The following is a 56500-nucleotide window of genomic DNA, read 5'->3' as shown; positions in this document are numbered from 1 at the left end:
CAGCCCAGCGGCTACGTCAACTTCGGCATGGAGTTCTGCAACAACTTCGAGCAGGAGCGCGTGCGCAGCGAATCCTTCGTCGCCCTGCTGAAGGAACTGGACCTGTTCGAGGTGCGCGAGGCCAACTACACCCCGCGCAACGCCGACGGCACGGCCGGAACGCCGCAGAAGATCGCCGAATATTTCGCCGTCTCGGAAGACAAGCTGAAGGCCCTGCCGGCCGAGAAGCTGGCCGAACTGCGCGACAACGGCGCCCTGGGCCAGATCTACGCCCACCTGGTGTCGCTGCTGGGTTGGGATCGTCTGATCGCCGTGGCCCTGACCCGCGCCGCCAAGCAGCAGCCGGTCGCCGCCAACGCCTGATTTTTTGAGGGCCTAACGCGCGTTCGCGCGGCTTGAGGCCCTTGGAACACCAAACGGCAAACGCCCCGTCAGGAAACTGGCGGGGCGTTTTCTTATCTTTCTCCCCTTGTGGGAGAAGGTGGCCCGCCAGGGCCGGATGAGGGGTCTCTCCGAAGTTTGACGCCGGCTGACGGTCAAGGGCGCGAAACCCCTCATCCGTCCGGCTTCGCCGTCCACCTTCTCCCCCAAGGGGAGAAGGATTCTAGCGGCGCGCGACCAGGGCGCGGGTCAGGCAGGAGAAGACCAGCCGCCCCGCCTCGTCCAGCAAGTCCTGCTGGGCGATGACCACGCCCTTTTCGTCCCCGACCGGATCCTTGCCCATGATGGTCAGACGGCCGCGCAGAAGCTCGCCCGCCGGGGGACTGCGCAGGAAGCGAAGCCCGTCGACCGCCAGGGTCTTGGCCCCCGCCCAACCGCTGGTTCGGTCGGCGGCCAGGCGGCTCCATAAGGCGTAGACCATGGCCTCCGGCGCGCCGTAGGCGACGTCCCAGCCCGGCTGGAACCGCTCGGCGAACAGGTCCAGCGCCGCCGCATCCACGGCGCAGGCGCCCAAAGGGATGACCTGACCGATCTCGAGATCCTCGAAATGGATGTGCAGCGGCTCGGTCATGCGCGGTCTTCCCTCCGTCAGGCGGCCGGTTCTTCCGACACCCTGACCATCAGCTTGCCGTCATGGTCGCCCGTGAACAAGCGGTTCAGCGAACCGACCGCCCCTTCCAACCCGTCGTCGACATGGACCTTCCAGTGGATCTTCCCGTCGGCCAGCCACGGGCCCATCTCGGCGACCATCTCCTTGGCGCGATGAGCGTAGTCGAGGACCAGGAAGCCCTTCACGTCCAGGCGGTGGGTGATGATGCGGGCGAAGTTGGGCGAAGGCGGCATCCGCGTGGCGTTGTAGGCCGAAATCAGGCCGCAGACGGCCATGCGGCCGTGCACCTTCAGCCGGTTCCAGACGGCGATCATGATGTCGCCGCCGACGTTCTCGAAATTGAGGTCGATGCCGTCGGGGGCCAGGCGATCCAGGGCGTCGCCGACGTCCTCGTTCTTATAGTCAACGGCGCCGTCGAAGCCGAGCTCCTCGGTCAGCCAGCGGCACTTCTCGGCGCCGCCGGCGATGCCGATGACGCGGCAGCCGCGCTGCTTGGCCACCTGACCGGCGATGGAGCCCACCGCCCCCGCCGCCGCCGAGATGACCAGGGTCTCGCCGGCCTTCGCCTTCAGCACGTCGGTGACGCCGAAATAGGCGGTCATGCCGGTCATGCCCAGAACGGACAGGTTGGCCGTCAACGGCAGGCCCGGCGCGCGGTGGACCGGTCGCAGCCCCGCCTCGGGCACGACGGCGTAGTCGGCCCAGGCCCCCGACAGGGGCATGACCAGATCGCCTTCCTTGTATCGCTCGCCGCGCGACTGCTCGACCACGCCCAGGGTCAGGCCGCGCATGACGTCGCCCAGGCCGACGGGCGGCAGATAGCCTTCGGAATCATTCATCCAGGTGCGGTTGGTCGGGTCGATCGACAGATAGACGGTGCGAACCAAAACCTCGCCGTCCTTCAGATCGGGCAGGACGCTCTCGACCAACTCCAGATCGCCGTCCTGAATCAGGCCGTGCGGCCGCTGACGCAGGATCCATTGTCTGTTGCGCAGGCTCATCAATCGGTCTCCTAAAGCGTTTTCTTTCAGAACCCATAGTGGCGCCTCGCCGCCAGAGGGCAAGCGCGACGGATCGACCGTTCGCCCCGGCCTGCCGACAAAAAAGAAGGCGGACCCGTTCAGGATCCGCCTAGGAGTCGCATCATCGAGAATGAGGCGAGGGCGAAGACCGGCCGAGCCGGCCCGGGGGAACGACCCTCGACAATCAGATAACGGCGAACGCGAAACTCGGTTCCAAAGGGCGCGGACCGCCCGCCGCTCCTCCCCGTCGGAACGGCGGAGCGGGGGCGGCGTTGGCCCTAGAGGTTTCCAGACCGCGAAAAAGGAGGCGAGCCGATGACCCACCAAGACCCGCATTCCCACTCCGCCGACGCCGTGCACGAGCACCAGGCGGTGGAGGCTCAGTATGTGCGCCAAGGCCGAAGCGGACGCCGCATCCTGGTGCTGCTGATCGTTTCGGCCGGGGCCGCCGCCATCCTGCTGCTGGGGTGGTGGGCGATCAACAACGCGGGGCTCCAACGCACCTCGGAAGCTACCGACACGACGCCCGAACCCTCGCCGGTTGTGCAGACCGACCCTGCGGTCCGCCCCGCGGGGCCGGAAGCCGCGCCGCCGCCTGTCGAACCGCCTCCGGCGCCCTGATGCGGTTCTGAACGAAAAAGGGCTCCGCTGCGGCGGAGCCCTTGATCTTGGCCGAAGAAATTCAGCCCGATCAGGCGGCCTGCTTCTGGCGCGACGGATGGAAGAACAGCGCCTGGCTGATCGCCGCCTTCACCGTCTCCGGCTGGAAGGGCTTGGTGATCAGGAAGGTCGGCTCGGGGCGCTCGCCGGTCAGCAGCCGCTCAGGGAAGGCGGTGATGAAGATGACCGGCACGTCGAACTTCTTGAGAATGTCCTTCACCGCATCGATGCCCGACGAGCCGTCGGCCAGTTGGATGTCGGCCAGCACCAGGCCCGGCGTGTGGCGTGACACGGCGTCCACGGCCTCGTCATGGGTGGTGGCGGTGCCGGTGACGCGATGGCCCAGCTCCTTCACCAGGCTTTCGATGTCGGCCGAGATGATCGCTTCATCTTCAATGATCAGGACGTCGGTAGCCAGCTCGGCGTCGATGTCCGACTGGGCCTCGGCGATCAGGCGTTCGACCGTGCGCGGATCGACGGCCAGGATCTGGGCCGCTTCGGACGGCGTGAATCCTTCCAGCGCGGTCAGCAGGAACGCCTGGCGCGAGCGCGGCGAAATCCGCATCAGGCGATGGGCGGCGTCGTCGCCCTCAGCCGCCGCGCCGTCCTCGAGCTGGGCGCCCGTGGCCGCCCAGATGGTGTGGAAAACATGATATAAAGCCACGCGCGGCGTCATGTCCGTCGGCAGCTGGCGCTCGCCCGCCGCGAGGGCTTCAAGGGCCACGCGGACGTAGTTGTCGCCCGTCGCCTGGTCGCCGGTCAGCGCCCGGGCGTAACGACGAACGTAGGGCAGATGAGGCGCTAGTCTGGCCAGAAGGCTCATATTGGTTCGTTCCCCGACAATCTTCGCGCCGCATGTCTAATGGCGCACCAGCGGATTGAACGTGCCAAATGGGCCGCGGTTCCCGCACCGTCCGCCAGCTTGAGCATAAAAACGTCCGGCGTTAGGAACTCTATGCGAGAGGCGGCGTTTTCCGTTTCTACAGGCGTTTCAACTGGCTTGGGCGGCAGCCGTAAACTCGATGATCAACACCAAGGACACCCCCGTTCACCCCGACGGGACACCGTCGAATGAGCGAGGGCTTGAAGAGGTTCGCCTGCGTCAGCAGGCGATCGGCGTGAAGCTGCGCCACATGTTCGACGAGGTCGTGAACGAACCCGTTCCCGACGAGTTCCTCGAGATTCTCAGACGCGCCGACCAAGCGTCGTCCACCAAGGAGGGACAGTGACCAGCACCCCATCCCGGCCCCCGTCGGCCGATGACGGCGCCTTCAAGGCCGAACTGGTCACCCTGATCCCCCACCTGCGCGCCTTCGCCCGCACCCTGACCGGCGACCCCACCGCCGCCGACGACCTGGCGCAGGAAGCCATGATGAAGGCCTGGGACGCCCGCGCCAGCTATCAGATGGGCACGAACATGAAGGCCTGGACCTTCATGATCCTGCGCAACCAGTTCTACTCCGAGAAGCGCCGCTCCTGGCGTCAGACCCAGCTTGACCAGGAAGCCGCCGAACGCACCCTGATCGCCGTCGACGATCCCGAGGCGCCCGTCGCCCTGGACGAACTGCGTCAGGCCTTGCAGACCCTGCCCGAAGAGCAGAGGGAAGCCCTGATCCTGGTCGGGGCCGGAGGGTTCGCCTATGAGGAGGCGGCTGAGATCTGCCAGTGCGCCGTGGGCACGGTGAAGAGCCGCGTGTCGCGCGCCCGCAAGGCGTTGCAGGCCACCTTGGAGCGCGGCGGCTACGCCCGCGACGGAAAGTCCGCCGGGGATGCGATGCGATCCATCCTGGCCGACGCCGACAGGCTGAGCGGCTCCGGGCGGAGATAGTCGTGCGGCGGATCGGCCGGGTTCTGGGGCGAAAGCTCGGATGGCCCAGCGTGCAGGGAATCCGCTTTCGCCTGGGCGTGGCCATGGCCATCGCCCTGCTGCCGATCCTGCTGCTGGCCATGATCCAGACCGAGGCGGGCTTCCGCCGCCAGGCCGCCGAACAGCGCATCGATCTGCAACTGGCCGCCGACCGCAGCGCCGCCCACGCCAAGAACAACATCGACAGCGCCGTGGTGCTGTTGCAGGCCCTGGCCCCCGAAGGCGTCGGCTTCTATTGCGAACCGCGGCTGACGACCCTGGTCGAACGGATGGACAGCATCGCCGCCCTGGCCCGTTTCAGCGCCACGGGCGAGCCGGTCTGCGCCTCCCGCTCCAATCCGCCGCCCTCCGGCGCCGAGGTGCGCGAGCGGTCCTGGTATCAGCGGCTGAGGCGCGGCGAGAACGTCGTCATGGAGTGGACCGCCGGGAAGCCGAACGCCCTGTTGGTCGCGGTCCGCTCCGAACGGCCCATGGGCGCCTTCCAAGGCGCCATGACCGCCATTCTGCCGCTGGCTGCGCTGCAGCCGGACATTCGCGATCCCGCCCTGCCCCTGGGGGCCCAGGCGGCGGTGATCGACGCGTCCGGACGAGTGCTGACCACGACCGACGCCGAATCCTTCCAGCTCAACGATCCCCAGGCCATCGTCGCCTGGGCCGCTGAGGCCCAACGCGGCGACACCACCCTGTTCGAGGCGAAGGACGCGCGCGGCCGCCGCCACGTCTATGCGGGGGCGCCGCTGTCGGGGCGCGACGTCTTCGTCCTGCTGTCGGCGCCCGCGCCGGGCCTGCTGTCCTGGGCGCGATTGAACCCCTTCGGCACCCTGCTGCTGCCGCTGGCGGCCTGGCTGGCGACCTTCGCCGCCGTCATGCTGTTGTCGGAACGGATCGTCGTGCGCTGGCTGATCTATCTGGAGCGGGTGGCCGCCATCTATGCGCGCGGCCGCTTTTCGGTCCGCCCCGTCCAGGCCGAGCACGCCCCGGCCGAAATCCGCGTCCTGGCCCGCACCCTCGGCGCCCTGGGCGACAACATCACCCGACGCGACAAGGCCCTGCTGGAGGCCCTGGACGAGAAGGACGCGCTGATGCGCGAAATCCATCACCGGGTGAAGAACAACCTGCAGATCATCTCGTCCCTGCTGTCGATGCAGCAGCGGGCGGTGACAGACCCCAGCGCCCGCGCGGCCCTGGGCGACACCCGCCAGAGGATCGCCGCCCTGGCCCTGATCTACCGCATTCTCTACCAGAGCGAGCACGTCCGCGAGGCCGACTCCGAGACCTTCCTGCGCGAACTGGTCGGCCAGCTGATCGCCGGAGAAGCGATGCGCGGCCCTCTGGTGACCACGACGATCCAAGCCGATCCCCTGGTCATCGACCCCGACAAGCTGGCGCCCCTGGCCCTGTGGGTGGTGGAGGCCGTCTCCAACGCCCAGAAGCACGCCTTCGCCGAGCGCGGCGGCGACCTTCAGGTCCGCTTCCGGGTCCAGGGCGACACCAGCGTGCTGGAGGTGCAGGACGACGGCCCCGGCGTCGCCGACGCCGCCGGGGCGGGGGTGGGCCGCACCCTGATGATCGCCTTCGCCAAACAGCTGCGCGGCGAGGCTGAGATCGTCCCGGCGCCCGACGGGGGCTCGATCGCCCGCCTGACTTTCGTCACGCCCGAAGCCCACGGATCGGCCCATGTGCGCGAGGTCGCCGCCTTCCGGGTCAGTGGAACCCGACCTTGAGCGTGGCGTTCAGAAAACCTGAGGGCTTCCGTCCCGACCGTCCCATGTCTCAGGAGCATTCCATGCGCAAAATCATCATCCTGGCCGTCGCCGCCGCGGCCCTGACCACCGCCGCCTGCAACACCATCCAAGGCGTCGGCAAGGACACCCAGGCCGCCGGCCAGGCCGTCGAAGGCGCCGCCCGCGACGCCAAGAACTGATCCCCTTCCGATCAGGAGGCTGCGCCTGGACCCCGCCGAGAGCATCGCTCGGCGGGGTTTTATTTTTCACTGGCGCGACCTTGGCGGCTCATTTAGCGTCGCCGCGCCCCATGAAGGGGCCAGGACTTTGAAAAGAAGATGCGCGTCGGCTGCCCCCGAGAAATCAAGACCAACGAACATCGCGTCGGCCTGACGCCCGCCGCCGTACGCGAATACGTCGCCCACGGCCACGCCGTCGTCATGGAGACGAGCGCAGGTCTCGGCGCGGGCTTCTCCGACGCCGACTACGTCAAGGCGGGCGCCCGCATCGCGCCGGACGCCCGCACCGTCTTCGCCGGCAGCGACATGATCGTGAAGGTCAAGGAGCTGCAGCCGACCGAGTTCTCCCTGCTGAACGACGGCCACATCCTCTTCACCTATCTGCATCTGGCGCCCGATCCCGAACAGACCAAGGCCCTGCTGGCCTCCGGCTGCGCGGCCGTGGCCTATGAGACGGTGACCGACAAGAACGGCGGCCTGCCGCTACTGGCGCCCATGTCCGAGGTGGCGGGGCGCATCGCCGTCTTCTCGGCGGCCGAGACCCTGCTCAAGCACAAGGGCGGCATGGGACTGCTGTTCTGCGGCGTGCCGGGCGTCGCGCCGGCGCGCGTGCTGGTGCTGGGCGGCGGGGTCGTGGGACTGAACGCCGCGCGCATGGCCATGGGTCTGGGCGCCGAGGTGGTGGTGCTGGAACGCTCCATTCCCCGGATGCGCCAGATCGACGAAGTGACCGGCGGCCGGGTCATCACCCGCTATTCCTCTCTGCACGCCATCGAAGATGAACTGCCCAAGGCCGATGTGGTGATCGGCGCCGTCCTGACGCCGGGGGCGGAGGCGCCGACCCTGGTGCGGCGCGACCAGCTGGCGTCGATGAAGAAGGGCAGCGTCCTGATCGACGTCGCCATCGACCAGGGCGGCTGTTTCGAGACCTCGCGCCCGACCACCCACGACCAGCCGACCTATGTGGTCGACGACGTGATCCACTACTGCGTCGGCAACATGCCCGGCGCCGTGCCCCGCACCAGTTCGGAAGCCCTGAACAACGCCACCCTGCCCTTCGGCCTGGCCCTGGCCGACCGGGGGCTGGAGGCCCTGCGCGCCGACCCGCACCTGGCCAAGGGGCTGAACGTGCTGAAGGGCGAGATCACCCATCCGGCCGTGGCCCAGGCGCTGGGCATGGACTGGCGCGACCCCTTCGGCGTCTGGGCGCACGGATGAAGATAGGCCAACGGGCTTGCCGTCGTTCAGACGGCGCCCCAGGAATGCGATTCTAACTGTTCAGGAGCTTAGCCATGCTGCTTCTTGTCATGATGTCCATCGTCGCATTCCAAGAGACACCGCCCCCGGCCGGGGCGCCCGCGACGGCGTCCGTGCGCTGGTCGGCGCCGCCGCGCGCCGAAACTCCGCCCAAGGCTCTGCAGGACAAGGTCAGCGGCGCCGCCACCTTGCGCTGCGACTTCACGAGCGGCTCGCCGACCGCCTGCCGCATCATCGCCGAGAACCCGGTCGGTTACGGCTTCGGCATGGCGGCGCTGCGCGCAACGCGATCCGCGCGGGCTGCAAACGGCCTCGACGGACTTCACGAATTCTCGGTCGCCTTCGAAGTTCGCTGACGTCGAACGGGTCTGGCCTGTAATTCGCCGCTCTCTTCGGCCATAAGGCGCCCATGAAGTTCCTCGATCAGGCCAAGATCTATATTCGCTCCGGCAACGGCGGCGCGGGCTCTGTCTCGTTCCGTCGCGAAAAATTCATTCCCAACGGCGGTCCCGACGGCGGCGACGGCGGCAAGGGCGGCGACGTCTGGGTCGAGTCTGCCGACGGGCTGAACACCCTGATCGACTTCCGCTATCAGCAGCATTTCAAGGCCGCGACCGGCAACCACGGCCAGGGCCGCCAGATGCACGGAGCCAAGGGCGAGGACGTGGTCCTGCGCGTGCCCGTCGGCACCCAGGTGCTGGACGAGGACAAGGAGACGGTGCTCGTCGATCTGGACGAGCCGGGCATGAAGGTGAAGCTGCTGTCCGGCGGCAACGGCGGCTGGGGCAACACCCGCTTCAAGGGGCCGGTCAACCAGGCGCCGCGCCACGCCAACCCCGGCCAGGAAGGCCAGGAGCGCTGGATCTGGCTGCGGCTGAAGCTGATCGCCGACATCGGCCTGGCGGGCCTGCCCAATGCGGGCAAGTCGACCTTCCTGTCCGCCGTCTCGGCGGCGCGGCCCAAGGTGGCGGACTATCCCTTCACCACCCTGACGCCGAACCTGGGCATGGTGGACCTGAGCCCGTCGGAACGCTTCGTCATCGCCGACATCCCCGGCCTGATCGAAGGCGCCAGCGAGGGCGCAGGGCTGGGCACCCGCTTCCTGGGCCACGTCGAGCGATCGGCCAGCCTGATCCACCTGATCGACGGCACGCAGGACGACGTGGTCGAGGCCTATCGCATCATCCGCGGCGAGCTGGAGGCCTATGGCGAGGGCCTGGCCGACAAGGTCGAGATTCTGGCGCTGAACAAGATCGACGCCCTGACGCCCGAGGCCCGCGAGGAGAAGGCGGCGGAGCTGGAGGCGGTCGCCGGTCGTCGGCCCTATCTGGTGTCCGGCGTCTCGGGCGAGGGCGTGACCGAGCTGCTGCGCGCCGCCTGGGCCGAGGTGAAGAAGACTCGCGGCGAGGTCTCGGACGAGGGCGAACACGTCATCCCCGAAACGCCGGGCGGCTGGCAGCCCTAATCCGTCACATGGCCGGATGACGGGGGCGTCGCCGCCCCCTATGTTCGCGCCATGACCGACGCGCCCGCCGAAATCCCCGCCCGCCCCCTCACGCAAGACGGGCCGCCTCTGCGGCTGTGGATGATCGACGCCTCGGCCTACATCTTCCGCGCCTATCACGCCCTGCCGCCGCTGACCCGCAAGTCGGACGGCCTGCCTGTAGGGGCCGTGCAGGGCTACTGCAACATGCTGTGGAAGCTACTGAAGGACATGAAGGGCGAGGACGGGCCGACGCACCTGGTCGCCGTCTTCGACCATTCGGAGAAGACCTTCCGCAACGATCTCTATGACCAGTACAAGGCCCACCGCCCTCCCGCGCCCGAAGACCTCGTGCCGCAGTTTCCCCTGGTGCGCGAGGCGACCAAGGCCTTCGGCGTCCACTGCGTCGAGATGGCGGGCTATGAGGCCGACGACCTGATCGCCACCTATGCCTGTCAGGCGCGCGACGCGGGCGGCGAGGCGGTGATCGTCAGCTCCGACAAGGATCTGATGCAGCTGATCGGCGACGGCGTGGTCATGTACGACCCGATGAAGGACCGTCGCCTGGAAGAAGAGGCCGTGTTCGAGAAGTTCGGCGTCACGCCGGACAAGGTGGTCGAGGTTCAGGCCCTGATCGGCGACAGCGTCGACAACGTCCCCGGCGCCCCCGGCATCGGCCCCAAGACGGCGGCCCAGCTGATCCACGAATACGGCGACCTCGACACGCTTCTGGCGCGCGCCAGCGAGATCAAACAGCCCAAACGCCGCGAGACCCTGATCAACTTCGCCGACCAGATCCGCCTGTCGCGCGAACTGGTGAAGCTGACCTGCGACGCGCCGATCCCTGAACCGATCGACGACTTCCTGATCCGCGATCCGGACCCTGAAACCCTGTCGGCCTTCCTGGAGACGATGGAGTTCAAATCGCTGGCCCGCCGCGTCGGCGACGGCAAGGCGCCGCAGAAGGAAGGCTCGGCCTTCACCCGCCAGCCGAGCGCGCCCGTCGCCACCCCGCGCTACGGCCAGACCGAGGTCGCCGCGCCGACAGAGACCCATGCGATCGATCGGGATCGCTATGAATGCGTGCAGACGCTGGAAGACCTCGACCGCTGGATCGCGCGGGCCAGGGCGGCAGGCGTGGTCGGCTTCGACACCGAGACCGACGCCCTGTCCTCGACCCACGCCGGGCTGTGCGGCGTGTCGCTGGCGGTCGGGCCGAACGAGGCCTGCTACATCCCCCTGACGCATGAGCATGAGCCGACCGGCGACGGCGGGCTTGACTTCGGCGACGGCGGCGACGCGCGCCCGCCCCTGCAACAGATCGACAAGCCGACGGCCCTGGCTCGACTGAAAGACCTGCTGGAAGACCCGTCGGTGCTGAAGGTCGGCCAGAACATCAAATACGACCTCGCCGTCATGGCCCGACGCGACATCCGCGTCGCCCCGATCGACGATGTGATGCTGATCTCCTACGTCCTCGAAGGCGGTCTGCACGGCCACGGCATGGACGAGCTGGCGCGGCTGCACCTCGGCCACGAGCCGATCCCGTTCAAGAGCGTGGCCGGGACCGGCAAGAGCCAGAAGAGCTTCAAACACGTCGAGCTGAAATCGGCCGTCTGCTACGCCGCCGAGGACGCGGACGTGACCCTGCGCCTGCATCGCCTGCTGAAGCCGCGCCTGGCGGCCGAGGGCCTGTCGAATGTCTATGAGACGCTGGAGCGCGGCATGCCCGCCGTCCTGGCCGACATGGAGCGGGCCGGGGTGCGGGTCGACCCGGACCGGCTGCGCTCGCTGTCCTCGACCTTCGGCCAGCGCATGGCCGAGCTGGAGGAAGAGGCGCACAAGCTGGCCGGCCGCCCGTTCAACGTCGGCAGCCCCCGCCAGATCGGCGAGATCCTGTTCGGCGAAATGAACCTGCCCGGCGGCAAGAAGACCGCCAGCGGCCAATGGGGCACCGACGCCAGCGTGCTGGAGGATCTGGCCCAGAGCCATCCCCTGCCCCGCACCATTCTGGACTGGCGCCAGCTGTCCAAGCTGAAGGGCACCTATACCGACGCCCTGGTGGCGGCGATGGACCCGCAGACGAACCGGGTCCACACCTCCTATCAACTGGCGGCGGCGACCACCGGCCGCCTGGCCTCGTCCGACCCCAACCTGCAGAACATCCCGATCCGCACCGAGACTGGCCGCCAGATCCGCCAGGCCTTCATCGCCTCGCCGGGCCATGTGCTGATCAGCGCAGACTACAGCCAGATCGAGCTGCGCCTGCTGGCCCACATCGGCGACATTCCCGAGCTGAAGCGCGCCTTCAAGAGCGGCCTCGACATTCACGCGGCGACCGCATCCGAGATGTTCGGCGTCCCGGTCGAAGGCATGCCCAGCGAGACGCGCCGCCGGGCCAAGGCCATCAACTTCGGCATCATCTACGGCATCAGCGCCTTCGGCCTGGCCGCCCAGCTGGGCATCGATCAGGGCGAGGCCGGGGCCTACATCAAGACCTATTTCGAGCGCTTCCCCGGCATCCGCGACTACATGGACAGGACCAAGGCGCTGGTGAAGGAGCAAGGCTTCGTCACCACCGTCTTCGGGCGGCGCATCCACATCCCGGCCATCCACTCCAAGTCCGGCGCCGAGCGCCAGTTCGGCGAGCGCGCGGCCATCAACGCCCCGATCCAGGGCGCCGCCGCCGACATCATCCGCCGCGCCATGATCCGCATGCCGGGCGCCCTGGCCGAGGCCGGGCTTCAGACCCGCATGCTGCTGCAGGTCCACGACGAACTGGTGTTCGAGGCCCCCGAAGCCGAGGCCGAGCGCGCCGTCGCCGTCATCCGCCGCATCATGGAAGGCGCCGCCCTGCCCGCTGTGGCCCTGAGCGTGCCGCTGGACGTCGAAGCCAAGGCCGCCGGCAACTGGGACGACGCGCACTAAATCCGCTTATCTTTGAATAGGGACGAGACATGAGCCTGGACCCCGAAATCCGCGACAATGAAGAGGCCAAGCGTTACGAGCTGGAGGTCGACGGCGAGACCGCCGTGGTCATTTACAACCCCGTCGCGGGCGGGCGGCTGATCACCGAGACCATCGTGCCTGTCCCGCTGGAAGGACGCGGCATAGCCAGCCGCATGGCCAAGCACGTTCTGGCCGATCTGAAGGCGAAAGAGCTGCTGATCCTGCCGACCTGCCCCTTCTTCTCCGGCTATCTGAAGAAGCACCCGGAATACGCCGATCAGGTGCATCCGACCTATCGGGCCATGCTGGGCCTGTAGGCCATCGCTTCAAGCCCCGCCGCCTGCTAGGGCGGGGCGATGAAGTCTTCAGACATCGACGTCCTGATCGTCGGCGCCGGCGCGGCCGGCATGATGTGCGCCATCGAGGCGGGCAAGCGCGGCCGCCGCGTGCGCGTGATCGACCACGCCCGCGCCCCCGGCGAAAAGATCCGCATCTCGGGCGGCGGGCGTTGCAACTTCACCAATCTGGGGACCGGCGGCGCCAATTTCCTGGGAGAGAATCCGCGCTTCGCCCTGTCGGCCCTGCGCCGCTTCACCCAGCACGACTTCATCAAGATGGTGGATCGCCATGGCGTCGCCTGGCACGAGAAAACGCTCGGCCAGCTGTTCTGCGACGACAGCGCCAAGCAGATCATCCGCATGCTGACCGACGAGATGAAGGCGGCGGGCGTCAGCCTGTCGCTGGGCGTCGGCGTCAAGGCGGTGGTGCGCGCGGGCGAGCGGTTTCAGGTCGATCTGGACGACGGATCGCGCGTGACGGCCGCCTCTCTGGTCGTCGCGACCGGCGGCAAGTCCATTCCCAAGATGGGGGCCACCGGCTGGGGCTATGAGGTCGCGCGGCGCTTCGGCCTGCGCGTCACCGACACCCGGCCCGCGCTCGTTCCTCTGACCTTCGAGCCGGGATTGCTGGAACAGTTGAAGCCTCTGGCGGGCGTGTCGGTCGACGCCGTGGTGCGGCACAAGGCGCCCAAGGATGCAGGCGCGGGCCGTCCGGCCAAGGAAACCGTCTTCCGCGAAGGCCTGCTGTTCACCCATCGCGGCCTGTCGGGGCCCTCGATCCTGCAGATCAGCTCCTACTGGCGCGAGAGCGAGGCGATTACCGTCGATCTGGCCCCCGATCGCGACGCGGCCGCTGAAATTCTGGCCGCCAAGACCGAGAACGGCAAGCAAGCGGTCCACACGGCCGTCGGCCACGTCGTGCCGCGCCGTCTGGCCGAGGCCCTGTGCGCGCGCGAAAACCTGTCGGGCAAGCTGGCCGAGGTTGGCGACAAGAAGCTGCGCGCCCTGGCCGAAAGGATCAACGCCTGGACGGTCAAGCCCGTCGGATCCGAAGGCTATCGCACCGCCGAGGTCACCCTGGGCGGGGTCGACACCGCCGCCCTAGACCAGCAGACGATGGAGGCCAAGGCTGTGCCCGGCTTGTTCTTCATCGGCGAGGTCGCGGACGTCACCGGCTGGCTGGGCGGCTACAACTTCCAGTGGGCCTGGTCGTCGGGCTGGGCGGCGGGCCAGCACTGCTGACGGCGTGAAAACAGAACCTGCGGCGACGCGGCGCGTTGTCGCGCAGGCGGGCGATCCCTACCTCTTCTGCTCTAGCGGGACGGGCCCCTCTGGCGGCGCTTCGGCGGCGTGATGTCGGACCGCATTCAACGACGAAAGAGGATGTCATGCCCCTGCTGATGTGCCCGAACGACAATGCGCCCATGCAGACGCTGGACCGCCACGGCGTCCAGTTCGACATGTGCCCGACCTGCCGCGGCGTCTGGCTGGATCGCGGCGAGCTGGAGAAGCTGATGGCCGCCGCCGGCGATGAAGGGCGCGCCGCCGCCCCTGCCTACGCCCCGCCGCCGCAACCGGCCCAGCCGCAGCCTCAGCAACCCTGGGGAAGCCAGCCGACCTATCGCGAGCCGCCGCGTCCTCGCGACGACCGCTATGAGCACGATCGTCGCCGCGACGACGACTACCACTACCGCAAAAAGAAGAAGCGGCTGGACATCTTCGACATCTTCGACTGACGCCGAAGAGCGGTCAGGCCGCCAGGCCGACCGCCTGCATCAAGGGCCGCAGGGTCAGCACCGCCTGCGGCTCCGCCCCCAGGGCGGCGCGGGTGTCCGGCGCGCGCAGCAGACGCAAGGCCTCGGCCCGCGCGCGCTCCGCGACCGGGCCGGTCGGGCCGGTCTCCGCCGCCGCCAGCCGCAGCAGGGCCGCCAGCTTCTGAGGGATCGGCGCCGGCGCGCGGGCGATCTGCGTCGTCAGCCGCGCATCGGCCTCGACCGCGCCGCCGACCAGGCCCAGAGCGTCGACGACAGCCTGGGTCTCGCGCTCGGGCAGACCCGAGTTGCGCACCGACCGCTGCAGCGCGACCAGCGACAGCAGACGCTGCCCCGGCGGCGCGGCTTCGGTCGTCAGGCGGCCGCGCAACTCGGTCTCGAAGCGCAGGGAGGCGACGCAGGCGTCCAGCCAGCGCGCCGCCGCCCGCTTGTTGGCGCCGCCGGTGACATTCTCGCACAGGCGGGTCAGGCGCTCGGCCTCGGCCAGAACGGACGTGCAGTCGGCGACATAGGCGGCGACGAAGTCGGCGGCGACCAGGCTGCGCGAGCGCTCGATGAAGGCGGTCTGCACCTCCTCCAGCGTCAGCAGCCGTCCCGCCGTGGCCGTCAGGGCGGTGGCCAGGGCGCGCAGAATGTCGATCTCGCCTACGGCGTCGCCGGGCCGCAGGCGGCGCTGGCTCATCAGTTCGCGCAGCACCATCCGCGCCAGGGCCGCCGCCAGCAGGGGGAACTCGCCGGCCGCCAACCGCTCGCCCAGACGTGCGGGCGGGCCTTCCACCGGCGGCACCAGCAGGGTCAGGCGTGGATCATGGGCGAGGATGGCGCCCACCTCGCGCGGGGCGACCATGCGCACGGCCGCCGCCAGGCTGGAGCCCTGATCCAGACCGGGGCCGAGAATCTGCGCCAGGCCCGCGCGCGATCCCAGAAGCTCGCACAGGATCTGCTCGACCGCGACGAACACCAGGGCGCGCGGCGGCCCCTCGATCGGCGCCCGATCGCAGATGTCCATCAGCCGCTCCAGCCGCGCCCGCGCTCCCGTCAGGCCGCGCAGCGATCCGGCCACCGCCCCGCCCATGAGAAAGGCCCGGTCCGCGGCGCCGGTCAGGCTGCGCGCCAGATCAGCGACGGATCGCGTCTCCAGATCGACGAACGTCCGGCTGCGGCCCGCCTTCAACAGCCGCTCGATCGCCTGTTCGGCCAGGCGCTGATAGTGGCGCATCAGTTCGTGCACCGATTGGCCGGGAACGGCCTGGGCCTCAGGCACGGCGACCTTCTGGATGGCGTGCTGCAGCTCCACGCCCGACGCTTCCAGCCGTTCGGCCAGATCCGGCCGGTGCAGCAGCTCGAAGGCCGTCGCGCCCTGGCGACCCAGCCAGTCTTCCAGGATGCGGCCGATGGTCTCGCGCGCATGGGGGGCGTAGAGATCCTGCACGCCGCGACAGGCGGGGCCGCGCGGTTCGACCGGCGCCGGGCGCTTGCGCTTCAGTTCCGGCGCCCCTCGCGTCAGGACGACGACGCTGGCGAACTCCATGGTCTCGGGGTCCATCGTCTCCTTGGTGACGCGCACGGCCACGGCCTGACGGTCGCGCATCAGATCCTCGGCCGTCTCCATGGCGCGGCGGCGGTCCTCCATCGCCTGCGACAGCGACCAGTCGTCCGGCGGCGTGCGGCGGATGTAGATTTCGTAGTGAACGGGACCAGCCATGGCGCCTTCGTGGACAGCGAGACGGCCATTCTGACTTTCCAGGCTTTAAGGCGAGGTTTCGTCTTTTCCTCACACGGGTTGAAAGGCAGAGTCGCGCAAACCATTTTGCGGTGGCCGTAAAGTCACCGCGAATGCATAGAACGGTTACGCTTGCCGTGCGTTACCGGATACGGCGGCCGATCACGCGATCGCCCCGCCCGCACTAAGGAGAAGCCCTTGGCTAACATCACCCTGGTCGACGACGACGAGAACATCGTGGCCTCCGTCTCACTGGCGCTGGAAAGCCACGGCCATACGGTGACCGCCTATCACGACGGCGCCTTGGGCCTGGAAGCGCTGGAGACCACCCCGCCGGACCTGGCCATCCTGGACGTCAAGATGCCCCGCATGGACGGCATGGAAGTGCTGCGCCGTCTGCGCCAGACCTCCAGCATTCCGGTCATCATGCTGACGTCCAAGGACGAGGAGATCGACGAGATCCTCGGCTTCAACCTCGGCGCCGACGACTATATCCACAAACCCTTCAGCCAGCGCCTGCTGATCGAGCGGGTGAAGGCCCTGCTGCGCCGCGCAGGCGTGGAAGGTCTGGACCCCGTCGATCCCGCCGCCGTCGAAGCCGGCAAGGCGATCAAGCGCGGCAAGCTGTCGATGGACCCGGCGCGCCACGAATCGACCTGGGACGGCAAGCCGGTGAAGCTGACCGTCACCGAGTTCCTGCTGCTGCAGGCCCTGGCCCAGCGCCCCGGCTTCGTGAAGAGCCGCGACAATCTGATGGACGCCGCCTATGACGATCAGGTCTATGTCGACGACCGCACCATCGACAGCCATGTGAAACGGATGCGAAAGAAGTTCCGCATGGTCGACCCTGAGTTCGACGCTATCGAGACCCTGTATGGCGTCGGATACCGCTACCGCGAGAGCTGAACCTGAAGACGCCCCGGCGCGGCGCCGATTCCGCTTCGGCGGCTCGCGCCTGGGCGGCTTCATTCTGGCCCTCAATCTTCTCAGCCTGCTGATTCTGTTCGGCGGCGCCCTGCTGCTCAACGAGTGGCGGCGCGGTCTGATCGAGGCGCGCCAAGAATCGCTCGGCGTCCAGGCCGAACTGCTCGCCAACGTCCTGGGCGAACTGGGCATCACCCAGGGCGACCCCTATCCCATGCTGGACGATCGCGCGGCCGCCTTGTGGCTGCGCGACAACTTCATCCCGGCGGGCCAGCGCGCCCGACTGTTCGACATGGACGGCATCGAAGTGTCGGACTCCTTCCGGGTCAGCGACACCATTCCCGGCGCCCCTCTACCCCCGGCCAACCCGGCAGGCACGGCCCTGGCGCCGTCCGAGCCGTCGCCGCGCGAGACCGCGCGCCTGGCCCGCGCCGATGCGGAACTGTCGGCCGAGGTCGAGCGCGCCCTGCAGGGCACGCCTCAGGCCGCCATCCGCCGAAACGAAGAGGGCGAGCGCGTCGTCTCCGTCTCCCTGCCCGTGCGCCATGTGCAGCAAGTGCTGGGCGTGCTGACCCTGGAAGCCGGCGACGTCAACGCCACCCTGGACGCGCAACGCCGCGCCCTGATGCCCTTCGCCCTGGTGGCGTTGGCGGTGAACCTGCTGGCGTCGCTGGTGCTGCACCTGTTCGTGGCGCGGCCGGTGATGCGGCTGTCGGCGGCGGCGGATCAGGTGCGCCTGCAGCGCGCCCGCGCCATCTCCCTGCCCGACCTCGAGGATCGTCGCGACGAGATCGGCGACCTGGCCCGCGCGCTTGAATCCATGACCGACACCCTGTCGACGCGCATGGACGCCATCGAGCGGTTCGCCGCCGACGTCAGCCACGAGATCAAGAACCCCCTGACCTCGATCCGTTCAGCGCTGGAGACCCTGCCCCTGGTCAAGACCGATGAGCAGCGGGCCCGCCTGACCAATCTGCTGCAGCAGGACGTGCGGCGGCTGGATCGCCTGATCACCGACATCTCCAACGCCTCGCGCCTGGACGCCGAACTGTCGCGCGACCGCCCGCGCGCCATCGATCTGAAGGAGCTGCTGGGCGACATCATCGGCGTCTATGAGGCCGGACAGAAGCCGGGCGAGCCCCCGGTGCGCTTCGTCTCGACCGCCGACAGCGCCCGCGTCATCGGCCGCGACATTCCTCTGGGGCAGGTGTTCCGCAACCTGATCGACAACGCCCGCTCCTTCAGCCCGCCCGACGGCGAAGTGCGGGTGAGCCTGGAACGCGACGACAGCCAGCCCGACCTGCCCCTGCGCGTCCGCGTCGAGGACGACGGCCCCGGCATCCCGGCCGACAACCTGGAGACGGTGTTCGAGCGCTTCTACACCTCGCGGCCCAAGGGCACGGCCTTCGGCGCCAACTCGGGCCTGGGCCTGGCCATCGTGCGCCAAATCATCGACGCCCACGGCGGGCATGTCCACGCCGAGAACCGCACCGGTCCCGACGGCGCCGTGGTCGGCGCCCGCTTCGAGGTGCGGTTGCCGGCGACGGGCAAGCGCCCGTGATCCGACGCTCATGACCCCGTCGCGCCAGCCCCTGCACGCCACCGTCGTCGCCACCCGCCTCAAAGGCGCCTGGCGCGGCGTGCTGATTCAGGGACGATCCGGCGCGGGCAAGAGCGACCTGGCCCTGCGGCTGATGCAGAACGGCTGGCGGCTGGTCGGCGATGACTGGGTCGAGGTTTTCGCCTGCAAGGGCGCCCTCTACGCCGCCGCGCCCGCGACCATCGCCGGACGGATGGAGGTGCGCGGCCTGGGCGTCGTCAGCCGGCCTTTCCTGCCCCTGACGCGGATCGCTCTGTCGCTGCATCTAACCCATGAACCGGTCGAGCGGATGCCCGAAGCGGGCCAGGACGTGATCGACGGAATCGCGATTCCGCGCCTGGTTCTGGACCCTCGCCCCGCCTCGGCGCCCCTGGTCGTCGTGGCGGCGGCGGAGCTCGTCGCAAAGCGTCAGTTAGGGCGCGACGACGGCGCCCTTTGATCCGCGCCGCGATTGCCCTATGAAACGAGGCTTGTCGCTCGTCGAGGCGAGCAGGGGATGTCTTTGGTGAAGCCTATATGATCGGGCTGGTGATCGTCACCCACGGGGGCCTGGCCTCCGAATTCCTGTCGGCGATGGAGCACGTGGTGGGGCCGCAGCGCGGCGTCGCCGCCATCTGCATCGGCCCTGAAGACGACATGGAGCGGCGCCGCCGCGACATCGTCGACGCCGCCGCCGCCGTCGATGAAGGCGAGGGCGTCATCCTGCTGACCGACATGTTCGGCGGCACGCCGTCCAACCTGGCCATCTCGGTGATGGAGCAGACCGGCGCCGAGGTCATCGCCGGGCTGAATCTGCCCATGCTGATCAAGCTGGCCAGCGTGCGCGGCCGCGAGACGCTGGAGGCCTGCGTGGCCCACGCTCAGGATGCGGGCCGCAAATACATCTCGGTGGCGTCGTGGGTGCTGGCGGGCGAGAAATGAGCGACATCGCCCCTTCCGCCCAGGCGGTGCTGAACATCTGCAACCAGCGCGGCCTGCACGCCCGCGCCTCGGCCAAGTTCGTCAAACTGGCCTCCGAGTTCGAATCCGAGATCCAGGTGACGCGCGACGGCGTGACCGTGGACGCCCGCTCGATCATGGGTCTGCTGATGCTGGGCGCCGGGATCGGCTGCGGCGTCGAGGTCAAGGCCGAGGGGCCGGACGCCGCCGAGGCCGTCGCCGCCCTTACCGACCTTGTGGCGCGTCGCTTCGACGAGGATCAATAGCCGTCAGGTCCGGCGGCGTGCGGACCACGCCGGCGCATTCGCCCTCCAGCGGCACCCGCACCCCTTCGCCGGAACGATCGGTCCGGTCGCGGAACAGGGCCGCGCGCGCCAGGATGATCAGCGTCACCGGCGTCGTCACCGTGAAGAAGACCGCCACCAGCAGCTCGACCGGCATGAACCGCCCCTCGGCCGCGGTGAAATAGACCACCGATCCGCCCAGGATCAGGAACATGCCCAGCGTCGCCCCCAGCGTCGGGGCGTGAACCCGCTCGTAGAAGGTCTTGAGCCGCACCAGGCCTAATGCGCCGATGAAGGTCAGGCCGGAACCGGCCAGCACCAGCCCCGCCGCCAGCAGCGCCGCCCAGGCCGGGACGTTTGCGGGAAAGCCGCTCATTCGATCACCTCGCCGCGCATCAGGAATTTGGCCAGGGCGACCGAAGAGGTGAAGCCCAGCATGCCGATGATCACCGCCGCATAGAAATACAGATGGCTGCCCGTCCGCACCCCGAAGGCGACGATCAGCAGCATCCCCGCTTGATAAAGGGTGTCCAAGCCCAGGATGCGGTCCTGGGCGCGCGGCCCCTTGGCGATGCGCCAGACGCCGATCAGGGCCGCCCCGGCCAGGAACAGCTGCGCCAGAACCAGCGCCCAGTAGAAGACGGCGCCGCTCATTCGAAGATCTCCATCAGGCGGCGCTCATAACGGTTCTTGATGCGGTCCTCCCAGTCGTCGCCCTCCCGCAGGTCGAGGATGTGCAGCAGGAGCACGCCCGTCGCGTCCTCATACTCGACCCAGATGGTGCCCGGCGTGCTGGTGATGATCACCGCCAGCACCGCCAGGCCGTAGCGGTCGCGCATCTCCAGCGGAATATGGACAAAGCCCGAGACGCGGCGGTCGCGCGAGGCGTTCAGCCCCAGCACGACCAGGGCGACCTCCCAGTTCGACCGGATGATGTCGCGCATCACCACCACGGCGAAGCTCAGCAGGGTCAGCGGCTTTCTGACGCGAACCGGTTCGACTTCCAGAGCGCGCATGATGTGGGGCGCGGCCAGGGCCATCAGCAGGGCCAGCGCCAGGGACGGCGGCGCGGTCGACCCGCTGAGCAACAGCGAGGCCCCGAACAGGGCCAGCGACAGGATGGGGTGCGGCAGGACCGCCCGGATCATGAGCCGCCTCCCAGCACTGCGCGGACATAGGCGTCGGGCCGCACCAGCCAGTCGGCCGTGTGGTCGGCGTAGGCGAAGCCCGCCTCGCCGAAGATCGCCAGAAAGATGCAGGCCGCCAGCAGGCCCGCGATGGCCACGCCCTCTGCGGCGCCGACCACGACCGCCGGCTCGGCGTCGTCGTCCCGCGCCCACAGGGCCGCCATGCCCAGGCGCGTCAGCCCGATCAGGGCGCTCAGCGACGCCAGGGACAGGGCCGCGATCACCGTGTAGCCCGCCCAGCCGCCGACGCCCGACAGGGCGTCCATCATCGCCAGCTTGCCGATGAAGCCCGCCAGCGGCGGCAGGCCCGCGATCATCAGGGTCGAGATCAGGAAGGCGCCGCCCAGGGCCGCCACGGCCGCCGGGATGACCAGACCGGGCTCGTTGCGCTCTTCGTCGTCAAAGGGATCGATATATTCATCCTCGAACACGGCGCGGCCCGAACGCGCGCCGGGATCCTGGCCCCGGTTCAGCACCTCGGCCAGCATGAACAGGGCGCCGCAGGCCAGGGTCGAGCCGACCAGGTAGAAGACCGCTCCGCCCAGGACATCGGCGTTGCCGATGCCGACGGCCGCCAGCACCGTGCCCGACGAGACGATGACGGCGTAGGCGGCGGCGATCGACAGGTCGCGCGCGGCGATCATCCCGGCCGTGCCGAAGCCGATGGTCGCCAGCCCGCCCAGCAGAATCCACAACTGACCGAACCCGGCCGAGGCGCCGCTCTCCGGCGCGAACAGCAGGAAGCTGAGGCGGATGATCACATAGGCGCCGACCTTGGACAGGATGGCGAAGACGGCCGCCGCCGGGGCGCTGGCCGCCGAATAGGTGGTGGTCAGCCAGAAGCCCAGCGGCCACATGGCGCATTTGGTCAGGAAGGCCACGCCCAGGACGGCCGCCCCGACGTGGAACAGGCCCCGGTCCGCCTCGGCGATCTGGGGGATGCGCACGGCCAGATCGGCCATGTTGAGGGTGCCGGTCACGCCGTAGATCAGGCTGACCCCGATCAGGAACAGCATGGAGGCCGTCAGGTTGACGGCGATATAGGCCAGGCCCGCCCGGATGCGCGCCTCGCCCGACCCATGCAGCGCCAGACCATAGGAGGCCGCCAGCATGATCTCGAAGAAGACGAAGAGATTGAACAGGTCGCCCGTCAGGAAGGCCCCGTTGACCCCCATGACCAGCAACAGGAACAGGGCGTGGAAACGCGGCCCCGCTCGGTCCCAGCGCGCCAGGGCGAAGATCATGGAGCAGGCGCCCAGGACGCTGGTCAGGGCCACCATCAGGGTCGATAGACGGTCCGCCACCAGGACGACGCCGAACGGGGCCGGCCAGTCGCCCAGTTGATAGACGCGGGCGGTGTCGCCCCCGCCCGTCGCCCCGGTCGCGCTCTCGTGCAGCAGGGCCAGGGCCATGGCCAGGATGGCCGCCATGGCGAACAGGCTGAGGCCGCCCTTCAGCAGGCGGCGGCGCTCGTCGAACAGCAGCATGGCCGCGGCGATGACCATGGGCAGGACGATCGGCCCGATGATCAGATGTTCCTGCCAGTCGGTCATTCGGGCGCCTCCTGGCCGTCGACATGGTCGCTGCCGGTCTCGCCGCGCGAGGCCAGCAGCACCACTAGGAACAGGGCCGTCAGGGCGAAGCTGATGACGATGGCCGTCAGCACCAGGGCCTGGGGCGTCGGATCGGCGTAGAGGGCCGGGTCTTCCGCGCCCTTGCTGGTGATCGGCGGCGCGGCCGAACGCAGCCGCCCCATGGAGAAGATGAACAGGTTGACCGCATAGGAGACCAGCGACAGGCCGATGATGACCTGGAAGGTGCGCGGGCGCAGCATCAGCCACACGCCTGAGGCGGTCAGGACGCCGATGGCTAGGGCCAGGACGATCTGGGTCATTGCGCCCCTCCCTTCTGCTCGGCCTCGGCTTCCGCTTCGGCCTCAGCTTCCTCGATGCGCGCGCGGCGCAGCGACTGGTGGGCCAGGGCGACCAGCACCAGCACTGTGGCGCCGACCACCAGCACAACCACGCCCAGGTCGAACAGGATGGCGCTAGCCAGCGGCACCCGGCCCAGCAGCGGCAGATCGGCGTACTGGAAATAGGTGGTCAGGAAGGGCTGATCAAAGATCCAGCCCACCGCCCCGCTGAGCGCGGCCAGCAGCAGGCCGACGCCGATCCAGATGATCGGGCGGATCTCCAGCCGCTCCTCCACCCAGCGGGCGCCGGACGACATGTATTGCAGGATGAAGGCGATCGACAGCGCCACCCCCGCCGCAAAGCCGCCGCCGGGCAGGTCATGCCCGCGCAAGAACAGGTGCACGGCCAGCAAGATGATGAAGGGGAACAGCCAGCGCATCACCACGCCGGGGATCAGCATGGTGTCGCTGAGGGTGTCGCCCTCCGTGCGGCCTTCGCGGGCGCGATCCGAGGCGTCCTGCACCCGCTTCTGCATCGGCTGGGACAGGCTGTCGCTGGCCGGGCGGAAGCGACGCAGCAGGGCCAGCACCGTCAGGCCGACGACGCCCAAGACGGTGATCTCGCCGAAGGTGTCGAAAGCGCGGAAGTCGACCAGGATGACGTTGACGACGTTGCGGCCGCCCGCCTCCTCATAGGCTTTCTCGACGAAGAATCGCGACACGCCCTCGACCGGCGGGCGCACCATGACGGCCCAGGCGATCAGGGCCACGCCGGCGCCGGCGCAGACGGCGATCCCCCGGTCCAGACGACGACGCCAGCGCGCGCGGCGCTGCTCGGACTCGGGCACATGGATCTCGGCCAGCCGCTTGGGCAGCCAGCGCAGGCCCAGCAGCAGCAGCACCGTCGTCACCACCTCGACCACCAGCTGGGTCAGGGCCAGATCGGGCGCCGACAGCCAGACGAACGTCAGACAGCTGGCCAGGCCGGCCCCGCCCATCAGGATGACGGCGGCCAGGCGGTGATACTTGGCCTGCCAGGCGGCGGCCAGGGCGCAGGCCCCGCCTGCCAGCCACAGGGCGGCGAAGGCCAGGTTGTGCGCCTGGGGAACGCGGAACTCGGGCCAGGTGAGCACGAAGCCGCCCGCCGCCGCAACGACCGCCGACAGCAGGGCCGTCAGCAGGATCAGGCGCAGTTGCGGCTGCAGGCGCTGCGCGCCCAGCCAGCGCACGATCCACTGCGACAGGTCCATCAGAATGACCTGAGACCGCTCGAACAGATAGCCGCCGTTGAGCCGCTTCATGCCCCAGGGGCCGCCGCGCGGATTGGCGTTCAGCGCCTTGCCGAACACGGCGTAGAGGCCGATCCCGCCCGCCATGGCGATGACGCTGAGCAGCAGCGGCAGGTTAAAGCCGTGCCACAGGGCCAGGCTGTAATAGGGCAGATCGAAGCCCAGCATGGTCACGGCGGCGCTGCGCAGGAAGGGACCGACGGTGACGGCGGGAAAGACGCCGACCAGCAGACACAGGGCCACCAGCACCTCGATCGGACGCCGCATCCAGCCCGGCGGCTCGTGCGGGACGCGATCCAGCTCGGTCGGCGGCGGGCCGAAGAAGGTCGTATGGATGAAGCGCAGCGAATAGAGGACGCTGAAGGCGCTCGCCAGGGTCGCCAGCACCGGCAGGGCCTGGTTCAGCGCCGAGGTCTGAGTGCTGGCTAGGGCCTCGGCCAGGAACATCTCCTTGGACAGGAAGCCGTTCAGCAGGGGCACGCCCGCCATGGCGGCGGCGGCGACCATGGCCAGGGTGGCGGTGATCGGCATGAAGCGGATCAGGCCGCTGAGCTTGCGCATGTCGCGCGAGCCAGCCTCGTGGTCGATGATGCCCGCCGCCATGAACAGCGAGGCCTTGAAGGTGGCGTGGTTGATGGTGTGGAAGATGGCGGCGATGGCGCCCAGGTCCGATCCCAGGCCCAGCAGCAGACAGATCAGGCCCAGGTGGCTGATGGTCGAATAGGCCAACAGGCCCTTCAGGTCGTGCTGGAAGATGGCGCACCAGGCGCCGACCAGCAGGGTCGTCAGCCCCAGGCCGCCGACCACGAAATACCACATCTCGGTCTCGCCGAAGACGGGCCAGAACCGCATCAGCAGGAAGACGCCCGCCTTCACCATGGTGGCCGAGTGCAGATAGGCGCTGACCGGCGTCGGCGCCGCCATGGCGCGCGGCAGCCAGATGTGGAACGGGAACTGGGCGCTCTTGGTCAGGGCGCCGATCAGGATCAGACCCAGGGCGACCGGGTACATCGGGCTGGCCAGGATGACGTCGCGCGCGCCGATGACGGCGTCCAGCTCATAGCTGCCGACGATGCGCCCGATCAGGATCATGCCGACCAGCAGGGCGACCCCGCCGGTCGCGGTTATGGTCAGAGCCATGCGCGCGCCCTCGCGCGCCGAGGCGTTCTGATGCCAGTAGCCGATCAGCAGGAAGGAGAAGAGGCTGGTCAGCTCCCAGAAGACGACCAGCTGGATCAGATTGCCCGACAGCACCACGCCCTGCATGGCGCCCATGAAGGCCAGCAGGAAGGAGAAGAAGCGCGGCACCGGATCCTTCGGCGACATGTAGTAGCGCGCATACAGGACCACGAGCGCGCCGATCCCCAGGATCAGGGCGCTGAACAGCCAGGACAGGCCGTCCAGGCGAATGGTCAGATTGACCCCCAGCGACGGCAACCAGGCCAGGGTCAGCTTCAGCACCTCCCCGTCCTGGAACCTGGGCCAGAGCACCGCCAGACAGCCGACGCTGATCAGGGCGATGATCCACGACAGGATGGCCGCAGAGGTCCGTGCGTGACGCGGCAGACCCGAGGCGATCATGGCCCCGATGAAGGGCAGGAGCAGGATGACGAGCAGGAGGAAGCTGGCGGGCACGGGCGTGTCGATCATCTCCGAAAGATTTTGGGACGGCGTCCGAAAGGCTGCGGATCGCGCCTCATCGTTCTGCCAGAGTTTTTCCTAAGGGAAATGACGCGCTTGCGTCAAAGCGACGAGTTGGCGCGATTGTGACCGTAGCAGGAGCGATTAGGACGCAAAAAGACTAAGATTGATTCTGATAATCGTTCGCACTAAAGCGAGCCCAGTTTCAACCGGGGTTTCGCCGATGCGCTCGCTACTCATGATTTCCGTCGGGCTGACCGCCCTCGCCGCCGCCGCTCCCGCCATCGCCGCGCCCGCCGTCGAGGACCATGCGATCGATCTGAACGAGCCCGTGCGCGTGGCGCCGGTCACCGTCGTCGGCACCCGCACCGAGCGCCGCGTCGATGAGGTGCCCGCCAGCGTCAGCGTCATCACCGCCGAGGCGATCGAGACCAACCTCGTCACCGACATCAAGGATCTGATCCGGTTCGAGCCGGGCGTCAGCGTCCCGACCAGCCCCGCCCGTTTTTCGGCCGCCCTCTCGGGCGCCGGGCGCGACGGCAATTCCGGCTTCACCATCCGCGGCATGGGCGGCAACCGCGTGCTGATCGTTCAGGACGGCGTGCGCGTGCCGGACGGCTTCGCCTTCGGCGCCCAGTCGGTCGGTCGCGGCGGCTACAACGACCTGGATCTGGTCAAGTCGGTCGAGATCCTGCGCGGTCCGGCCTCAGCCCTCTATGGGTCGGACGGCATCGCCGGGGCCGTCAGCTTCACCTCGAAAGACCCGTCCGACTTCATCGAGACGGGCCGCAACTTCGGCGCCCGCGCGCGCGTCGGCTACAACTCGGCCGACGAGGGCTGGACCGAGGGCCTGGCCCTGGCCGGGCGCAGCGGCGCCTTCTCGGGCCTGCTGGCCTACACCCGTCGTGACGCTCAAGAGACCGAGAACATGGCCGAGACGGGCGGCGTCGGCGCGGCCCGCACCCAGCCCAACCCGCAGGATTTCGCCTCCAACGCCGTGCTGGCCAAGCTGGTCTGGGACGTGAACGATCATCACACCCTGCGCCTGACCTACGACCACTTCGATCAGGAGATGGATGGCGAGGCGCTGAGCAGCTACTCGGCCACTGTCGTCGGCCTGACCGCTCATGACGAGACCCAGCGTGATCGCGTCAGCCTCGACTGGCGTTTCGATGACGTTCTGGGTCTCGATTCCGGTTCTGTGGCCGCCTTCTGGCAGGATTCGACCACGCGCCAGTTCACCTATGAAGACCGCACGCCTGCGGTCGACCGCACCCGTGACGTGACCTTCGACAACGCCGTCTGGGGCCTGGCGGCGCAGGGGTCCAAGAGCTTCGGCGGAGAGACCGTCCGTCACCGGATCACCTTCGGCGCCGACTGGTCGCGCACGAGCCAGGAAGGCGTCCGCGACGGTACGGTCCCGCCGATGGGCGAGCCCTTCCCCGCTCGCCCCTTCCCCAAGACCGAGTTCGACCTGGCGGGCCTGTTCATTCAAGACGAGATCGACCTGCTGGGCGGCCGCCTCAGCATCATCCCGGCCCTTCGCTACGACTGGTATGAGCTGACGCCCAAGAAGGACGCCCTCTTCCCCGCCGCCGCCGAGAAGCAGAGCGACAGCCGCCTGTCGCCCAAGATCGGCGCCATCTACTGGGCCGACGATCACTTCGGCGTCTTCGCCAACTACGCCCAGGGCTTCAAGGCGCCCTCGCCGATGCAGGTGAACAACTTCTTCGCCAACCCGGTGTTCGGCTATGAGTCCATCCCCAACCCGGACCTGAAGCCCGAGACCAGCGAGAGCATCGAGGGCGGCTTCCGCTTCCGCAACCTGAGCCTCTTCGGCGGGAGCCTGTCGCTGCAGACCACGGCCTTCCGCACGGAATACGACGACTTCATCAACCAGGTGGTGGTGCGCGGCACGGGCCGTCCCGGCGTCGACCCGCTGATCTATCAGTACGTCAACCTGACCACGGTGAAGATCTGGGGTCTGGAAGCGCGCGGCGACATTCATTGGGACAACGGCTTCTCGACCATCGTCGCCGCCTCCTTCGCCGACGGGGAACAGGAGACGGAGGGCGAACGCGGCGCTCTGACGAGCGTCGACCCGATCAAGCTGGTCGGCGGCCTGAACTACGCCGCGCCCTCGGGCGTCTGGGGCGGGAGCGCCACCGTCACCTGGTCGGACAAGAAGTCGAACCACGAGTGCGGCGGCGGCCTATGCTGGCCGGGCGAGCGCTTCACCCTGCTGGATGTCACCGCCTATTGGAACGTGGCCGAGCGGGCCACCCTGCGCGCCGGCGTCTTCAACGTCTTCGACGAGAAATACGCCTGGTGGAGCGATGTGCGCGGCCTGAACCGCTCCGCCGTCGGCGCCAGCCCCGGAACCCTGGACGCCTTCACCCAGCCGGGCCGCAACGTCGGCGTTTCGCTGAGCGTGCGCCTGTGACGGACTTGAAATCACCCGCCGCCAAGGAGCCTTCCATGCGCGCCATTCTGATCGCCGCCGCCCTATTGACCGGGGCGGCGCCCGCCGCCCTGGCGACTGCCGCCGCCGCCCAAGCAACCCAGACCGCCCCGCCCGCCCGCAGCCCTCAGTTCGAGCGCGACCGCCAGTCGATCCTGGCCCAGGCCGGCGCGTTCCGCGTCCATTTCGACATGCGCGAAAACGTCAGCTTCAGCGCCGACTACGACCCGCTGGAGGAACAGCTCTCCGGCGGGACCGAAATCGTCCGCGTCGTCTACGACAACGGCGACCGCATCAGCCTGCAGCACATCCTGGTGATGGAGCACGGGGGCCAGAGCGTGGTCGTCAAACACTGGCGTCAGGACTGGGCCTATCAGCCGCAAACCGTCCTGACCTATGTCGGCGACAACAGCTGGCGCACCACGCCCGTCCCCGCCGCCGAACGTCAGGGTGCCTGGTCCCAGACGGTGTGGCAGACGGACGATTCCCCACGCTACGGCGGCGTCGGCCGCTGGACCTATGAGAACGGCTTAAGCGCCTGGACCTCCGGCCCGACCTGGCGGCCGCTGGCCCGCCGCGACGCGGTGCGCAACCCGGTCTACGACCGCTATCTGGGCGTCAACCGCCACATCCTGAAACACGACGGCTGGGTCCACATCCAGGACAATATGAAGCTGTCGGGCAAGGGCGGCGGCGAGCCGGTCGCCATCGTCCAGGAAGACGTCATCAACAGCTATGACGCCTCCACCGCCTTCTCGCCCAAGGCGGGCGACGACTACTGGGCGGCGACGAAGAGTTACTGGGCGGCCGTGCGCGACGCCTGGGACGCAATCATCGCCCGCGACGGCGGCGTCCGCGTCGCAGAGGAAGCCGAGACCGGCGCCATCACCGCCCCGCCCCTGATGAAGCTGGCCGATCAGGTCCAGGCCGGCGAACTGACCACCGAGGCGGCCGTCGCCCAGGCCCGCGTCCTGATCGAGGCGACCGCCCGCTGACGCAAAACGCCCCCCGCTCCGGCAAGGGAACGGGGGGCGCTTCAATTCAGGCCTTGGATGTCAGGCGTCAGCCTTCGCCCATGCCCTCGGCCGGGCGCGGGGCGCCGCCCGCCCGCACCGCCGCCTCGATACGGCCGCCCACGTCCGGGTCGATGCTCTTCCAATAGTCGAAAGCGCGCTCCAGCACCGGGGAACGCACGCCGCCCAGCAGGCTGCCCGCCACCTGATCGACCAACTGGGCGCGCTGGTCGTCGTTGAACACCTCGCGCACCAGAATACCCGGCTGGGTGAAGTCGTCGTCCTCGGCGTGCAGCGTATAGGCGCTACGGACCAGTTCGCCGTCGGCCTCCCAGCCGTCATGAACCGGGCCGGTCTCGTCCGACCAGGTGCGGCCGCCGCTGTTGGGCGCATAGACCGGCTGGGCGCCCGAGTGGTGATAGGCCATATGCCCGTCGAACATATAGGTGTTCACCGGAACCTTGGGCTGGTTCACCGGCAGCTGGTGGAAGTTGGTCCCGATGCGGTTCCGCTGGGCGTCGTTATAGGCGAAGGCCCGGCCCAGCAGCATCTTGTCCGGCGACAGGCCGATGCCGGGCACGGTGTTGCCGGGCGAGAAGGCCGCCTGTTCGATCTGGGCGAAGAAGTTCTCCGGATTTCGGTTCAGCGTCATCACGCCGACCGGGATCAGCGGATAGTCCTTGTGCGACCAGGTCTTGGTCAGGTCGAAGGGGTTGAACCGATAGGTCGCCGCCTCGGCGTAGGGCATGACCTGAACCGACAGATCCCAGACCGGATGCTCGCCGCGCGCGATGGCGTCGAACAGGTCGCGGCGGTGGAAGTCGGCGTCGGCGCCCGACATGGCGGCGGCCTCGGCGTTGGAGAAGAAGGCCATGCCCTGGCGGGTATGGAAGTGGTACTTGACCCAGAATTTCTCGCCCGCGGCGTTGATCCACATATAGGTATGCGAGCCGTAGCCGTTCATCTGACGCCAAGTGCGCGGCAGGCCCCGCACGCCCATCAGATAGGTCACCTGGTGCGCCGACTCGGGATTGTTGGTCCAGAAGTCCCACTGCATGTGGTTGTCGCGCAGCCCGGAGTCGGGCAGGCGCTTCTGGCTGCGGATGAAGTGGGGGAACTTCATCGGATCGCGCACGAAGAAGACCGGGGTGTTGTTGCCGACCAGATCGTAGTTGCCCTCGTCCGTATAGAATTTCAGCGAGAAGCCGCGCACGTCGCGCCAGGTGTCGGGGCTGCCTTGCTCGCCCGCCACGGTCGAGAAGCGCGCCAGCATTTCGGTCTTCGCGCCGGGCTGGAACAGCGAGGCCTTCGTATAGGCCGAGACGTCGTGCGTGGTTTCGAACACGCCGAACGCGCCCGAGCCCTTGGCATGGGGCTGGCGCTCGGGAACCTTCTCGCGGTTGAAGTGCGCCATCTGCTCCAGGAAGTGCACGTCGTGCAGCACCACGGGCCCGTTCGGCCCGACGGTAAGCGAGTTCCGATCACTGACCGCCGGAGCGCCTGCGCCCGTCGTGGAGCCTGATTTCTGTTGGGTCATCGCCTGTCTCCTCTGCCGCCCGCCGCGTCACCCACAGCCGAGCTTGGCTTATGAGATGGACCAGAGGCGTGAAATTGCAACCGTCCCTGTCGCTGAAAAGACAACTGCTCTGACGGGTCGGTAAAGCGCCCATGACGGCGCAGCCGATCTCGCCGGATCAAGCTCCGGGTCAGCGATCTCAGCAGGCGACATCTGGCAGAACGACCTTAGGCCCCAGCCGTTCCGGCCAGCGTCACAGCAGGCGGTGCGCGGCCTGGAGCGCCTCGGCGGCCTGCGCCTGGCCGGGGACGACTGCAATCAGAACCGCCGTCGCCAGCGCCAAACCCGCAATCGTCAGAGGCGCGATCGCCCGTGGTGAAATAGCGAACTTCATGCCCGTCAGCCCCGTCTGCGATGACGCTGAAAACTAGGGCGGCTCCATGATGATCCGCGCACATTTCCACGGCGGTCTGGCCAAGTTTCAGCGACAGAAGTTTGGCGGAACATCGCTCGACAGATGATTGCTCGGGACGCAGAGCCGCGTCGCTTGATGCCTTTTCAGCATCAATTCTGAACAAATCGGCATTTTGGGTCATGACGCACGCCTCCTAAGGTCGGTCTCAACAGAGAACGCGGAGACGACAGGGTGCAGGCATCAGCGATTGAACGGGTGGAGACGATCGTCCTCGACGTGCCGACCATCCGGCCGCACGTCCTGTCGGTCGCCACCATGCAGTCGCAGACCGTGGTCCTGGTGCGCCTGCGCTGCGCCGACGGCGTCGAGGGCGTCGGCGAAGGCACCACCATCGGCGGCCTGACCTACGGCGGCGAAAGCCCCGAAGGGATCAAGCTGGCGATCGACGCCTATTTCACGCCGCTGCTGATCGGCGCCGACTCCACGCGCCCGGCCGTCATCATGGATAGCCTGCGCCGCTCGATCATCGACAACCGTTTCGCCAAGAACGCCGTCGAGACCGCCCTGCTGGACATTCAGGGCAAGCGCCTGGGCGTGCCGGTCAGCGAGCTGCTGGGCGGGCGCATCCGCGACCGCCTGCCGGTGCTGTGGACCCTGGCCAGCGGCGACACCGCCCAGGACATCGCCGAGGCCGAAGCCATGATCGCGTCGGGCCGCCACGCCGCCTTCAAGCTGAAGATCGGCAAGCGCCCGGTGCAGGACGACGTGGCCCACGTCGCGGCGATCAAGCGCGCCCTGGGCGCCCGCGCCAGCATCCGCGTCGACGTCAATCAGGCCTGGAGCGAGGCCGCCGCCAAACGCGCCCTGCCCCTGCTGGCCGAGGCGGGCGTCGATCTGGTCGAGCAGCCGATCCGCGCCCATGCGACGGCGGGCATGGCGCGGCTGACGGCGATGGGCCTGATCCCCATCATGGCCGACGAAGCCCTGCACGGTCCCGAGAGCGGCTACGCCCTGGCCTGCGGTCAGGCGGCCGACGTCTTCGCCCTGAAGATCGCCCAGGCCGGCGGCCTGACCGAAGCCAAGCGTCTGGCGGGCGTCGCCCAGTCTGCGGGCGTCGCCCTTTACGGCGGCACCATGCTGGAAGGGCCGGTCGGCACCATCGCCTCGGCCCAGTTGTTCGCCACCCTGCCCGAGATCGAGTTCGGCACCGAACTGTTCGGCCCCCTGCTGCTGACCGAGGAACTGCTGGTCGAGCCGCTGCACTACGCCGACGGCTGCCTGAGCGTGCCCAGCGGGCCGGGTCTGGGCGTTCAGTTGAACGAGGACGCCATTGCGGCGCTCCGCCGCGATCGAGATTCCCGGACCTCGGTCATCACGCCCAAACTGGTTGCGGGGTAAGACGATGCTGTTTCATGTGACCATGGATGTGCGCATTCCGCACGACGCCGACCCGGCGAAGATCGACCGGCTGAAGGCCGAGGAAAAGGCCCGCGCCCAGGATCTGCAGCGTCAGGGAATCTGGCGCCACCTGTGGCGCGTCGCGGGGCGATACAGCAACGTCAGCGTCTTCGACGTCGCCGACGCCCAGACGCTGCATGACCTTCTCAGCACCCTGCCGCTGTTTCCCTACATGGACGTCCAGGTCACCGCCCTGTGCCGCCATCCGTCATCGATCCACGAGGACGATCGCTAAGAGCCCACAAGGGCCAACACTATTGGAGAGGAAGAAGACATGACCGAAGATTTCGTCGCCACGCCCGAGGTTCAACAGCTTCTCGACCGCGCCAGCGGCATGACCGTCGAGGGCGGCGATCCCCGATTGAAATCCATCACCCGCGACGTGATCGAGGCCCTGATGCGCGTCATCGCCAAGCATGACGTCAGCGAGGACGAGTTCTGGGGCGCGATCAAATTCTTCCAGGACGGCGCCCAGGAGTTCGGCCTGATCGTGCCGGGCACGGGTCTTGAGCACTTCATGGACCTTTTCCTCGACGCCAAGGACGCCGAGGCGGGCCGCACCGGCGGCACCCCGCGCACCATCGAAGGCCCCCTCTATGTCGAGGGCGCGCCGCTGGTCGAAGGCGAGAACGTCAACCTGACGGACGACGCCGACGACACCGAGACCCTCTATATGACCGGCAACATCGTCGGTCCCGACGGCGAGGCCCCGGCCGACGCCATCCTTCACGTCTGGCACGCCAATTCGAAGGGCTTCTATTCCCACTTCGACCCGACCGGCGAGCAGACCCCGTTCAACAACCGCCGCCGCATCAAGGTCGGCGCGGACGGCCGCTACTACTTCAGCTCCAAGATCCCCAGCGGCTATTCGGTGCCGCCGAACGGCGCGACCGACCGGATGCTGAAGGCCATCGGCCGCCACGGCAACCGCCCGGCCCACGTCCACTTCTTCGTCGAGGCGCCCGGTTATCGTTCGCTGACGACCCAGATCAACTTCGGCGACGATCCGTTCGCGGCCGACGACTTCGCCTTCGCCACGCGCGACGGCCTGCTGCCGGTGCCGCAGCGTCAGGGCGACAGCGCCTATGTCGCCTTCGACTTCACCCTGCAGCGCGCCGCTGACAAGGCGGACGAGCACCTGTCCGGCCGCGCCCGCGCGGCGGCCTGATCGAAAGACCTGCGGTTCGTGTCCAAGATTTTCGCTTCTCCCCGCGCCGCGCTCGAGGGCCTGTTGTTCGACGGCATGACCATCATGTCCGGCGGCTTCGGGCTCTCGGGCAACCCTGAGAGCCTGATCCCCGAGATCAGGGCTTCCGGGGTCGGCGGGCTGACCGTCATCTCCAACAATGCAGGCGCCGACGGCTTCGGCCTGTGGATGCTGCTGGAGAGCCGTCAGGTGAAGAAGATGATCTCCAGCTACGTCGGCGAGAACAAGCTGTTCGAGCAGCAGTATCTCTCGGGCGAACTGGAGCTGGAACTGAACCCGCAGGGCACCCTGGCCGAACGCATCCGGGCGGGGGGCGCAGGCATCCCCGCCTTCTATACCAAGACCGGCGTCGGCACCGTCGTCGCCGAGGGCAAGCCCGTCGAGATCTTCGAGGGCGAAGACTATGTGCGCGAGACCTGGCTGCGCGCCGACCTGTCGATCATCAAGGCCTGGCGGGCCGATCCGGCCGGGAACCTGATGTTCCGCAAGACGGCGCGCAACTTCAATCCGAACATGGCGACGGCCGGAAAGACCACCGTAGTCGAGGTCGAGGAGATCGTCCCCGAAGGCGCCCTCGATCCCGACGCCATCCACACGCCGGGCATCTATGTCGACCGCATCGTCCTCTCGACCATCAATGAAAAGCGCATCGAGAAGCTGACGACCCGTCCGCGCGAGGAGGCCTTGTCATGAGCTGGACCCGCGACGAGATGGCGGCACGCGCCGGACAGGAACTGCGCGACGGCTACTATGTGAATCTGGGCATCGGCATACCGACGCTGGTGGCCAACCATGTGCCCGAAGGCGTCCGCGTCACGCTGCAAAGCGAGAACGGTCTGCTCGGCATCGGTCCCTTTCCCTATGAGGGCGAGGCGGACCCCGACCTGATCAATGCCGGCAAGCAGACGGTGACGGTGCTGCCGACCTCCAGCTTCTTTTCCTCGGCCGACAGCTTCGCCATGATCCGCGGCGGCCACATCGACATGGCCGTGCTGGGGGCGATGGAGGTCGCCGCCAACGGCGATCTCGCCAACTGGACCATCCCCGGCAAGATGGTGAAGGGCATGGGCGGCGCCATGGATCTGGTCGCCGGGGTCAAGCGCATCGTCGTCGTGATGGATCACGTCGCCAAGGACGGCTCGCCCAAGATTCTGGAGCAATGCGCCCTGCCCCTGACCGGGCGGAAGGTCGTGGATCTGATCATCACCGATCTGGGCGTCATCGCCGTCGACCGCAAACAGGGCGGCCTGACGCTGATCGAGACCGCCCCCGGCGTCACGGTCGAGGAGATCACGGCCAAGACCGGCGCCCCGCTGGCCATCGCAGTGGCGGCGGCGGCATGAGCGCCCTCACGCAAGCCTTCATCTGCGACGCCGTCCGCACCCCGGTCGGACGGCTGAACGGCGGACTGTCGGCGGTGCGCGCCGACGATCTGGCGGCGATCCCGCTGCGGGCGCTGGCCGAACGCAATCCTGCGCTGGACTGGAGCGCCGTCGAGGACGTCATCCTGGGCTGCGCCAATCAGTCGGGCGAGGACAACCGCAACGTCGCGCGCATGGCCGTGCTGCTGGCGGGCCTGCCCGAGACCGTGCCGGGATCGACGATCAACCGTCTGTGCGGCTCGGGCCTCAACGCCGTGGGGCTGGCGGCGCAGGCCATCCGCGCGGGCGGGGCCGAGCTGATGATCGCCGGCGGCGCCGAAAGCATGACCCGCGCCCCCTATGTCATGGGCAAGGCCGCGACCGCCTTCGACCGCGCCCAGATGATCGAAGACACGACCATGGGCTGGCGCTTCATCAACCCGGCCCTGCGCGCCGCCTATGGCGTGGATACGATGCCCCAAACGGCCGAGAACGTCGCCGAACAATGGGGCGTCAGTCGTGAGGCGCAGGACGCCTTCGCCCTGGACAGCCAGACCAAGGCCGCCTCCGCCCTGGCCTCGGGCCGGTTCGACGCCGAGATCACGCCCGTCTCCGTACCCCAGCGACGCGGCGACCCCGTCGTCTTCACCGTGGACGAGCATCCGCGCGCCACCTCGCTGAACGCCCTCGCCAAGCTGAAACCGGTCGTGCGGCCGGACGGGACAGTGACGGCGGGCAACGCCTCGGGCCTCAATGACGGCGCGGCGGCGATGATCGTCGCCTCCGAGGCCGCCGCCCGCGTCCACGGCCTGACGCCGCGCGCCCGCGTCGTCGCCATGGCGGCCTCGGGCGTGGCGCCGCGCATCATGGGCGTCGGCCCGGTCGAGACGACGCGCAAACTGTTCGCCCGCACCGGCCTGAGCATGGCCGACATGGACGTCGTCGAGCTGAACGAGGCCTTCGCCGCGCAAGCCTTGGCCGTGTTGCAGGAGCTTGAGGTCGATCCGCGCGATCCGCGCCTGAACCCCAACGGCGGCGCCATCGCCCTGGGCCATCCCTTGGGCATGTCGGGCGCCCGCATCGTCATGACGGCGGTGGAGCAGCTTCACCGCACCGGCGGCCGCTACGCCCTGTGCACCATGTGCATCGGCGTCGGTCAGGGCATCGGCATGATCGTGGAGCGGGTATGAGCGAGCAATACGTCACGCTCGGCGACGGCTGCCGTCTGGCCTATCGCTTCGACGGCCCTGAAGACGCGCCCGTGCTGCTGCTGTCCAACTCTCTGGGCACGCGGATGGAGATGTGGGACGCCCAGATGGCCGCCTTCGCCGCCCGGTTCCGGGTGCTGCGCTATGACAGCCGGGGGCACGGCGCCTCGGACGCGCCTGCAGGCGCCTACGGTCTCGACCGGCTGGGCCGCGACGTGGTGGAGCTGCTGGACGCGCTTGGCCTAGAGCGCGTCGCCTTCTGCGGCCTGTCGCTGGGCGGCATGGTCGGTCAGTGGATGGGCGTGCGCGCGCCCGAACGACTGGAGCGGCTGGTGCTCGCCAACACCTCAGCCTTCATGGGGCCGCCCTCAGCCTGGGATGCACGCATCGCCAGCGCCCTGTCGCAGGGGATGGCGCCGCTGGCGGCGGCCTCGGTCGCGCGCTGGTTCACGCCGGACTTCGCCGCCCGCGCGCCCGATCCGGTCGCCGTCATCGAGGCCGGGCTGCTGGCCACCTCGCCGCAGGGTTACGCCGGGTGCTGCGCCGCCATCCGCGACATGGACTTAAGACAGCTGGGCGGACTGATAACGACGCCGACGCTGGTCATCTCGGGCGCCGCGGATCCGGCCACCCCGCCCGAACACGCCGCCGCCCTGGTGAAGGCCATCTCCGAGGCCCAGCTGAAGGTGCTGGACGGCGCCCATCTGTCGAACGTCGAACAGCCCGACCTCTTCGCCGACGCCGTGCTCAGCTTCCTCGCGGCCTGATCTGGCTGCGGGTGCGTTCGCGCACCAGGGCGCAGAAGCCGCCCAGCACCGAGGACCGATTGTCGCGCAGATAGGCCAGGCTCAGCTGCGTCTCCCGCTCCTCGCCCAGCAGAGGGCGATAGGCGACGCCGTGCAATTGAGCCTCCGAGGTCGATTCCGGCACGAGCGACACCCCCGCCCCCACCGACACCAGTGACAGAGCGGTCTGAATCTCCAGCGTCTCCTGAGCGATCTCGGGGGTGAAGCCCTCGGCGCGGCACAGGTCCAGCACATGGTCGGCGAAGCTGGGCCGGGGCTGGCGCGGGTAAAGGATGAAGGGCCGCACCGCCAGATCGGCCAGGGCGATGTGGCTCTGTTCGGCCAGGACGTCGGTGTCGGGCAGGGCCACGATCAGCGGCTCGCGCTGGACCACTTCGCTGACGATATCGGGATCCTGAATGCCCGGCCGCGCGAAGGCCACGTCGATGGAGCGGTCGCGCAGCGCCACCCGCAGCTCGGCCGTGTTCATGGCGTGCAGCACCAGTTCGACCTCGGGATACTGTTCGCGATAGGCGTTGAAGACACCCGGCAGGATGGAAAAGGTCGCCGAGCCGACGAAGCCCACCTGGATCACCCCGACCAGCCCCTCGGCCGCGCGGCGCGCCACGCGCACGGCGTCGGCCACCCGCGCCTGAATATCGCGGGCGCGCGGCAGCAGGGCCTCGCCCGCCGGGGTCAGCTGGATGACGCTGCGGCTGCGGTCGAACAGCAGGGCGCCGATGGCGTTCTCAAGGCTAGCGATCTGACGGCTGAGGGCGGGCTGGGCGATGTAAAGCCGCTCCGCCGCCCGGCCGAAGTGCAGTTCTTCGGCCACGGCAAGAAAATAGCGCAAACGCCGCACATCGACGCCCGAAAGGACGGCGCGCGGCAGAGGTTCCGGCATCGGCGAGCGTTTCATTCCAACATCAGAGCCTGACGCCCGGCCGCAAGGCAATAACCAAAAGGCATCAGACTCTGCCCTTTTTGTATTGGCCCATTATCAGACCCTCCGACAGTCTTCGTTTCAGGGACAAGCAACGAGCCGCGCCAAAGCGGCCCAACCCAGGAAACGACCATGACAGCGGCGCCCAGCCCGATCACGCGACCCTGCCCGGTTCCGGGCAGCCGACCCAAGCTCCAGACCGTCGTCCGCCATGTGACGGACAACGGCATCGTGGAGTTCGACTTCATCTACGGCGACCCCGACCTGAGCGTCGAACTGGTCCTGCCGCGCGCCGCCTTCAAGGAGTTCTGCCTTGAAAACGGCTGCCTGGTGACCGCCGCCGATCCCGCCGCCAGCCACGCCGTGCTGCGCCTCGTCAAGGACGGCGCCGCCCTCGAACCTGTTGGAGCGCCCCAATGAACATCGACATCCAGGCCGAGGCGATCACGCCGCGGCGTCATACCTTCTCGCACATCGCGCGGCGCTTCGGGGTCGACAAGCCCGCCTCGCGCTATGAAGAGGCGACCTATGACGTGCAGCCGGTGGTCAACTTCCACTATCGGCCGACCTATACGCCGCAGTTCGAACTGTACGACCCGCGCCGCACCCGCATCGTGATGAACGACTGGTACGTCTTCCGCGATCCGCGCCAGTTCTACTACGCCTCCTACAACATCAGCCGCGCGGCCATGCAGCAGTCGTTCGACGACGCCGTGAACTTCGTCGAGAAGCGCGACCTGATCGCCGATGTCGCCCCGGAATGGCGCGACCTGTTCGCCGCCTGGCTGCTGCCGCTGCGCCATGTGGAATGGGCGGCGAACATGAACTGCCAGCTGATCGCCGACTGGGGCTATGGGACGCAGATCACCTCGGCGGCGGCCTTCTGCGGGGCCGACCGCCTTGGCATCGCCCAGGTCATCTCGCGCATCGGCCTGCTGCTGGGTCAGGGCACGGAAAGCGCCCTGAAGGAAGCCAAGACCCAATGGCTGGAGGCCGACGTCTGGCAACCCCTGCGCCGCCTGGCCGAAGACCAGCTGGTCGTCCATGACTGGTTCGAGCTCTATGTCGCCCAGCTGATCGTGCTGGACGGCTACATCTATCCGCTGGCGACGGGCGCCTTCGACCGTGCGGGCGCGGCGCACAACGGCGCCGCCTTCTCGATGATGACCGGCTTCCTGGGCGACTGGTACGCCGACAACAGCCGCTGGACCGACGCCGTCATCAAGGCCGCCGCCGCAGAGTCCGAGGCCAACCGCATCGTTTTGGGCGAATGGTTCGAGCGCTGGTCCGCCCGCGCCGAAGAAGCCGCCCGCCCCCTCGCCGCCATGGTGTTGGGCGCCGAAGGCGACGCCACCGTCGATGCGGTCGGCGCACGCCTGCGCGAACGGATGGTCGGTCTGAACGCCTTGGAAGCGCGGGAGATGGCGGCATGACCAAGCCTGTTTCGATCAGCATTCAGAACACCCAGGACGGCTTCGCCATCGTCGAGGCCATCCTGGCCGACAACCCCGAAGCGACCAGCAACCCCTTCCCCGCCATGACCAAGATCGACTGCCCCGGCCGTCTGGAGATCCGCGCCGACAGCGTCTCCGAGCGTCTGGGCCGCGACTGGGATCCGCAGGAAATCCATCTCAGCGTCATCTCCCTGTCCGGTTCAGTGGACGAGGATGACGGCGTCTTCGCCATTTTCTGGAGGTAGGCATGACACCCCCCCGCAAACTGAGCCTGAAGCAGAAATACGGCGCCTATACGCGCGGTCTGGACTGGGATCCGACCTATCAGAAGGCCGACGACATCTTCCCCTTCGCCAAATACGAGGGGATCAAGATCCACGACTGGGACGCCTGGGAAGACCCCTTCAAGCTGACCATGGACGCCTATTGGAAGTTCCAGGCGGAGAAGGAGCGCAAGCTCTACGCCGTCATCGACTCCATGGCCCAGAACAACGGCCAGCTGGGCATCACCGACGCCCGCTATCTGAACGCGGTCAAGCTGTTCATCCAGGGCGTGACGCCGCTGGAGTATCAGGCGCACCGCCACTTCGCCCACCTGGCGCGGCACCTGCCGGGCGCGGGCCTGCGCGTGGCGGCGCAGATGCAGTCGATCGACGAACTGCGTCACTGCCAGACGCAGATCCACACCATCAGCCACTACAACAAGTATTTCGACGGCATCCACGACTTCACCCACATGCACGACCGCCTGTGGTATCTGTCGGTGCCCAAGTCCTTCTTCGACGACGCGACCAGCGCCGGGCCGTTCGAGTTCATGACGGCGATCAGCTTCGCCTTCGAATACGTCCTGACCAATCTGCTGTTCGTGCCCTTCATGTCGGGCGCGGCCTATAACGGCGACATGGCGACGGTGACGTTCGGCTTCTCGGCCCAGTCGGACGAGAGCCGCCACATGACGCTGGGCCTCGAGGCCGTCCGCTTCCTGCTGGAACAGGACGAGGCCAATGTGCCGATCGTCCAGGGCTGGATCGACAAGTGGTTCTGGCGGGGCTACCGCCTGCTGTCGCTGGTCGGCATGATGATGGACTACATGCTGCCCAAGAAGGTCATGTCCTGGGGCGAGGCGTGGGAGACCTACTATGAGCAGGCGGGCGGCGCCCTGTTCGCCGACCTGGCCCGCTATGGCATCCGCGAGCCGAAATACGCCGACGTCGCCAAGGCCGAAAAGGGCCACATGACGCACCAGGCGTGGGGCATCTTCTACAACTACACCCACGCCGCCGGCATGCACACCTGGGACATCGACGAGGCCCACATGGCCTGGCTGCGCGAGAAGTATCCCGACACCTTCGCCCAGCACTATGAGCCGCGCTATCGCAAGTGGCGCGAGCAGGCTGAGGAAGGAAAGCGCTTCTACAACGACGGCCTGCCCCAGCTGTGTCAGGTCTGCCAGATCCCGATGGCCTTCACCGAGGTCGGCGATCCGAACACCATCAGCTTCCGCGTCTCGGAGCACGGCGGCGACAAGTTCCACACCTGTTCGGACGGCTGCAAGGACATCTTCGACCACGAGCCGGAGAAGTACGCCCAGGCCTGGCTGCCGGTGCACCAGATCTTCCAGGGCAACTGCGGCGGAGCGACCCTGCCCGAGGTGCTGGACTGGTATCACATCAATCAGGGCGCCGATAACATGGACTACGCCGGATCCCCTGAAGAGGCCCAGTGGAACCGCTGGATGGAAGGGCGTCGCCCCGTCGTCCCGGTCGCAGCGGAATAAGGAGGACAGCCCATGGCCACCGCAAGCCTGCACCCCGGCTACACCGGCCCCGTCCGCGACCGGGTCGAAAACTTCAACGGCGCCCAGCTGGTCTATGTCCACTGGGAGGAGCATCTGAACTTCTGCTCGGCGATCACCCTGCCCCTGCCGCCGCAGACGCCCTTCGCCGCCCTGACCGGCGAGATCCTGCCGTCTCTCTATGCGGTGGATCCGGAATGGGCCGAGGTCGACCTGTCCAAGGCCCGCTGGATGTTGGACGGCGCCGACTGGACGCCCGATCCGACCCTGTCGCTGGCCGATCAGGGCGTCGGCCACAAGTCGCTGATCCGCTTCTGGACCGGCCCGTCCGCCACGGCCTGAGGATACGCCGATGCCGACCCTGACCATCGAACCGATCGGCGAGACCGTTGAGGTCGCGCCCGGTCAGACCCTGCTGGACGCCTGCCTTCGGGCCGGCGTCTGGCTGCCCCACGCCTGCGGCCACGGCCTGTGCGGCACCTGCAAGGTCGAGGTGCTGGAAGGCGAAGTCGATCACGGCGGAGCCTCCCCCTTCGCCCTGATGGATTTCGAGCGTGACGACGGCAAGACCCTGGCCTGCAGCGCCATGCTGCTGAGCGACACGGTCATCGAGGCCGACGTCGATGAGGACGAAGACGCCCGACGCATCACCGTCGACGACTATGTCGGCCTGGTCGAGCGTCGCGAGATGATCACGCCGGACATCATGGCCCTGTGGCTGCGTCTGGACGGCGCGGGGATCGACTTTCAGGCGGGCCAGTACGTCAACCTGCGCCTGCCGGGCATAGAGGGCGCCCGCGCCTTCTCCATCGCCAGCAGCCCGGCCGAGCCGAACCTAATCGAACTGCACGTCCGCCGCGTGCCCGGCGGCGCCGGCACCGCCTGGCTGCACGACGAACTGAAGACCGGCGACCGGCTGGCGTTCACCGGGCCGATGGGCCGCTTCTACGTCCGCCGCTCGGCCGAGAAGCCGCTGATCTTCCTGGCGGGCGGCTCGGGCCTGTCCAGTCCCAAGGGCATGATCCTGGACCTGCTGGAACAGGGCTATTCCGAGCCGATCACCCTGCTGCACGGCGGACGGCGCCCGTGCGACCTGCATTTCGGCGACCTGTTCCGTCGGCTGGAGGCCGAGCACGACAACTTCCGCTATGTCCCCGCCGTCTCCCAGCTCGAGGCCGACGACGTCTGGGACGGCGAGGTGGGATACGTCCATGAAGCGGCCGAACGGCTGTTCGAAGGACGGTTCAGCGGCTGTCAGGCCTACCTGTGCGGGCCGCCGCCGATGATTGAGGCGGGCGTCACCGCCCTGATGAAGGGCCGCCTGTTCGAGCGGGACATCTTCATGGAACGGTTCCTGACGGCGGGCGACGCCGAGGCGACGGCGCGCTCGCCCCTGTTCCGCAAGATCTGACGCCGAAACGCCGCGTCTGAGGGGGCGCGGCTCAACCCAAAACCGAGCGGGTTTCCTACCGGCGCATTTGCGCCGGTAGGCGGCCTGCGCCCGAGAATATCCAAGGGAGGGAACGACAATGAAGACACTGAAAATCACCACCCCCGTGATGGCCGCAGGCCTGGCCATCGGGATCGCAGGCGCCGCCCAGGCAGGTGAGACCCGAGGCACGGCCTACGCCGATGGCGCAGAATCCCTGGGCGTGGCGCAACTGCCGCCGCCGGGAACCTATCTGCTGACCTACACCAACTATTACACCGCCGACCGCCTGAACGACGGCGACGGCGACAACCTTGTCCCAGACTTCTCGCTCAACGCCTTCGCCAACATCGCCCGCGTGGTCCACGTCAGCGACAAGACCTTCCTGGGCGCCACGGTCGCCGCCCACGCCCTGATCCCTGTCGTCAATCTGGACGTGAAGGCGGGCGGTCAGAGCCAGAGTAATTTCGGCCTAGGCGACATCATCGTCAGCCCCCTGGTGCTGGGCTGGAAGAAGGGCGACTGGAACCTGGTCGCCACGGTCGACACCTTCATCCCCACCGGCGACTACAAGGCAGGCGATCTGGCCAACATCGGCCGTAACTACTGGACGTTCGAGCCGGTCTTCGCCGCCACCTACGCCCAGCCCGGCGGCGGGTGGGAAGCCTCGGCCAAGGTGATGTACGACTTCAACACCACCAATGACGACACCGACTACAGGTCGGGCCAAAGCCTGCACACCGACGCGGCGGTGGCCTACACCACCGGCAAGCTGACGCTGGGCCTGACCGGCTACTATTACCGCCAGACCACCGACGACAAGATCGGCGGCGCCCGCATCGGCCCCGACGGCGTGCGCGGCGAAGCCTTCGCCCTCGGCCCCCTGGTCCGCTACGTCGTCGGCAACGTCCCCGTCACCGCCCAGTGGCAGCACGAGTTCCACGCCGAAAATCGTCCCCAGGGCGACAAGTTCTGGGTCAAGGCGGCCTTCCGCTTCTGACAACGCCCCCGGAACGGAAGCCTGCGCTTCCGCTCCGGGCGACCCTATCGCCTCAGAACTTGCCGATCAGGTTTACGAACCAACCGCGTTCGTCATAGCTGAGGTCGCCCAGATCATCGGAATAGTCGGTGAAGTTGTAGCCTAGGCCCAGCTTCACGTGATCGCCGAAATGGCGATAGACCCCGACCAAAGCGCCCAGACGGCTGTCGTGAGCCTCCTTGATCGACAGCTCGCGCACCTCGACCAGGACGTCCCAGCGGCGGACGATCTGATAGTCGGCGCGCACGGCCCAGAAGACCGCCTCGCTGTCGAACCAGGGCGCGCTTTCATCACGCGAGGCGCGCAGTTCGCCCAGACGCCAGGCGACCTTGACCCCGACCGCCAGACGCGGCGTGACCTGATAGGTGCCGTCGATCGCGGCGATGTGGCTGCGCTGGGCGTAGTCCAGCGACTGACCCAGGGCGTCCACCTGAGCCGGCGACGGCAGGTCGGCCAGATAGGTGTACTTGGTCAGCAGGTTCAGCCGGTCGTTGTCGACCGGGCGATAGGCCCCGGCCAGCGCCAGCTCATAGTAGTCGGCGTTCATCGCCATCGCCTGATCAGAGTTGGACAGGGAGATGTTGGCCTTGGCGAACAGGCGCAGCGACGGCGTGGCCTTGTAAGTGACCTGGTTGCGGGTGGCGACCGTGGTGCGCTCGCCGACCGTGTCGCCCTCGTCCTTGCGGTACTCCAGCGCCGAGGCCCAGCGCAGGCGGTCGCTGCCATAGTCGGCAGTGGCGCCGATGGCCATGCGGTCGATCTCCTGACCCAGGGCGTCCGCCAGAGAGCCGGTCTCGTAGCGCGCGCCGAAGGTCCAGGCCTCGATGGGGCTGAAGTCCACGCCATAGGCCTGGGTCCAGCCGGTCGGGCCGTCCCCGTGGTCATAGCGCTGCTCGGCGAAGACGTTGGTCTTCTCGCCCATCTGCTGACGCGCGCCGCCGGTCAGGCGGCCCAGACGCCCGCCGGTCATGGCGTCGGGGTTCTCGCCGGCCAGGGCGTAGCCCAGATAGAGGCTGCCGCGATCCGTCATGGCGAAGTCGGCCCGCACATCGGCGCCGAAGTCCATGTCGCCGTCCGAGACCTCGCCCTTGAACCTGAGCCGGTCGTGGACCTGATATTCGCCGCCGAGGCCGAAGCGGTCGTTCGATTCCCGGCCACCGTCGTGGTCCAGCGTCGCCTGGGCAAAGGTCCAGACGGCCCAGGGGGCGTCGCGCTGTTCGACGTTCGGGGTCTCAGGGTTCGGCGTGTGGCGGTAGCCGACCGAGACGGCCGCGTCGGTCCGCGTGCCCTCGCTAGGCGGCGGCACGTACAGCGGGCTGTAGGGCGTGCGCTGGCCCTGCTGCTTGTCCGAACGGACGCCGATCGAGCCGAACCAGCCCGCCGCCGTTTCGCGACGCAGGCCGACCTCGACCGCGTGGCGCTCGGTCAGGCGGCCATCGGTGACGTCGCCCTTGGCCTGAAGGCGAACCGTGTCGCTGAGCGCCATGTCGAAGACGCCGCCGTACTGATCCAAGGTCTCGCCAAAGGTCAGCTCGCCGGGGGCCGAGAAGCCGGCCTCGCGCGTCTTCCAGTAGCCGCCGAAGCGCCCGTCGCGCTCCAGTCCCAGTTCGTCCAGCTGACCGGCGAAGGTCAGGCTGACGGCGTTGGCCTTGTCCGCCTCGGTCTGGACCTTGGTGAAGTCATAGCCGCCGGTGGACGACAGGAAGGCGCCGTCGCCGGGCCCGTCGGCCTGGGCGAACTCCAGCTTCACGAAGCTGTTGGGCGCGTGCTGGTACAGCAGGTCGGCGCCGAACAGATCCTGCGACGCCTGATCCTCGCCCTGGTGATAGGCGCTGCCCGCCACGCGAAGACGATCGTTCAGCCAGTGCTGCGCCCGGCCGCCCGTGGTGAAGGCCTCAGGACGGGTCAGGCCCGGCGAGTACTCATAAGTGGCCACCACCCAGACCGGGTTCCCAGCCAGCGACGACTGGGACACGAAGCTATTCGCATCCGCCGTCATCGGCGGCGGGTTGCGCATGACGACCCGGCCCTGAAGGTAGTTCACCTCATAGTCGCGGGCGGCGATCAGTTCCTGACGCTCCAGCACCAGGCCGGAATCCTTGTCGCGAACTTCCAGGAAGACCCGCTCCGAGCCCGGCGCGATGTCGCGGTTGCGGAAGAAGTAGACCGAACCCCCGGTCGAGGCGAAGTCCTCACGGCTGGCCACTGTGCCGGGGTCGGCGGCGAAGGCGGTGACCTCGGTGCGACGCTCGCCGGTCGCGGTCACCGCATCGCTGCGCCAGTCCAAATTGGCGCCGTAGAGGGTCCGCTGGTGACGGATCAGCTCATTACCGCCCAGACGACTCTGGAACACGCCCCACATGGCGTCGGTGTTCTCATTCTCGGCCCGCACATAGAAGCGGCCATAGGTCGGGGCGTCCTCGACCGTGACCGAGTCGTCGCCATAGACCGGATAGTGCATCTCCGGGTCGATGCGGCGCAGCAGCGAGCGCGGGTCTTTTTCCAGGAAGCCGTCGAACAGGCTCTTCAGCGGCTGCTCGCCGGTGTCGGCCGAGGCCGTCAGGCGCCAGCCGTTCTTCACCACGCCCTTGAAGTAGAAGGCCAGACGGCCGTCGACGAAGTCGTTGCGGTGATCGCCCGCATCGCCCAGCAGTTCATGCTTGGCGGCGTCGAAGCTGCGGCTGCCCGCCGTGATGTCGGCGATGCCGACGAAGAAGCGGTCGGTGCGCGGCAGGACGATCTCGCGCACCAGATCGACCGGGGCCTGACCGGGACGCGCCACCTGAACGGCGACGGCGGCGGTGTCGGCAGGGACGATCTGCTGGACCATGAAGCGGCCCGTGCGGTCGACCGGAACCACGGTCCCGAAGGCGGTGACGCGGGTTGCAACGTCCTCGACCTCGCCGCTGATAGTGACGGCGGCGCCCTTGACCGAGATGGCGTCGACGACGCGCATGTTCTCAAACAGAGGCCCTGCATGTATGTCCGGCTTGGCGACATTAACCGCATGGGTCACGTCCAGCGTCAGGGCCGAAGTCTGGTCGTAGCGTCCTTCGGCGTCATAGACGCGCAACACATAGCGATAGCGATGCTCGCCCGGCTGATCCCGCTCGGTCGTCCACAGCACCGGCTCGCCTAGACGCGCCGGAATGACGGTCAGAGGCGTGGCCTCGACGCTCTGATCAGCGCGGAAGATGCGAACCTCGGCACGGTCGATATAGGCCGCATAGTTGCTGAGGGTGAAGAAGCGCACGGCGTCGCCGGCGCGGATCACCGGCTGGTCGGCGACGATGCTTAGGACCGGACGCACGTCAAAGGCCGTGGCCTGAACCCGCACGTCTGCTTCAGCCAGGGCCATGTCCTGACGGCGCTGGCGATCGGCGCGCAGATCGTCGCCGCCCTCCCCTTCCCCGTCGATGCTGACGCGGAACGGCCCGGCCGCCCCGCGATCCGCCGCTTCCAGGTTGGAGCCGACGCCGCGACGCTCCAGCGCCGCATCGTCCGCCACCGGGCCGCAGGGGCGGTCGGTGTCGCGTCCGCAATAGACCTGACGGTCATTGGCGGCGGCGTCCTGGGCTTGAACACCCGTCGCGAGGGCGATGGCTGATTCGCCCATCAGCAGGGCGGTCAGCAGCTTGTTCGACGCGCCGATCATTGCACGCCTCCCTCACGAGGGGTGGACAGGACGACGGTCTCCTCTTCGACGACCAGTCGGTAGCGGCCGCGCTCGTCGTTCCAGCGGTCCTGGAGGCGACGACGGACCTGGGCCACGCGGTCCTTGATCAGGTCCGCGCTTTCACCTTGCGAGGCATAGGCCAGACGTAGGACCGAGGGACGCTCGGCCAGGGTCGCGATCAGGCCCTCGAACTGCTGCGCGAACTCCGGACGCAGGGTCTCGCCGTCGAAGGCCTCGCCGTTGAGGTCCAGACGGACCACGCGGTGCAGGCCGGCTCCGAAGTTCAGGCGGGCGAACTTGCCGCGCGTCAGGCGCACCGTTTCCGGGTTGCCCGAGGTGACGCGGTAGCCCGTCGGCAGGGTCCGGTCGTCCAGCTTCACGATGAAGTTGGAGCCGCGGTCCTCGTTCGGGATCATCGGGCAGGTGATGTGATACCGGCCCTCGGCGTCCGTGGTGATCAGCAGACCGCGCGCGGTCGCCAGACGCACCCCCGGCAGACCCGGTTCGCCGTCGTCCTGAACGCCATTGCCGTTCCGGTCGTCGAAGACCTTGCCCAGAATGTCGGTGCAGTCGAAGTCCGGATCAGGAATCATCCGCACCGTGGCCTCGGCCAGGTTGGAGATGACCTGATCGACGATCGGGTTCACCGCAAAGGCGACGTTGGTGTGCTCGCCCTCGACCACGCCCGAACCGACCACCAGGATTAGCTCCAGACGCTTGGTCTCGCCCGCCGCGAAGGTCAGGTCGTTCCAGGTCAGCAGGCGGCCGTTCTGGATCGGCTCAACCGCCGCGCCGTCGATGCGGGCGCTGCCCTCGCGATAGCGGAAGCCGGCCGGCGTGCGATCCGTCAAAGTCACGCCCGGCACCGTCCCGGCCAGCGTATTGCGGGCCGTGATGACGTAAGGGACCAGACCGCCGCGCACGACGTTGACCATCGGGGTCGTCTTGGTGACTTCGATCGCCCCCTCCAGGATCGGGTCCAGAGGAATGTTGTTGTTGACGACATTGGCCGAGACGCCCGGCGTCAGGTTCAGCGACAGGACATAGCCGGTCGTCATCGTGCCGGTGGCGCAGTTCTCAACTGTGCCCGCCGGCGGCGGCCCGTTGCTGGTCGAGACCAGCATGGGGTCCGGCGTCGCATGGACCGTCAGCGGCCCGACGCATGGCGGCAGGATGCTGGACGGCTGGATCGGGTTGTAGCTGCCATTGGGCGGCGTCACAGACAGGGTGTAGACGCCTGCCGGAGCCGCATTAAGCAGTTGGAAGTAATACAACCCGAGGACGTCGACGGTCTGGCGCGCGGAGCCCGAGCCGCCCAGCAGATGATGGGCCGGATCGAAGCCGGCGGGACCGTTGATCTCGACCACCGCGCCCTGCACCGGGGTCCGGCGGACAGCGTCATAGACGACGCCCCAGGGATCCAGCGGCAAGGACTGCTGCGGGACGGTGGCGCCGGGCTGCAGAGTAACGCCCGTCAGTTCACGGTCCTTCAGCGTGGCGCCGCCCGCGTTCGAGGCCGAGACGACGCCGTCGACGAAGGTCGCGCCGGTCTCGTTCGGACGTGCGCCGCCGTAGGCCGCATTGTTCTGCGGATGGCGGAAGCGAACCGCATAGCCCGAACCCGGCGCCACGCCGGTGAAGGCGTAGCCGCCGTCGGCGCCGGTACGGACCGTGACCATCAGCACGTCATTCAGGAATAGCTCCACGGTCCAGTCGGACTGAGGGGCCTCGCCGCCGCCGCGTGCGCGGTCATGGTCGGCGTCCATCCAGACCGAGCCGGAGATGGCCGCATCCGCGCCGCGCTCGCCGAACAGATAGCCGGTCGCCTCGGCTGCGGGAGCCAGGACGATGCCGGAGATGACGTCGCCGCCGTCCGACAGACCGCCGGACGTGCCGGGCGTGTCGAGACCGTCGTCATAGCCATCCGGCTGGGTCTCCGTGACCGTATAGGCGCCGCCCGGCAGATCGGTGAAGCGATAGGCTCCATCGGGCCCCGAGACGACTGTGCGGGTGACGCTTTCGCCGCGCGCATCCGTTCCCGTCAGCGTCAGGGTGACGCCGCCGATTACAGGTTCGTTCGCGTCGTGGACGCCGTTGTTGTTGGTGTCGTTGTAGGTCAGACCCGACAGCGAACCGGTCCGCTCGCCGAAGTCGACGGTCGGAGGCGTCTGGTCGGGGCGGATGGTCACAGGCACGCGATTGGAGGGGTTCTCCGGTCCCTCGCCGTAACCTTCCGGCTGAATCTCGACCACGACGTAGTCGCCGCCGCGAATGTCGCCGAAGCTGTAGGAGCCGTCCGGGCCCGTGGTCGTCGTGGCCACCAGTTCGCCCGAAGGCTTGCGCAGTTCGACCACCACGCCTTCCAGAGGACGGTCCCCAGGCCCGTTGGAGCCGTCCAGGTTCACGTCCACATAGACCGTGCCGTTCAACCCCTGCCCCCGCTCGCCGAAGGCGTAGTCGGTCGCGTCCACGCCCGTCGGAAGGACGATGTTGTGGATACGATCGCCGTCGACCTCGACCAGACCGCCGACCGAGCCCGCGCTATCGCGACCGTCAGCGAAGCCTTCAGGCTGGGCCTCCGTCAGTTGGTAGTTTCCAGCTAGCAGGTCGTCGATGCGCCACTCGCCCGTCGCGCCCGTCGTCGCCGTGCGCGTGACCGATTCACCGGCCGCGTCCGTCCCCGTCAGGGTCACGATCACGCCCGCGATCGAGGCCTCGCCCGCCTGGCGCACGCCGTCGTCATTGGCGTCGACGAAGACATGGCCCGCGATGCTGCTGACGGTCTCGCCGAAGTCCACGACCTGGGCGGCGCCCGGCGTCAGATTCACCGCCACCTCATTGGGCGTCGAGGAGCCGTAGCCGTCAGGCTGGACCTCGCGGACCGTGTAGTCGCCGCCGGGCAGGTCGACGAAGCTGTAGGTTCCGTCCGGTCCGGTCGTCGTCGTGGCGATGACCACGCCGTCCTTGACCAGTTCGATCGTCACGCCGGGAATCGGAGGCTCGCCGCCGCCGTTCACGCCGTCACGCTGCGGATCCTTGTAGACCGTGCCGGTGATCACCACAGCGCGTTCGCCGAAGACATAGTCCACGCCCTTCTGGCCAGCCTCCAGGGAGATGGCGGTGATGGCGTTGGCCGCCGCAGAGGCGTCGAACACCGTATTGGGCGCCACGCCGCCGACGCTGCCCACGCCTTCACGGCCGTCGGCGAACTGGGTCGGCTGGCTTTCCGTCAGGGCGTAGGTTCCCTTCGGCAGATCATCGAACCGATAGGCGCCGCCCGCGTCTGTAACGACGACGCAGGTCTGGGTCGGGTCGAGCGCCGCGCGCCAGGCGCAGATGTCCTGACCGTCCGCCGTCACGCCCGACAGGGTGACGGTCACGCCCGACACGGCGGTCTCGCCGGGTTGGCGCGCGCCGTCGTCATTGGCGTCGATGAAGACGCCGCCGGCCAGCGAGCCCGGCAGTTCGCCGAAGGCGTAGTTGGCCCCTAGGCCGCCGGTCGGCAGGACGATGCCGCGGATGACGTCGTTTCCGACCTCGCCGCCGACACTGCCCACGCCTTCCTGACCATCGAAGAAGTTCGACAGGGGCGGCGTGTTCTGGGCCTGCTCGGTCAGGGTGTAGCCGGTCGCGTCCGACCCCGGAACGCCTAGGAAGATAAAGCCGCCCGTCGCATCGGTGACGGCCGTGCAGTCAGCCAGATCGCAGACGTTCTGACCGTTCGCCGTCGCGCCCGACAGAGTCATGGTCACGCCCGGAATCCCGGCCTCGCCCGCATCGCGGACGCCGCTGGCGTCGCGATCGATATAGACATAGCCGCTCAGCCCCTGGCCCGTGCCGCCGAAGTCATAGTTGGAGGCGGTCGAACCGGCGAACACGACGATGTCGCTGATGCCGACGGCCGTCAGGCCGGGCGAGGCCGCATTCGGTCCCGCCACTCCGTTCGACGTCCCGCCCAGGGCGCCGACATAGGCGCCCGTATGGGTCAGACCCGGCGCGGGCGTGATCGCCAGCTGATAGTCGCCGGGACGCAGCACCTGGCAAATCGGCGAGGCGTCCGCTGCGTTCGGGAAGCGGTACAGGCCCGTGGCCGTGGTGGTGATGGAGCAATCCACCGCCTGCCCCAGGTCGTTAGTCCCGCTCAGTCGGACGATCGCTCCGGCCAGGCCGGTCGTTTCCGTCGTCGCGCGCGTGGCGTCGGCGTCCGGGTCGAGGAAGACCATGCCGCCCAGCGTCGAGGTCGGCAATTCGCCGAAGTTGCGCCCGGTCAGATTCGAGCCCGGCGCCACCAGGCCGATGTCGAAGCCTTCCGGCGCCGTACGGCCGCTGGAGCCGGGGATCACGGCGTTCCCGCCGTTGGCGTCCAGACCGTCAGACGCGCCATTGGGCTGGATCAGCTGCGTGATCGTGTACTCCGCCGCACCCGAAGGCGGCACGGAGTTGAAGACGTAATGACCGTCGGCGTCGACCGACGCGGTCAGATTCACCGCCCCGCCCGCATAGTCAGCGCCCGTCAGACGGATATGGGGCGTCGAGGCGAAGTCGCCGGGCGCGAAACCCGCCTCGCCCGCGTCGCGCAGACCGTTATTGTTCACGTCGCGATAGACGTAGCCCGACACGCGCGCAGCGCCGATCTCCTGGAACAGATATCCCGTCGCCTGTGTGACGGCGGGCAGGTTAATGTCCGCGATGACGTTGGTCGCCGGCGTGCTGCCGTAGGCGGCGTTGTTCACCACGCCCCCCGCCGAGCCGACGGTCTCATTGCGGTCGAACACGCCGGCGGGCTGGGTCTCCACGATCTGGTAGACGCCTTCAGGCAGGCGATCGAAGACGAAGGCGCCCGTCGCGTTCGTATCCGTGGCGCGCGCCGTGACGGCGTTGCCGAAGGCATCGGTCCCGGTCAGCGTCAGGCGGACTCCGCCCATGCCTTCGCCGCTGTCGACCACATCGTTCAGATTGTCGTCGCGATAAACCACGCCCGCGATCGAGGACTGGGCGACACGGGTCGTCTCGGTCTTGGAGTTGTTGTTGGGATCGGTGTCGCGGCTGATCTCCACGCCATCGCCGTCCCGCCCAGGAGCGATGCGAGCCGTATTGGTCAGGTCCGTATCCAGCGCGCCGGCGTAGGGATAGGCCGCCTTAGCGAACACAGTCAGGGTCACGACGTCGCCGTTGCCGGGGAACAGGCCGTCCAGCACGCACAGGACGGTGCTCGTGCCCGAGCAATTCATCGCCGAAACGGCCGCCGAACCGCTGGTCATGACGGTCTCGCCTCCCACACGGGTCCAGCCGCTGGGCAATTGGTCGGTGACGCGCACCTGGGTCGTCGGCGAGACGCCGTTGTTGCGCACCACGATGCGATACTCGACCGGCTGGTTGATCTGAACCGGGGAATCCGTGACGCGGGTCTTGCTGACGACCTCAAGGTCCGTCGCAGGCAGGACCGTCGTCGTCTGAACCGCCGTATTGTTGGCCAGCTCGCGGTCGGCCTGGCTCACCGTCGTATTGTCCTGCTCCAGCGACACGATCTCGGCGCTGTTGGAGAAGGTCATGGGCCCGGTCGGCGCCGGACCCGTCACCGCCATATGCAGGCGGAAAACGACCTGGCGACGCTCGTCCAGATAGTTCAACGCCGGATCGGTCCCGTGCAGGCGGCATTCGATGTTGGCGCCGACCGTCACGCAGGCCGGAGCCGGGGGCGTGTAAAGGGTCAGGCCGCTGTTGGCGCCCACAGGGTTCACCTCGAACCGCGACAGGCTCATCGTGTAGCCGGCCGGCGGCGCGGGAATGTCCGTAATGACGATATTGCCCGCGCGCGAGGGGCCGAAGTTGGAGGCGCGCAGGTCATAGACCAGCTCCGAGCCGAAAGGCATCGGATCAAAGGCGGCGCTCGGCTCCTGCTTGGTGATGGCCAGATCCATAATCGGAGCGGACACGTCGTGAGGCAGTTCCACGCTGTTGTTGCTCGTGTTCGATTCCGTCGTGGTCGTCGTCACCGTCGCCGTGTTGACGTGACTGATCGGGAAGCCGGAGGTAGCGCCGCCGAAGGGGAAGCGGGCCCGGACCTCCTGCCTGATCTGATAGGTCTGGCCGCGGTTGATCGTCCCCATGTCACAGGTGATCTCGCCGTTCGCATCGGTCTTGACGCACGTGGCCCCGCTCTTGGTCGTGGTCGGCGGCCCGATCAGTTCAAACCGCGCCGGATCGATGACGTCCTTGACCACCACGCTCGCGGCCGGGTTCGGCCCCAGGCCGCGGACGCTGATGGTGTAGGTCGCCACCACGCCCACCTGCGCCGGGTTGGGCGCGATGGTCTTGGCGTTCAGGGTGATGTCCGTGATCGGCGCGATGTCATAGGCGGCCGTCGACTGGTTGTTCGCCAGATTGAGCTCAGTCGTGTCCGGCGACGTCACGCGGGCGACGTTGTCGAAGCGGCCGCTTTCAACCGGTCGACCGATGCGCACCACGGCGCTTTCGCTCCCGCCAGCGGCCAGGTCGGTCACGGTCCAACTGATACGGCCGTTCGAGGCCGTATAGGCGGGCGCGCCCAGCGACGCCGAAGCCACGCCGAAGCCCGTGATAAAGCCGCCGCCATTGATGAAGTTCGGCAGGTCGTCGGTGACGACCACGGTGCGCGCGACATCGCCGCCCAGGTTGCTGACCGTGAAGCGAATATAGAAGGCGTTGTCCGTGACGGCGACCGGCAGGTCCGGCGTCTGTGACCACGGGCCTGTAGGACTGAGGCCGACCTCCTTGACGATCGACAGGTCAGCGGCGTTCGGCGTCGAGCGCGAACCCGCCGTGGCGCAGTCATTATCGACATTGGGGTCTGAGGGCGTGGCCGTCGAGCCTCCCGTCGCGCCCGTGCAAGCGCGGTTAGATAGGTCCAGGTCGATGCCGCTGCCCGCCCTCGTCTTCAGCGACAGAGCGGCGTCCGCCCCCACCGCCAGAGATCCCGGCCCCGCCAGTTCACAGACGATCTCAAGACCGGTCTGCGAGCAGACCCAAGGCGCATCCGCTGACACATAGGTCTCATCCGCCGTTACCGTGTCGGTGATCCGGAGCGGGTTGGCGGGACTATAGTTAAGGACAGACGGCCCGTTGTTGCGGACGCTGATGGCGCTGGTCATGATCTCGCCGGCGGCCACAGGGTTCGGCCCCTTGGTCTTGGCGATGCTCAGATCCGAGCTCGGCTCGGCGATGCGATAGTCGGCGCTGGCCGTGTCGTTGCCGCCCACAGGATCCGTCACCCCGGCTGGCGGCGTCACCTTGACCGAATTGACGACCGAGCCCGACGTCGCGGCGATCGCGGTCACGGGAATCTGGAAATTCTGGCCCTGGCCGACAGACAGGCCGCCCGCGACGCAGGTGACCGTCTGCCCCACGGCCGAACAGCCGGCGGGAAGCGAGCCGATCCCGAACTCCGGCGCGATCTCATCGACGATCAGCGCACCGGTCATCGTCAACGGTCCCAGGTTTCGCACGCCTAAGGTGATGGTCGTGCTGTCGCCCCGGATAATGGTCGACGCCATGGACTTTTGCGCAACGAGGTCCGCGCCCGGTTCAATCGTCGTGATGACCGGAGGCGCAGTGTTGTCGTTCGGCGCCGGGTCCAAAACCGTCGGGCTGGTCAGCTCGACGAAGGCGTTGTTGGTGATTGTGCCGCCGCTCGCCAGCACCCGCCCCGTCACCTTCACCGGCGGCAACGCCCCCATGGTCGCCGGTCCGGTGTAGTCGCACGTCACGATTCCGGCGGAGTGGCCGCAGGTCCAGTGGCTGCCGCTAGCGGACATGAATTCGAAATCGCTGGCCGCCGGCAGGTTGTCGATCAGCCGAATGGCGCCGGTGGCGTCCGGGCCGCTGTTCGTGACGTTGAGGGTGTAGGTCAGGATTCCGCCGCCGGGGATAGAGCCGTCCGGCTCCCCGTCGTCCTTGAGGACAGAGAGATCCGCCCCCGCCTGAACCGCTGGCGAGACCACGAGCGTGTCGTTGAGCGGGTTGCTGTCGACATTGGTGTCGCTGGCGATCGTCGCCGTGGACGTGCGCGATCCCGTCGCCACCGCGTCAGCGGCAAAGCCGAAGCTGAAATCCCCAGCCGCCAGAGTCGGCAAGGCGCACGTCAGCGTCTGGCTCCCGACAGCACCCGTCAGGCCGCAATAGGACGGCAGATCGCCCGGCCACACCACGAAGTGCGCGGGGACCACGACGGTCACGACAGCGTCGTCGACCGAACCCGGCCCATTGTTCGTCACGCGTATGGTGAAGCTAGTCTGCGCGCCGTTCGCTACGGGATCGGGCGACCAGGTGTAGTCGGAAACCTGAAGATCCGCCGCCGCCGCAACGCCGGCCGCCCCCATCAAGGCCAGAGGCGCCAGGATCCGCGCCATGCGCAGCGCCACGCGCTTGAAGGAGTTCAACAGTTGCAACACGTCTCGGCTCTCCCGTTCGACAGGAAAATCGGAGAGCGATCCAGTACGACCATGCAGCATTGCGCTGGGCACATGGAGGAGCCCAGCTTGCGAACCGGCTTTCGCCGCCCCGCGCCACCATTGCGCTTCATCGCCCCCGACAGGTCGAATGAGCCGCCCTGTTAGCGCCAAACGACGTCCACGGCCACGCTTGAACTTTAATTAAGTTATTGATTTCATATAGATTTACACTCTTTCGCTCGATCCGTTCTGTTTGATGCGGATAGCGGCACGGCGGTCACCAATGAGGCCCGCAGATCATCGCCGACTTGTTTTCGGCGCAAACAGCAGAAAGCCCCGGAGCTTTTGGCTACGGGGCTTTGTAAGCTTGGGTGCGGGAGCAGGATTTGAACCTGCGACCTTCAGGTTATGAGCCTGACGAGCTACCGGGCTGCTCCATCCCGCGGCAAG

The 56500-nt window shown here is 68.0% G+C and carries 49 protein-coding genes and 1 tRNA gene (1 of these 50 cut by a window edge); 34 read left to right on the top strand and 16 right to left on the bottom strand.

The window, feature by feature from the left end; translation table 11 throughout:
- Positions 1-363, top strand: partial view of a SapC family protein gene (locus tag BJP32_RS12860; RefSeq protein WP_003164192.1) — the 3' portion only. It extends 429 nt beyond the left edge of the window; the window shows 363 of its 792 coding nt (coding positions 430-792); the start codon falls outside the window, past its left edge; its stop codon occupies positions 361-363.
- Positions 364-604: 241 nt separating this feature from the next.
- Here the strand turns inward: BJP32_RS12860 and BJP32_RS12855 are convergent, their stop codons facing one another.
- Both BJP32_RS12855 and BJP32_RS12850 read right to left on the bottom strand, forming a co-directional pair.
- Positions 605-1012 (bottom strand): acyl dehydratase, encoded by a 408-nt coding sequence (locus BJP32_RS12855; RefSeq protein ID WP_046654409.1) that lies wholly within the window; start codon positions 1010-1012, stop codon positions 605-607.
- Between the two features lie 17 nt (positions 1013-1029).
- Positions 1030-2052 (bottom strand): NADP-dependent oxidoreductase, encoded by a 1023-nt coding sequence (locus BJP32_RS12850; protein ID WP_003164194.1) that lies wholly within the window; start codon positions 2050-2052, stop codon positions 1030-1032.
- A 336-nt stretch (positions 2053-2388) separates the two neighbouring features.
- On the opposite strand from BJP32_RS12850, the gene BJP32_RS12845 reads away from it, so the two are divergent.
- Positions 2389-2694: a hypothetical protein gene (locus BJP32_RS12845; protein ID WP_076224400.1), complete on the top strand. Its 306-nt coding sequence runs from the start codon at positions 2389-2391 to the stop codon at positions 2692-2694.
- Between the two features lie 70 nt (positions 2695-2764).
- Here the strand turns inward: BJP32_RS12845 and BJP32_RS12840 are convergent, their stop codons facing one another.
- Positions 2765-3556, bottom strand: a complete 792-nt coding sequence (locus tag BJP32_RS12840) for a response regulator (protein WP_003164196.1) — start codon at positions 3554-3556, stop codon at positions 2765-2767.
- A gap of 199 nt (positions 3557-3755) precedes the next feature.
- On the opposite strand from BJP32_RS12840, the gene BJP32_RS12835 reads away from it, so the two are divergent.
- The 11 genes from BJP32_RS12835 (at position 3756) to BJP32_RS12785 (ending at position 14326) form a co-directional block, all read left to right on the top strand.
- Positions 3756-3962 carry a NepR family anti-sigma factor gene (locus BJP32_RS12835; protein WP_003164197.1) on the top strand — a complete coding sequence of 69 codons (207 nt, stop codon included), beginning with the start codon at positions 3756-3758 and terminating at the stop codon, positions 3960-3962.
- The gene (locus BJP32_RS12830) at positions 3959-4561 is read left to right on the top strand and encodes a sigma-70 family RNA polymerase sigma factor (RefSeq protein WP_003164198.1); all 603 of its coding nucleotides are present in this window, start codon (positions 3959-3961) and stop codon (positions 4559-4561) included. The genes BJP32_RS12835 and BJP32_RS12830 overlap by 4 nt, the downstream gene beginning before the upstream one ends.
- Positions 4562-4644: 83 nt before the next feature.
- Complete coding sequence (locus tag BJP32_RS12825) at positions 4645-6324, top strand: sensor histidine kinase (protein WP_233126840.1); 1680 nt, start codon at positions 4645-4647, stop codon at positions 6322-6324.
- A gap of 62 nt (positions 6325-6386) precedes the next feature.
- Positions 6387-6524 (top strand): entericidin A/B family lipoprotein, encoded by a 138-nt coding sequence (locus BJP32_RS12820; RefSeq protein ID WP_025976938.1) that lies wholly within the window; start codon positions 6387-6389, stop codon positions 6522-6524.
- A 138-nt stretch (positions 6525-6662) separates the two neighbouring features.
- Positions 6663-7781: an alanine dehydrogenase gene (gene ald / locus BJP32_RS12815; RefSeq protein ID WP_076224396.1), complete on the top strand. Its 1119-nt coding sequence runs from the start codon at positions 6663-6665 to the stop codon at positions 7779-7781.
- A 74-nt stretch (positions 7782-7855) separates the two neighbouring features.
- Entirely contained in the window at positions 7856-8176 is a 321-nt protein-coding gene (locus tag BJP32_RS12810; RefSeq protein WP_003164202.1) for a hypothetical protein, read from the top strand.
- Between the two features lie 53 nt (positions 8177-8229).
- Entirely contained in the window at positions 8230-9285 is a 1056-nt protein-coding gene (gene obgE / locus BJP32_RS12805; protein ID WP_003164204.1) for a GTPase ObgE, read from the top strand.
- Positions 9286-9336: 51 nt separating this feature from the next.
- Positions 9337-12231 carry a DNA polymerase I gene (polA, locus tag BJP32_RS12800; RefSeq protein ID WP_046654405.1) on the top strand — a complete coding sequence of 965 codons (2895 nt, stop codon included), beginning with the start codon at positions 9337-9339 and terminating at the stop codon, positions 12229-12231.
- Between the two features lie 29 nt (positions 12232-12260).
- Complete coding sequence (locus BJP32_RS12795) at positions 12261-12569, top strand: GNAT family N-acetyltransferase (protein WP_003164207.1); 309 nt, start codon at positions 12261-12263, stop codon at positions 12567-12569.
- 39 nt (positions 12570-12608) lie between these two features.
- The gene (locus BJP32_RS12790; RefSeq protein ID WP_076224394.1) at positions 12609-13832 is read left to right on the top strand and encodes an NAD(P)/FAD-dependent oxidoreductase; all 1224 of its coding nucleotides are present in this window, start codon (positions 12609-12611) and stop codon (positions 13830-13832) included.
- Positions 13833-13978: 146 nt separating this feature from the next.
- Entirely contained in the window at positions 13979-14326 is a 348-nt protein-coding gene (locus BJP32_RS12785; RefSeq protein ID WP_046654403.1) for a zf-TFIIB domain-containing protein, read from the top strand.
- 13 nt (positions 14327-14339) lie between these two features.
- On the opposite strand, the gene BJP32_RS12780 is transcribed toward BJP32_RS12785, so the two are convergent.
- Entirely contained in the window at positions 14340-16067 is a 1728-nt protein-coding gene (locus tag BJP32_RS12780) for a hypothetical protein (RefSeq protein WP_046654402.1), read from the bottom strand.
- A 216-nt stretch (positions 16068-16283) separates the two neighbouring features.
- On the opposite strand from BJP32_RS12780, the gene BJP32_RS12775 reads away from it, so the two are divergent.
- The 5 genes from BJP32_RS12775 (at position 16284) to BJP32_RS12755 (ending at position 19814) form a co-directional block, all read left to right on the top strand.
- The gene (locus BJP32_RS12775) at positions 16284-16991 is read left to right on the top strand and encodes a response regulator transcription factor (RefSeq protein WP_076224392.1); all 708 of its coding nucleotides are present in this window, start codon (positions 16284-16286) and stop codon (positions 16989-16991) included.
- Positions 16960-18570: an ATP-binding protein gene (locus BJP32_RS12770; protein WP_046654401.1), complete on the top strand. Its 1611-nt coding sequence runs from the start codon at positions 16960-16962 to the stop codon at positions 18568-18570. The genes BJP32_RS12775 and BJP32_RS12770 overlap by 32 nt, the downstream gene beginning before the upstream one ends.
- Positions 18571-18580: 10 nt before the next feature.
- Positions 18581-19048 carry an HPr kinase/phosphorylase gene (locus tag BJP32_RS12765; protein WP_046654399.1) on the top strand — a complete coding sequence of 156 codons (468 nt, stop codon included), beginning with the start codon at positions 18581-18583 and terminating at the stop codon, positions 19046-19048.
- 77 nt (positions 19049-19125) lie between these two features.
- Positions 19126-19530, top strand: a complete 405-nt coding sequence (locus tag BJP32_RS12760) for a PTS sugar transporter subunit IIA (protein WP_003164212.1) — start codon at positions 19126-19128, stop codon at positions 19528-19530.
- The gene (locus BJP32_RS12755) at positions 19527-19814 is read left to right on the top strand and encodes an HPr family phosphocarrier protein (protein ID WP_046654398.1); all 288 of its coding nucleotides are present in this window, start codon (positions 19527-19529) and stop codon (positions 19812-19814) included. The genes BJP32_RS12760 and BJP32_RS12755 overlap by 4 nt, the downstream gene beginning before the upstream one ends.
- Here BJP32_RS12755 and mnhG read toward each other — a convergent pair.
- Genes mnhG through BJP32_RS12725 form a run of 6 tightly spaced genes read right to left on the bottom strand, consistent with a single transcriptional unit; the run spans position 19774 to position 25870 of the window.
- Positions 19774-20208 carry a monovalent cation/H(+) antiporter subunit G gene (mnhG, locus tag BJP32_RS12750; RefSeq protein ID WP_046654396.1) on the bottom strand — a complete coding sequence of 145 codons (435 nt, stop codon included), beginning with the start codon at positions 20206-20208 and terminating at the stop codon, positions 19774-19776. The two genes, BJP32_RS12755 and mnhG, sit on opposite strands and share 41 nt — an antisense overlap.
- Complete coding sequence (locus tag BJP32_RS12745) at positions 20205-20486, bottom strand: K+/H+ antiporter subunit F (protein ID WP_003164215.1); 282 nt, start codon at positions 20484-20486, stop codon at positions 20205-20207. Before BJP32_RS12745 ends, mnhG begins: the two co-directional genes overlap by 4 nt.
- The gene (locus BJP32_RS12740; RefSeq protein ID WP_046654395.1) at positions 20483-20980 is read right to left on the bottom strand and encodes a Na+/H+ antiporter subunit E; all 498 of its coding nucleotides are present in this window, start codon (positions 20978-20980) and stop codon (positions 20483-20485) included. The genes BJP32_RS12745 and BJP32_RS12740 overlap by 4 nt, the downstream gene beginning before the upstream one ends.
- The gene (locus tag BJP32_RS12735; protein ID WP_046654394.1) at positions 20977-22572 is read right to left on the bottom strand and encodes a monovalent cation/H+ antiporter subunit D; all 1596 of its coding nucleotides are present in this window, start codon (positions 22570-22572) and stop codon (positions 20977-20979) included. Before BJP32_RS12735 ends, BJP32_RS12740 begins: the two co-directional genes overlap by 4 nt.
- The gene (locus BJP32_RS12730) at positions 22569-22913 is read right to left on the bottom strand and encodes a Na+/H+ antiporter subunit C (RefSeq protein WP_046654392.1); all 345 of its coding nucleotides are present in this window, start codon (positions 22911-22913) and stop codon (positions 22569-22571) included. The genes BJP32_RS12735 and BJP32_RS12730 overlap by 4 nt, the downstream gene beginning before the upstream one ends.
- Positions 22910-25870 (bottom strand): monovalent cation/H+ antiporter subunit A, encoded by a 2961-nt coding sequence (locus BJP32_RS12725; protein ID WP_046654391.1) that lies wholly within the window; start codon positions 25868-25870, stop codon positions 22910-22912. Before BJP32_RS12725 ends, BJP32_RS12730 begins: the two co-directional genes overlap by 4 nt.
- A 214-nt stretch (positions 25871-26084) precedes the next feature.
- On the opposite strand from BJP32_RS12725, the gene BJP32_RS12720 reads away from it, so the two are divergent.
- Positions 26085-28304 (top strand): TonB-dependent hemoglobin/transferrin/lactoferrin family receptor, encoded by a 2220-nt coding sequence (locus tag BJP32_RS12720; RefSeq protein WP_095046133.1) that lies wholly within the window; start codon positions 26085-26087, stop codon positions 28302-28304.
- A 35-nt stretch (positions 28305-28339) separates the two neighbouring features.
- Positions 28340-29317: a DUF6607 family protein gene (locus BJP32_RS12715; RefSeq protein ID WP_046654390.1), complete on the top strand. Its 978-nt coding sequence runs from the start codon at positions 28340-28342 to the stop codon at positions 29315-29317.
- Positions 29318-29384: 67 nt separating this feature from the next.
- Here the strand turns inward: BJP32_RS12715 and BJP32_RS12710 are convergent, their stop codons facing one another.
- Both BJP32_RS12710 and BJP32_RS17360 read right to left on the bottom strand, forming a co-directional pair.
- A complete protein-coding gene (locus BJP32_RS12710; protein ID WP_046654388.1) occupies positions 29385-30872 on the bottom strand; it encodes a catalase in 1488 nt (495 codons plus the stop codon).
- Between the two features lie 232 nt (positions 30873-31104).
- The gene (locus BJP32_RS17360) at positions 31105-31245 is read right to left on the bottom strand and encodes a hypothetical protein (protein ID WP_003164223.1); all 141 of its coding nucleotides are present in this window, start codon (positions 31243-31245) and stop codon (positions 31105-31107) included.
- Between the two features lie 252 nt (positions 31246-31497).
- Here BJP32_RS17360 and BJP32_RS12705 point away from each other — a divergent pair, with 252 nt between their 5' ends.
- Genes BJP32_RS12705 through pcaD form a run of 7 tightly spaced genes read left to right on the top strand, consistent with a single transcriptional unit; the run spans position 31498 to position 37267 of the window.
- A complete protein-coding gene (locus BJP32_RS12705; protein WP_198935295.1) occupies positions 31498-32664 on the top strand; it encodes a muconate/chloromuconate family cycloisomerase in 1167 nt (388 codons plus the stop codon).
- 4 nt (positions 32665-32668) lie between these two features.
- On the top strand, positions 32669-32959 hold the full coding sequence (catC, locus tag BJP32_RS12700; protein ID WP_046654385.1) for a muconolactone Delta-isomerase: 291 nt from the start codon (positions 32669-32671) through the stop codon (positions 32957-32959).
- A gap of 39 nt (positions 32960-32998) precedes the next feature.
- Entirely contained in the window at positions 32999-33892 is an 894-nt protein-coding gene (locus tag BJP32_RS12695; RefSeq protein WP_003164226.1) for a dioxygenase, read from the top strand.
- A 9-nt stretch (positions 33893-33901) separates the two neighbouring features.
- A complete protein-coding gene (locus tag BJP32_RS12690; RefSeq protein ID WP_198935296.1) occupies positions 33902-34624 on the top strand; it encodes a CoA transferase subunit A in 723 nt (240 codons plus the stop codon).
- A complete protein-coding gene (locus BJP32_RS12685) occupies positions 34621-35274 on the top strand; it encodes a 3-oxoacid CoA-transferase subunit B (protein WP_046654381.1) in 654 nt (217 codons plus the stop codon). The genes BJP32_RS12690 and BJP32_RS12685 overlap by 4 nt, the downstream gene beginning before the upstream one ends.
- Positions 35271-36482, top strand: coding sequence for a 3-oxoadipyl-CoA thiolase (gene pcaF / locus BJP32_RS12680; RefSeq protein WP_046654380.1), 1212 nt, complete (start codon positions 35271-35273; stop codon positions 36480-36482). The genes BJP32_RS12685 and pcaF overlap by 4 nt, the downstream gene beginning before the upstream one ends.
- Entirely contained in the window at positions 36479-37267 is a 789-nt protein-coding gene (pcaD, locus tag BJP32_RS12675) for a 3-oxoadipate enol-lactonase (RefSeq protein WP_046654379.1), read from the top strand. The genes pcaF and pcaD overlap by 4 nt, the downstream gene beginning before the upstream one ends.
- On the opposite strand, the gene BJP32_RS12670 is transcribed toward pcaD, so the two are convergent.
- Positions 37248-38204, bottom strand: coding sequence for a LysR family transcriptional regulator (locus BJP32_RS12670; protein ID WP_003164233.1), 957 nt, complete (start codon positions 38202-38204; stop codon positions 37248-37250). The genes pcaD and BJP32_RS12670 overlap by 20 nt on opposite strands.
- A gap of 156 nt (positions 38205-38360) precedes the next feature.
- Here BJP32_RS12670 and BJP32_RS17185 point away from each other — a divergent pair, with 156 nt between their 5' ends.
- The 7 genes from BJP32_RS17185 (at position 38361) to BJP32_RS12635 (ending at position 43906) form a co-directional block, all read left to right on the top strand.
- Complete coding sequence (locus tag BJP32_RS17185; RefSeq protein WP_050796590.1) at positions 38361-38648, top strand: phenol hydroxylase subunit; 288 nt, start codon at positions 38361-38363, stop codon at positions 38646-38648.
- Entirely contained in the window at positions 38645-39661 is a 1017-nt protein-coding gene (locus tag BJP32_RS12660) for a phenol hydroxylase (protein ID WP_046654378.1), read from the top strand. Before BJP32_RS17185 ends, BJP32_RS12660 begins: the two co-directional genes overlap by 4 nt.
- Entirely contained in the window at positions 39658-39927 is a 270-nt protein-coding gene (locus BJP32_RS12655; protein ID WP_046654377.1) for an MmoB/DmpM family protein, read from the top strand. The genes BJP32_RS12660 and BJP32_RS12655 overlap by 4 nt, the downstream gene beginning before the upstream one ends.
- Before the next feature lie 2 nt (positions 39928-39929).
- Positions 39930-41459, top strand: a complete 1530-nt coding sequence (locus BJP32_RS12650; protein WP_046654376.1) for an aromatic/alkene/methane monooxygenase hydroxylase/oxygenase subunit alpha — start codon at positions 39930-39932, stop codon at positions 41457-41459.
- Positions 41460-41471: 12 nt separating this feature from the next.
- A complete protein-coding gene (locus tag BJP32_RS12645) occupies positions 41472-41819 on the top strand; it encodes a phenol hydroxylase subunit P4 (RefSeq protein ID WP_003164238.1) in 348 nt (115 codons plus the stop codon).
- Positions 41820-41829: 10 nt separating this feature from the next.
- The gene (locus tag BJP32_RS12640; protein ID WP_046654375.1) at positions 41830-42888 is read left to right on the top strand and encodes an NADH:ubiquinone reductase (Na(+)-transporting) subunit F; all 1059 of its coding nucleotides are present in this window, start codon (positions 41830-41832) and stop codon (positions 42886-42888) included.
- Positions 42889-43006: 118 nt separating this feature from the next.
- Positions 43007-43906 (top strand): transporter, encoded by a 900-nt coding sequence (locus BJP32_RS12635; protein ID WP_083673994.1) that lies wholly within the window; start codon positions 43007-43009, stop codon positions 43904-43906.
- Between the two features lie 52 nt (positions 43907-43958).
- On the opposite strand, the gene BJP32_RS12630 is transcribed toward BJP32_RS12635, so the two are convergent.
- The 3 genes from BJP32_RS12630 to BJP32_RS12620 all read right to left on the bottom strand — a co-directional run bounded on the left by BJP32_RS12630 (position 43959) and on the right by BJP32_RS12620 (position 56495).
- Entirely contained in the window at positions 43959-47600 is a 3642-nt protein-coding gene (locus BJP32_RS12630; RefSeq protein ID WP_076224390.1) for a hypothetical protein, read from the bottom strand.
- Positions 47597-56050 (bottom strand): SdrD B-like domain-containing protein, encoded by an 8454-nt coding sequence (locus BJP32_RS12625; RefSeq protein ID WP_158043313.1) that lies wholly within the window; start codon positions 56048-56050, stop codon positions 47597-47599. The genes BJP32_RS12630 and BJP32_RS12625 overlap by 4 nt, the downstream gene beginning before the upstream one ends.
- 368 nt (positions 56051-56418) lie before the next feature.
- Positions 56419-56495, bottom strand: a tRNA-Met gene (locus BJP32_RS12620).
- Between the last annotated feature and the right edge of the window lie 5 nt (positions 56496-56500).

Origin of the sequence: Brevundimonas sp. ZS04, assembly GCF_001956865.1 — a bacterium.
GTDB lineage: Bacteria > Pseudomonadota > Alphaproteobacteria > Caulobacterales > Caulobacteraceae > Brevundimonas > Brevundimonas diminuta.
The sequence above is the reverse complement of the archived record's forward strand: the minus strand, read 5'-3'. Positions and strand labels throughout refer to the sequence as shown.

Excerpts from the sequence above, each read along its gene's own strand:
- BJP32_RS12745 (WP_003164215.1), bottom strand. The coding sequence starts at position 20,486 with ATGAGCGGCGCCGTCTTCTACTGGGCGCTGGTTCTGGCGCAGCTGTTC.
- BJP32_RS12720 (WP_095046133.1), top strand. The coding sequence starts at position 26,085 with ATGCGCTCGCTACTCATGATTTCCGTCGGGCTGACCGCCCTCGCCGCC.
- BJP32_RS12825 (WP_233126840.1), top strand. The coding sequence starts at position 4,645 with ATGGCCATCGCCCTGCTGCCGATCCTGCTGCTGGCCATGATCCAGACC.
- pcaF (WP_046654380.1), top strand. The coding sequence starts at position 35,271 with ATGAGCGCCCTCACGCAAGCCTTCATCTGCGACGCCGTCCGCACCCCG.
- BJP32_RS12770 (WP_046654401.1), top strand. The coding sequence starts at position 16,960 with ATGGCGTCGGATACCGCTACCGCGAGAGCTGAACCTGAAGACGCCCCG.
- BJP32_RS12655 (WP_046654377.1), top strand. The coding sequence starts at position 39,658 with ATGACCAAGCCTGTTTCGATCAGCATTCAGAACACCCAGGACGGCTTC.
- BJP32_RS12640 (WP_046654375.1), top strand. The coding sequence starts at position 41,830 with ATGCCGACCCTGACCATCGAACCGATCGGCGAGACCGTTGAGGTCGCG.
- BJP32_RS12845 (WP_076224400.1), top strand. The coding sequence starts at position 2,389 with ATGACCCACCAAGACCCGCATTCCCACTCCGCCGACGCCGTGCACGAG.
- BJP32_RS12835 (WP_003164197.1), top strand. The coding sequence starts at position 3,756 with ATGATCAACACCAAGGACACCCCCGTTCACCCCGACGGGACACCGTCG.
- BJP32_RS12645 (WP_003164238.1), top strand. The coding sequence starts at position 41,472 with ATGGCCACCGCAAGCCTGCACCCCGGCTACACCGGCCCCGTCCGCGAC.
- polA (WP_046654405.1), top strand. The coding sequence starts at position 9,337 with ATGACCGACGCGCCCGCCGAAATCCCCGCCCGCCCCCTCACGCAAGAC.
- BJP32_RS12660 (WP_046654378.1), top strand. The coding sequence starts at position 38,645 with ATGAACATCGACATCCAGGCCGAGGCGATCACGCCGCGGCGTCATACC.
- pcaD (WP_046654379.1), top strand. The coding sequence starts at position 36,479 with ATGAGCGAGCAATACGTCACGCTCGGCGACGGCTGCCGTCTGGCCTAT.
- mnhG (WP_046654396.1), bottom strand. The coding sequence starts at position 20,208 with ATGAGCGGCTTTCCCGCAAACGTCCCGGCCTGGGCGGCGCTGCTGGCG.
- obgE (WP_003164204.1), top strand. The coding sequence starts at position 8,230 with ATGAAGTTCCTCGATCAGGCCAAGATCTATATTCGCTCCGGCAACGGC.
- BJP32_RS12685 (WP_046654381.1), top strand. The coding sequence starts at position 34,621 with ATGAGCTGGACCCGCGACGAGATGGCGGCACGCGCCGGACAGGAACTG.
- BJP32_RS17185 (WP_050796590.1), top strand. The coding sequence starts at position 38,361 with ATGACAGCGGCGCCCAGCCCGATCACGCGACCCTGCCCGGTTCCGGGC.
- BJP32_RS12755 (WP_046654398.1), top strand. The coding sequence starts at position 19,527 with ATGAGCGACATCGCCCCTTCCGCCCAGGCGGTGCTGAACATCTGCAAC.
- BJP32_RS12820 (WP_025976938.1), top strand. The coding sequence starts at position 6,387 with ATGCGCAAAATCATCATCCTGGCCGTCGCCGCCGCGGCCCTGACCACC.
- BJP32_RS12760 (WP_003164212.1), top strand. The coding sequence starts at position 19,126 with ATGATCGGGCTGGTGATCGTCACCCACGGGGGCCTGGCCTCCGAATTC.
- BJP32_RS12850 (WP_003164194.1), bottom strand. The coding sequence starts at position 2,052 with ATGAGCCTGCGCAACAGACAATGGATCCTGCGTCAGCGGCCGCACGGC.
- BJP32_RS12790 (WP_076224394.1), top strand. The coding sequence starts at position 12,609 with ATGAAGTCTTCAGACATCGACGTCCTGATCGTCGGCGCCGGCGCGGCC.
- BJP32_RS17360 (WP_003164223.1), bottom strand. The coding sequence starts at position 31,245 with ATGAAGTTCGCTATTTCACCACGGGCGATCGCGCCTCTGACGATTGCG.
- BJP32_RS12740 (WP_046654395.1), bottom strand. The coding sequence starts at position 20,980 with ATGATCCGGGCGGTCCTGCCGCACCCCATCCTGTCGCTGGCCCTGTTC.
- BJP32_RS12785 (WP_046654403.1), top strand. The coding sequence starts at position 13,979 with ATGCCCCTGCTGATGTGCCCGAACGACAATGCGCCCATGCAGACGCTG.
- BJP32_RS12765 (WP_046654399.1), top strand. The coding sequence starts at position 18,581 with ATGACCCCGTCGCGCCAGCCCCTGCACGCCACCGTCGTCGCCACCCGC.
- BJP32_RS12635 (WP_083673994.1), top strand. The coding sequence starts at position 43,007 with ATGAAGACACTGAAAATCACCACCCCCGTGATGGCCGCAGGCCTGGCC.
- BJP32_RS12730 (WP_046654392.1), bottom strand. The coding sequence starts at position 22,913 with ATGACCCAGATCGTCCTGGCCCTAGCCATCGGCGTCCTGACCGCCTCA.
- BJP32_RS12725 (WP_046654391.1), bottom strand. The coding sequence starts at position 25,870 with ATGATCGACACGCCCGTGCCCGCCAGCTTCCTCCTGCTCGTCATCCTG.
- BJP32_RS12810 (WP_003164202.1), top strand. The coding sequence starts at position 7,856 with ATGCTGCTTCTTGTCATGATGTCCATCGTCGCATTCCAAGAGACACCG.
- BJP32_RS12670 (WP_003164233.1), bottom strand. The coding sequence starts at position 38,204 with ATGAAACGCTCGCCGATGCCGGAACCTCTGCCGCGCGCCGTCCTTTCG.
- BJP32_RS12710 (WP_046654388.1), bottom strand. The coding sequence starts at position 30,872 with ATGACCCAACAGAAATCAGGCTCCACGACGGGCGCAGGCGCTCCGGCG.
- catC (WP_046654385.1), top strand. The coding sequence starts at position 32,669 with ATGCTGTTTCATGTGACCATGGATGTGCGCATTCCGCACGACGCCGAC.
- BJP32_RS12695 (WP_003164226.1), top strand. The coding sequence starts at position 32,999 with ATGACCGAAGATTTCGTCGCCACGCCCGAGGTTCAACAGCTTCTCGAC.
- BJP32_RS12855 (WP_046654409.1), bottom strand. The coding sequence starts at position 1,012 with ATGACCGAGCCGCTGCACATCCATTTCGAGGATCTCGAGATCGGTCAG.
- BJP32_RS12630 (WP_076224390.1), bottom strand. The coding sequence starts at position 47,600 with ATGATCGGCGCGTCGAACAAGCTGCTGACCGCCCTGCTGATGGGCGAA.
- BJP32_RS12650 (WP_046654376.1), top strand. The coding sequence starts at position 39,930 with ATGACACCCCCCCGCAAACTGAGCCTGAAGCAGAAATACGGCGCCTAT.
- BJP32_RS12715 (WP_046654390.1), top strand. The coding sequence starts at position 28,340 with ATGCGCGCCATTCTGATCGCCGCCGCCCTATTGACCGGGGCGGCGCCC.
- ald (WP_076224396.1), top strand. The coding sequence starts at position 6,663 with ATGCGCGTCGGCTGCCCCCGAGAAATCAAGACCAACGAACATCGCGTC.
- BJP32_RS12840 (WP_003164196.1), bottom strand. The coding sequence starts at position 3,556 with ATGAGCCTTCTGGCCAGACTAGCGCCTCATCTGCCCTACGTTCGTCGT.
- BJP32_RS12795 (WP_003164207.1), top strand. The coding sequence starts at position 12,261 with ATGAGCCTGGACCCCGAAATCCGCGACAATGAAGAGGCCAAGCGTTAC.
- BJP32_RS12735 (WP_046654394.1), bottom strand. The coding sequence starts at position 22,572 with ATGACCGACTGGCAGGAACATCTGATCATCGGGCCGATCGTCCTGCCC.
- BJP32_RS12780 (WP_046654402.1), bottom strand. The coding sequence starts at position 16,067 with ATGGCTGGTCCCGTTCACTACGAAATCTACATCCGCCGCACGCCGCCG.